Origin of the sequence: Laceyella putida (assembly GCF_042665195.1) — a bacterium.
Classification (GTDB): Bacteria; Bacillota; Bacilli; order Thermoactinomycetales; family Thermoactinomycetaceae; genus Laceyella; species Laceyella putida.
This window is the reverse complement of sequence record NZ_JBHTBW010000040.1, coordinates 1-57671: the sequence shown is the minus strand read 5'-3', so window position 1 is coordinate 57671 and position 57671 is coordinate 1. Positions and strand designations below refer to the sequence as shown.

The 57671-nt window shown below is 52.9% G+C and carries 51 protein-coding genes, 1 pseudogene and 2 riboswitches (1 of these 54 running past the window's edge); of the genes and pseudogenes, 17 read left to right on the top strand and 35 right to left on the bottom strand.

Annotated features, from left to right (window positions below; translation table 11 throughout):
• The 4 genes in view from ACFQNG_RS12440 to ACFQNG_RS12425 are tightly spaced (at most 14 nt apart) and all read right to left on the bottom strand, a layout consistent with a single transcriptional unit that may run on beyond the window.
• On the bottom strand, positions 1-526 hold the 5' portion of the coding sequence (locus tag ACFQNG_RS12440) for a cob(I)yrinic acid a,c-diamide adenosyltransferase (protein ID WP_379865427.1). 50 nt of this gene lie to the left of the window's left edge; only the first 526 of its 576 coding nucleotides appear in the window; the start codon lies at positions 524-526; its stop codon lies beyond the left edge, outside the window.
• Entirely contained in the window at positions 498-1334 is an 837-nt protein-coding gene (locus tag ACFQNG_RS12435; RefSeq protein ID WP_379865425.1) for a heme ABC transporter ATP-binding protein, read from the bottom strand. The genes ACFQNG_RS12440 and ACFQNG_RS12435 overlap by 29 nt, the downstream gene beginning before the upstream one ends.
• Positions 1335-1348: 14 nt before the next feature.
• Positions 1349-2380 carry a FecCD family ABC transporter permease gene (locus ACFQNG_RS12430; protein ID WP_379865422.1) on the bottom strand — a complete coding sequence of 344 codons (1032 nt, stop codon included), beginning with the start codon at positions 2378-2380 and terminating at the stop codon, positions 1349-1351.
• Positions 2377-3435 carry an ABC transporter substrate-binding protein gene (locus tag ACFQNG_RS12425; RefSeq protein WP_379865419.1) on the bottom strand — a complete coding sequence of 353 codons (1059 nt, stop codon included), beginning with the start codon at positions 3433-3435 and terminating at the stop codon, positions 2377-2379. The genes ACFQNG_RS12430 and ACFQNG_RS12425 overlap by 4 nt, the downstream gene beginning before the upstream one ends.
• A gap of 36 nt (positions 3436-3471) precedes the next feature.
• Positions 3472-3670, bottom strand: a riboswitch (cobalamin riboswitch).
• Between the two features lie 82 nt (positions 3671-3752).
• On the opposite strand from ACFQNG_RS12425, the gene ACFQNG_RS12420 reads away from it, so the two are divergent.
• The 3 genes from ACFQNG_RS12420 to ACFQNG_RS12410 all read left to right on the top strand — a co-directional run bounded on the left by ACFQNG_RS12420 (position 3753) and on the right by ACFQNG_RS12410 (position 5278).
• A complete protein-coding gene (locus ACFQNG_RS12420; protein ID WP_379865417.1) occupies positions 3753-4595 on the top strand; it encodes an alpha/beta hydrolase family protein in 843 nt (280 codons plus the stop codon).
• A gap of 118 nt (positions 4596-4713) precedes the next feature.
• Positions 4714-4929, top strand: coding sequence for a cation transporter (locus tag ACFQNG_RS12415; RefSeq protein WP_379865414.1), 216 nt, complete (start codon positions 4714-4716; stop codon positions 4927-4929).
• Between the two features lie 22 nt (positions 4930-4951).
• Positions 4952-5278 (top strand): metal-sensitive transcriptional regulator, encoded by a 327-nt coding sequence (locus tag ACFQNG_RS12410; protein WP_379865412.1) that lies wholly within the window; start codon positions 4952-4954, stop codon positions 5276-5278.
• A gap of 165 nt (positions 5279-5443) precedes the next feature.
• On the opposite strand, the gene ACFQNG_RS12405 is transcribed toward ACFQNG_RS12410, so the two are convergent.
• The 5 genes from ACFQNG_RS12405 to ACFQNG_RS12385 form a co-directional block, all read right to left on the bottom strand.
• Positions 5444-7984, bottom strand: a complete 2541-nt coding sequence (locus ACFQNG_RS12405) for a polynucleotide kinase-phosphatase (RefSeq protein ID WP_379865410.1) — start codon at positions 7982-7984, stop codon at positions 5444-5446.
• A gap of 106 nt (positions 7985-8090) precedes the next feature.
• The gene (locus tag ACFQNG_RS12400) at positions 8091-9446 is read right to left on the bottom strand and encodes a 3' terminal RNA ribose 2'-O-methyltransferase Hen1 (protein ID WP_379865407.1); all 1356 of its coding nucleotides are present in this window, start codon (positions 9444-9446) and stop codon (positions 8091-8093) included.
• 259 nt (positions 9447-9705) lie between these two features.
• Complete coding sequence (locus ACFQNG_RS12395) at positions 9706-11220, bottom strand: class I adenylate-forming enzyme family protein (RefSeq protein WP_379865405.1); 1515 nt, start codon at positions 11218-11220, stop codon at positions 9706-9708.
• 190 nt (positions 11221-11410) lie between these two features.
• Positions 11411-12286, bottom strand: a complete 876-nt coding sequence (locus tag ACFQNG_RS12390) for an SDH family Clp fold serine proteinase (RefSeq protein ID WP_379865403.1) — start codon at positions 12284-12286, stop codon at positions 11411-11413.
• A gap of 29 nt (positions 12287-12315) precedes the next feature.
• Positions 12316-12495: a hypothetical protein gene (locus ACFQNG_RS12385; RefSeq protein ID WP_379865401.1), complete on the bottom strand. Its 180-nt coding sequence runs from the start codon at positions 12493-12495 to the stop codon at positions 12316-12318.
• A gap of 547 nt (positions 12496-13042) precedes the next feature.
• Between ACFQNG_RS12385 and ACFQNG_RS12380 the strand changes: the two genes are divergently transcribed.
• On the top strand, positions 13043-13837 hold the full coding sequence (locus tag ACFQNG_RS12380) for a DUF2797 domain-containing protein (protein ID WP_379865399.1): 795 nt from the start codon (positions 13043-13045) through the stop codon (positions 13835-13837).
• A gap of 225 nt (positions 13838-14062) precedes the next feature.
• Complete coding sequence (locus ACFQNG_RS12375) at positions 14063-14152, top strand: SHOCT domain-containing protein (protein WP_379865398.1); 90 nt, start codon at positions 14063-14065, stop codon at positions 14150-14152.
• 178 nt (positions 14153-14330) lie between these two features.
• Here the strand turns inward: ACFQNG_RS12375 and ACFQNG_RS12370 are convergent, their stop codons facing one another.
• The 3 genes from ACFQNG_RS12370 to ACFQNG_RS12360 form a co-directional block, all read right to left on the bottom strand.
• A complete protein-coding gene (locus ACFQNG_RS12370) occupies positions 14331-14903 on the bottom strand; it encodes a glycerol-3-phosphate acyltransferase (protein WP_379865397.1) in 573 nt (190 codons plus the stop codon).
• A gap of 16 nt (positions 14904-14919) precedes the next feature.
• Complete coding sequence (locus ACFQNG_RS12365) at positions 14920-15813, bottom strand: YkvI family membrane protein (RefSeq protein ID WP_379865396.1); 894 nt, start codon at positions 15811-15813, stop codon at positions 14920-14922.
• 257 nt (positions 15814-16070) lie between these two features.
• Positions 16071-18737: a transglycosylase domain-containing protein gene (locus ACFQNG_RS12360; RefSeq protein ID WP_379865395.1), complete on the bottom strand. Its 2667-nt coding sequence runs from the start codon at positions 18735-18737 to the stop codon at positions 16071-16073.
• Between the two features lie 148 nt (positions 18738-18885).
• Between ACFQNG_RS12360 and ACFQNG_RS12355 the strand changes: the two genes are divergently transcribed.
• A complete protein-coding gene (locus ACFQNG_RS12355; RefSeq protein ID WP_379865393.1) occupies positions 18886-19065 on the top strand; it encodes a hypothetical protein in 180 nt (59 codons plus the stop codon).
• 101 nt (positions 19066-19166) lie between these two features.
• On the opposite strand, the gene ACFQNG_RS12350 is transcribed toward ACFQNG_RS12355, so the two are convergent.
• From ACFQNG_RS12350 to ACFQNG_RS12340, 3 genes are all read right to left on the bottom strand, one after another.
• Positions 19167-19925, bottom strand: a complete 759-nt coding sequence (locus tag ACFQNG_RS12350; RefSeq protein WP_379865391.1) for an SDR family oxidoreductase — start codon at positions 19923-19925, stop codon at positions 19167-19169.
• Between the two features lie 127 nt (positions 19926-20052).
• Positions 20053-21663: an esterase/lipase family protein gene (locus tag ACFQNG_RS12345; protein WP_379865389.1), complete on the bottom strand. Its 1611-nt coding sequence runs from the start codon at positions 21661-21663 to the stop codon at positions 20053-20055.
• A gap of 288 nt (positions 21664-21951) precedes the next feature.
• Entirely contained in the window at positions 21952-22878 is a 927-nt protein-coding gene (locus ACFQNG_RS12340; RefSeq protein ID WP_379865388.1) for an RluA family pseudouridine synthase, read from the bottom strand.
• Between the two features lie 427 nt (positions 22879-23305).
• Positions 23306-23416, top strand: a riboswitch (TPP riboswitch).
• Between the two features lie 70 nt (positions 23417-23486).
• Here ACFQNG_RS12340 and ACFQNG_RS12335 point away from each other — a divergent pair.
• From ACFQNG_RS12335 to ACFQNG_RS12320, 4 genes are read left to right on the top strand one after another with little or no spacing between them, the layout of a single operon-like run.
• Entirely contained in the window at positions 23487-24497 is a 1011-nt protein-coding gene (locus tag ACFQNG_RS12335) for an ABC transporter substrate-binding protein (protein ID WP_379865387.1), read from the top strand.
• Between the two features lies 1 nt (position 24498).
• Positions 24499-24798 carry a thiamine-binding protein gene (locus tag ACFQNG_RS12330; protein ID WP_379865385.1) on the top strand — a complete coding sequence of 100 codons (300 nt, stop codon included), beginning with the start codon at positions 24499-24501 and terminating at the stop codon, positions 24796-24798.
• A complete protein-coding gene (locus ACFQNG_RS12325) occupies positions 24782-25555 on the top strand; it encodes an ABC transporter permease (RefSeq protein WP_379865384.1) in 774 nt (257 codons plus the stop codon). The genes ACFQNG_RS12330 and ACFQNG_RS12325 overlap by 17 nt, the downstream gene beginning before the upstream one ends.
• Positions 25552-26286 carry an ABC transporter ATP-binding protein gene (locus tag ACFQNG_RS12320; protein WP_379865382.1) on the top strand — a complete coding sequence of 245 codons (735 nt, stop codon included), beginning with the start codon at positions 25552-25554 and terminating at the stop codon, positions 26284-26286. The genes ACFQNG_RS12325 and ACFQNG_RS12320 overlap by 4 nt, the downstream gene beginning before the upstream one ends.
• A 126-nt stretch (positions 26287-26412) precedes the next feature.
• Here the strand turns inward: ACFQNG_RS12320 and ACFQNG_RS12315 are convergent, their stop codons facing one another.
• The 6 genes from ACFQNG_RS12315 to ACFQNG_RS12290 all read right to left on the bottom strand — a co-directional run bounded on the left by ACFQNG_RS12315 (position 26413) and on the right by ACFQNG_RS12290 (position 34244).
• A complete protein-coding gene (locus tag ACFQNG_RS12315) occupies positions 26413-28104 on the bottom strand; it encodes a transglutaminase domain-containing protein (protein WP_379865380.1) in 1692 nt (563 codons plus the stop codon).
• A gap of 49 nt (positions 28105-28153) precedes the next feature.
• Positions 28154-28831 (bottom strand): hypothetical protein, encoded by a 678-nt coding sequence (locus tag ACFQNG_RS12310; RefSeq protein WP_379865379.1) that lies wholly within the window; start codon positions 28829-28831, stop codon positions 28154-28156.
• A gap of 64 nt (positions 28832-28895) precedes the next feature.
• Positions 28896-30911 carry an NAD-dependent DNA ligase LigA gene (ligA, locus tag ACFQNG_RS12305; protein WP_379865378.1) on the bottom strand — a complete coding sequence of 672 codons (2016 nt, stop codon included), beginning with the start codon at positions 30909-30911 and terminating at the stop codon, positions 28896-28898.
• Between the two features lie 21 nt (positions 30912-30932).
• Positions 30933-33131: a DNA helicase PcrA gene (gene pcrA / locus ACFQNG_RS12300; RefSeq protein WP_379865376.1), complete on the bottom strand. Its 2199-nt coding sequence runs from the start codon at positions 33129-33131 to the stop codon at positions 30933-30935.
• A complete protein-coding gene (gene pcrB / locus ACFQNG_RS12295; RefSeq protein WP_379865375.1) occupies positions 33094-33831 on the bottom strand; it encodes a heptaprenylglyceryl phosphate synthase in 738 nt (245 codons plus the stop codon). The genes pcrA and pcrB overlap by 38 nt, the downstream gene beginning before the upstream one ends.
• 104 nt (positions 33832-33935) lie before the next feature.
• Complete coding sequence (locus ACFQNG_RS12290) at positions 33936-34244, bottom strand: YerC/YecD family TrpR-related protein (RefSeq protein ID WP_379865373.1); 309 nt, start codon at positions 34242-34244, stop codon at positions 33936-33938.
• A 303-nt stretch (positions 34245-34547) separates the two neighbouring features.
• On the opposite strand from ACFQNG_RS12290, the gene ACFQNG_RS12285 reads away from it, so the two are divergent.
• The 5 genes from ACFQNG_RS12285 to ACFQNG_RS12265 all read left to right on the top strand — a co-directional run bounded on the left by ACFQNG_RS12285 (position 34548) and on the right by ACFQNG_RS12265 (position 39277).
• A complete protein-coding gene (locus ACFQNG_RS12285; RefSeq protein ID WP_379865372.1) occupies positions 34548-34817 on the top strand; it encodes a hypothetical protein in 270 nt (89 codons plus the stop codon).
• Positions 34818-35399: 582 nt separating this feature from the next.
• Complete coding sequence (locus ACFQNG_RS12280) at positions 35400-36545, top strand: glycosyltransferase family 4 protein (RefSeq protein ID WP_379865370.1); 1146 nt, start codon at positions 35400-35402, stop codon at positions 36543-36545.
• 17 nt (positions 36546-36562) lie between these two features.
• Positions 36563-37474: a UTP--glucose-1-phosphate uridylyltransferase GalU gene (gene galU / locus ACFQNG_RS12275; RefSeq protein ID WP_379865368.1), complete on the top strand. Its 912-nt coding sequence runs from the start codon at positions 36563-36565 to the stop codon at positions 37472-37474.
• A complete protein-coding gene (locus ACFQNG_RS12270; RefSeq protein WP_379865367.1) occupies positions 37471-38799 on the top strand; it encodes a UDP-glucose dehydrogenase family protein in 1329 nt (442 codons plus the stop codon). The genes galU and ACFQNG_RS12270 overlap by 4 nt, the downstream gene beginning before the upstream one ends.
• A 37-nt stretch (positions 38800-38836) precedes the next feature.
• Positions 38837-39277 carry a peptidylprolyl isomerase gene (locus tag ACFQNG_RS12265; RefSeq protein WP_379865366.1) on the top strand — a complete coding sequence of 147 codons (441 nt, stop codon included), beginning with the start codon at positions 38837-38839 and terminating at the stop codon, positions 39275-39277.
• Between the two features lie 69 nt (positions 39278-39346).
• Here ACFQNG_RS12265 and ACFQNG_RS12260 read toward each other — a convergent pair whose 3' ends face one another.
• From ACFQNG_RS12260 to gatC, 14 genes and pseudogenes are all read right to left on the bottom strand, one after another.
• A complete protein-coding gene (locus tag ACFQNG_RS12260) occupies positions 39347-39934 on the bottom strand; it encodes an N-acetylmuramoyl-L-alanine amidase family protein (RefSeq protein ID WP_379865365.1) in 588 nt (195 codons plus the stop codon).
• A gap of 277 nt (positions 39935-40211) precedes the next feature.
• Complete coding sequence (locus tag ACFQNG_RS12255) at positions 40212-40844, bottom strand: nitroreductase family protein (RefSeq protein WP_379865364.1); 633 nt, start codon at positions 40842-40844, stop codon at positions 40212-40214.
• A gap of 443 nt (positions 40845-41287) precedes the next feature.
• Positions 41288-41827: pseudogene (locus ACFQNG_RS12250) on the bottom strand (amidohydrolase family protein); the annotation flags it as partial.
• A gap of 50 nt (positions 41828-41877) precedes the next feature.
• Positions 41878-43158 carry an FAD-binding oxidoreductase gene (locus ACFQNG_RS12245; protein ID WP_379865363.1) on the bottom strand — a complete coding sequence of 427 codons (1281 nt, stop codon included), beginning with the start codon at positions 43156-43158 and terminating at the stop codon, positions 41878-41880.
• Between the two features lie 395 nt (positions 43159-43553).
• On the bottom strand, positions 43554-44924 hold the full coding sequence (rlmD, locus tag ACFQNG_RS12240) for a 23S rRNA (uracil(1939)-C(5))-methyltransferase RlmD (RefSeq protein ID WP_379865362.1): 1371 nt from the start codon (positions 44922-44924) through the stop codon (positions 43554-43556).
• A 208-nt stretch (positions 44925-45132) separates the two neighbouring features.
• Complete coding sequence (locus ACFQNG_RS12235) at positions 45133-46017, bottom strand: diacylglycerol kinase (RefSeq protein WP_379865361.1); 885 nt, start codon at positions 46015-46017, stop codon at positions 45133-45135.
• Positions 46018-46362: 345 nt separating this feature from the next.
• Entirely contained in the window at positions 46363-47664 is a 1302-nt protein-coding gene (locus ACFQNG_RS12230; protein WP_379865360.1) for an NCS2 family permease, read from the bottom strand.
• A gap of 206 nt (positions 47665-47870) precedes the next feature.
• Entirely contained in the window at positions 47871-49286 is a 1416-nt protein-coding gene (gndA, locus tag ACFQNG_RS12225; protein WP_379865358.1) for an NADP-dependent phosphogluconate dehydrogenase, read from the bottom strand.
• A gap of 125 nt (positions 49287-49411) precedes the next feature.
• Positions 49412-50512, bottom strand: coding sequence for a HupE/UreJ family protein (locus ACFQNG_RS12220; protein WP_379865357.1), 1101 nt, complete (start codon positions 50510-50512; stop codon positions 49412-49414).
• A gap of 112 nt (positions 50513-50624) precedes the next feature.
• Positions 50625-51383, bottom strand: coding sequence for a sirohydrochlorin chelatase (locus tag ACFQNG_RS12215; protein ID WP_379865356.1), 759 nt, complete (start codon positions 51381-51383; stop codon positions 50625-50627).
• A gap of 32 nt (positions 51384-51415) precedes the next feature.
• On the bottom strand, positions 51416-51730 hold the full coding sequence (locus tag ACFQNG_RS12210) for a hypothetical protein (RefSeq protein WP_379865354.1): 315 nt from the start codon (positions 51728-51730) through the stop codon (positions 51416-51418).
• Positions 51731-51787: 57 nt separating this feature from the next.
• Entirely contained in the window at positions 51788-53221 is a 1434-nt protein-coding gene (gene gatB / locus ACFQNG_RS12205; RefSeq protein ID WP_379865352.1) for an Asp-tRNA(Asn)/Glu-tRNA(Gln) amidotransferase subunit GatB, read from the bottom strand.
• Positions 53218-54684 (bottom strand): Asp-tRNA(Asn)/Glu-tRNA(Gln) amidotransferase subunit GatA, encoded by a 1467-nt coding sequence (gene gatA, locus ACFQNG_RS12200; RefSeq protein WP_379865351.1) that lies wholly within the window; start codon positions 54682-54684, stop codon positions 53218-53220. The genes gatB and gatA overlap by 4 nt, the downstream gene beginning before the upstream one ends.
• Before the next feature lie 14 nt (positions 54685-54698).
• On the bottom strand, positions 54699-54986 hold the full coding sequence (gene gatC / locus ACFQNG_RS12195) for an Asp-tRNA(Asn)/Glu-tRNA(Gln) amidotransferase subunit GatC (RefSeq protein ID WP_379865350.1): 288 nt from the start codon (positions 54984-54986) through the stop codon (positions 54699-54701).
• A gap of 285 nt (positions 54987-55271) precedes the next feature.
• On the opposite strand from gatC, the gene ACFQNG_RS12190 reads away from it, so the two are divergent.
• Both ACFQNG_RS12190 and ACFQNG_RS12185 read left to right on the top strand, forming a co-directional pair.
• The gene (locus tag ACFQNG_RS12190; RefSeq protein WP_379865349.1) at positions 55272-57347 is read left to right on the top strand and encodes a carbon starvation CstA family protein; all 2076 of its coding nucleotides are present in this window, start codon (positions 55272-55274) and stop codon (positions 57345-57347) included.
• A 12-nt stretch (positions 57348-57359) separates the two neighbouring features.
• Complete coding sequence (locus ACFQNG_RS12185) at positions 57360-57572, top strand: YbdD/YjiX family protein (protein WP_379865348.1); 213 nt, start codon at positions 57360-57362, stop codon at positions 57570-57572.
• The last annotated feature ends 99 nt before the right edge of the window (positions 57573-57671 follow it).

Sequence of the window (57671 nt, the reverse complement as noted above, 5' to 3'; positions counted from 1 at the left end):
CTACATCAGGCACCCCAGCCCGCACATTGGCCACACGGGCCACGGTGAAGAAGAAGTCCGACAATCGGTTGAGATAGCGCCGCACTTCCTCGTTCGCCTCTTGTTCCCGACACAGGGTGACGACCAGCCGCTCGGCTCGCCGCGTCAAGACACGGCATACGTGCAACGCGGAAGACAGTGGAGAACCGCCCGGCAAAATGAAGCGCTCCAAGGCCGGGCACTCCCGCTCATAACGGTCAATCCACGCCTCCAAACGGGTGACCATGGACGCCGTCACTTTGTACTGCCGATTTTTTCCCGCTTGGGCTAAGTCTCCCCCCGCATCAAACAATTCATGTTGAATCTCCGTCAAATCCCGAATCAAGTCCGCATGCAGTCCGGCGTCCATCCGCACAATCGCTTCGCCGACAAACGCATTCACTTCATCCACCGTGCCATACGCTTCAACACGGATATCGTCCTTTGGCACACGTCCGCCAATCACACCGGTCTTGCCCTCATCGCCCGTGCGGGTATAGATTTTCAACTTGTTCGCGCTCCTCTCCGTTTTCCCTTGTTCCGGCCGCCGTCAACAGCACTTGCGGAACGCGCAACAGGGGATGTTCAATCAAAATCGGTGTCATCCCATATACCTCTTCCACCATTTCCTCCACAATCACCTCATGCGGTGTCCCTTGCCGCACGACTTTGCCCTCTTTCAGCACCACCAGGCGATCACAATATTGTGCGGCGAGATTCAAATCGTGCAATACCATGATCACGGTCAATCCACATTCCGTTTGCCACCGTTTGACCCAACCCAGTAATACAAACTGATATTTCAAATCGAGATAAGCGGTGGGCTCATCCAGCACCAGTAACAGCGGCTCTTGCGCCATCGCCCGCGCCAAGGAGACCCGTTGCTTTTCGCCGCCGCTGAGTCGCGCGAAGATCCTTCCTGCCAAGTGCTGGCTGTCCGTCTCCCGCATCACATGGGCGACGACCTGTTCATCCCGTTCGCTCAGCCACGGCCAGCGACCCAGATACGGATGGCGACCCATCTCCACTATTCCTTTGACAGTGAAATAGATTTCCCCTACCTCTTCCTGGGCCAACATGGCAATTTGTCGCGCCCGTTCTTTGACGCTCATCTCCGCGAGCAACCGGTCGCGCAACCATACCTGGCCGGCGTCTGCTTTCATCTCCCCCACCAAGCATGAAAGGAGGGTGCTCTTGCCGCTTCCGTTGGGACCGAGGATGCCAATCATTTCGCCCGGCGCCACCGCCAGGCTGATCCCTTGCAGCACCCAGCGGTCGCCCAATCGCTTGCTGAGCTGTTCCGCCCGCAACAACATGGTCTTTCCTCCTCTCATCCACTCCATTTATGCTGATGCCTGCGCAAAATGGCCGCAAAAAAGGGGGCTCCCACAAACGCGGTGATCACGCCGATCGGCAATTCGCGCGGCGCGAGCACCACTCGGGACAACGCGTCCGCCCAGATGAGAAAGATCGCGCCGGCCAACAGGGAAAGCGGTATCAGCGTGCGGTGATCACCACCGGTCAACATCCGCATCATATGGGGGATGACCAAACCGACAAATCCAATCATTCCGGCTACCGATACCGCCGCTCCGGTCATCAGGGAAGCGAGCAGGATCAGTCCCAAGCGGACCTGGGTGACGGACAGCCCCAAATGAGTGGCGGAACGATCTCCAAGCGCGAACAGATTCAGCTCCCGACTGAACAGCCAGCAAAGGACAACCCCTCCCAGACTGAACGGCAACACCACTTCCACGTGTTGCCACTCGCGCAACGCCAAACTTCCCATCAACCAAAACTGGATCCGGTTCAACTCCTCGGGTGACAAGGAGATGAGCAGGGTGAGCACCGCCCCGAAAAAGGACTGCACCACCACCCCCGCCAGGATCAGTGAAGAGACCTGCAGTTGCATGCGGATGCGCGCCAACCGAAGCACGAGCAACACGGAGACGGCCGCCCCGACGAAAGCGGCCAGCGGCAACGCCCACTGGCCCAACATGGTCAGCCCCCAACCGGTGATCACCACGAGCGCGCTGCCGACGGAGGCGCCGGACGAAACGCCCAAGACATAAGGATCAGCCAGCGGGTTGCGCAATAACCCTTGAAACACGGTGCCCGCCACCGCCAAGGTTCCCCCGATCAACGCGACCAGGATCACGCGCGGCAACCGCAGTTCCCAGATGATGACCTCATCCGTTCCCACACTGGCCCCATCCCCGAGCGGCAGGACATGGTGAACGATCACCCGCCAAACGGTCTCCAAGCCAATCTCCGTGCTCCCCACCGAAACGGCGGCCGCTAAGGAAAAAAGAAGGCAGAGGATGAGTCCTCCGCCCCAAGCCAAAGCCCGCGCCTTTCTCACTTCTCTTCACCAAATTTCTCCGGATAAAACTGCTCGGCCATTTCTTTGACCCCTTGGAAGATCCGCGGTCCCGGACGGTTGGTCAAATTGGGGTCCACGGCATAGACGCGCTTCTCCTTGACGGCATTCACGGTTGACCAGCCTTGGCGCTTCATGATTTGGTCTGTGCTTCCATAAGATGAGATGATGATATCAGGATTCCATTTGGCCACTTGCTCAGCGGACACCTGTGGCCAGCCTTTCAGCTCCGCCGCCACATTCACCCCGCCCGCGGCCAAGACCAACTCATTCATGAATGTATCGCCACCGACGGTAAACAGCGTCGGATCCAACTCCACAAACACTTTCACCCGTTTCTCTTTGGGCACATCCACCACTTTGGCATAAATGTCGCGTTGCTCTTTTTGCAGCTTGGCGATTAAGTTGTCCGCTTCACGAGCCGCATTGGCCGCCGTGGCGACGATCGCGATCGAGCGGTAGATGTCTTTGATGTTCTTGGCATCCAATACGATAACCGGGATGCCCAGCCTCTTTAACTGATCCAATGTCGCTTTGTCATTTGCCCCGTTGGCCAACACCAAGTCCGGCTTCAACGCGACGACTTTCTCCACATTGATCTTGAAATCGCCGACTTTGGGCAATTTCTTCACGGCTTCAGGATAGTTATCATTGGTGGTCACGCCCACCACCTTTTTATCCAATTGAAGCGCATAAGCGATTTCCGTATTGCTTGGCATCAGTGAGACGATGCGCTTTGGCTCTTGCTTGACGGTCACCTTGTTGCCCGCTTGGTCCTTCACCTCGACCGGATAGTCCACCGCCCCCGGTTTGACCGGCGATTGGCCGCCAGCCGTTCCCGATGGAGCGGAAGGGCCACAGCCCACCACGCTGAGCACCAGCAACACACTTAAGCACAGCAAGCCAAAACGTTGTTTCCACATCGATGTCATGAATTCTTCTCCTTTCTTGATGCGCACGTGAAAAACCTGTGCATCCCGATGGGCACAGGTTGGAGAAGAGCATGCGAAAAAGACGCGGGATTCAACTGCCCGCACGCACGCGTCCCTCCTTAACCCTCGAAGGAGAACGCAAGTGGACGTTTGGAAAAGGCAGGTCTCCTGGCTCATGGTTCATCGTCCAACTGCGCCTTCCCATCGTGATGTCACGACAGTGGCCTTCACCTGTTGCAGTTATCCTCCCCATTGACAGTGGCGGGACCGCGCCGGATTCGCACCGGACTTCCCTCTTGGCTCTCTTTATGCAAGAAAGACCTTTTCCCCTATTCACTTCGTTCGTTATCATTATAATGGAAAGGGAAATCCGTTGCAATTTTAGGCATATTAACAAAGTTCACCAACACAGGAGGAGCGATATGAACCGTTACCCATTTGCGCTTGACCTCGGCAAAGAGGATCGCATCATCCGTGGGGACCTATTTTTACCGGACACTGTGCCATCGGCCCCCACTGTGCTCATCTGTCATGGATTCAAGGGTTTTAAGGATTGGGGCTTTTTTCCCACATTGGGACAGAGACTGGCGGAAGCCGGCTTGGCCGCCATCACCTTCAACTTCTCCATGAATGGGGTGGGGAAAGATCTTGAACACTTTACTGAACTGGAAAAATTCTCGCGAAACACCTTCAGCCACGAACAAGAAGATCTGGTTTTCTTGATTGAAGCCCTCCGGCAGGGGGCTCTTCCGCAAGCGGAGCGGTGTGACCTCACCCGGTTGGGGATCATGGGACATAGCCGTGGCGGCGGCAACAGCTTGCTGTACGCGTTGGATCATCCCGACAGGGTGAAAGCCGTGACCATCTGGAACAGCATTCACCGGGTTGACTTCTTCTCGCCCGAGTTGATCGAAGAATTGCGGAACAAGGGTATCTCCCATGTCATCAACGGAAGAACCGGACAACGCTTGCCGATTCGGCGCGAAGTGTTGGAAGACATCGAAGCGAACCGTGAACGCTTCGATCTGCTCGGGCGCCTTCCCCATCTCAAGCAACCGCTGTTGCTCGTCCAAGGCGACCAAGATTTGCCCGGACTCTACGAAGGGGCGGTACGGATGGCCGAAGCGGCGCCGCAGGCCACTCTTCATGTGATCCAGGGGGCGAACCACACGATGGGCGCCGTGCATCCGTTTGCCGGAATGACCCCGCAATTGGAAGAAGCGATTCGGGTAACCGCCGATTTTTTTGTGCGGGAGTTGGGATAAACACCAACACAAGAACTCCGATCGCGAACCACAGTCCTTCCATGTCCGCAAAATAGGCCCGTTAAAATGGACGAATGGGTTAAACTAGAAGATAGACGCAACCGAAAGGAGAACGATGATGACCGTAAGCCATCTCAAACAAGTACAACTCCATGTGGAAGGCATGTCTTGCCAACATTGTGTGCGGGCGGTGGAGAATACCGTCAAGGAGGCGGGGGCGGAAGCGCAGGTTGACTTGGCCAACCGCCGCGTCACCATCCATTATGATGAAAACAAAGTCAGCCTCGACCAGATCAAACGCGAAATCGAGGAACAAGGCTACTCGATCGCTTAAATTCAGGAAGCAGGTGGAATGAATGGAACCGCGACAACCGGAAGAACATCACCCATGTTCCTCTTCAACCGAACGGAAAAGCCACCACTCCGAAAAAGTGAAAACCAATCTGACCTCCCGCCTTAACCGCATTGAAGGACAAGTGCGCGGGATTAAGAAAATGATCGAAAACGATACCTATTGCGATGATGTCCTCAACCAGATCGCCGCCGTGCAATCCGCCTTGAACAGCGTCGGTAAAATCCTGTTGGAAGGGCACTTGCGCAGTTGCGTTACAGAACGGCTCCAAGAAGGGGACACCCAGGTGATAGACGAACTGCTCGTCACCGTAAAAAAACTGATGAAATGAACAAAGCGGCTTTCTTCATGCAGAAGAAAGCCGCTTGCGCTTGCTGACAAAGTGGCCCCGGAGTCGATTTTGAGTCTCCGTTTCCCACTTTTTCCTTTGTTTTTTCACCCCCAGGGTACAGGCAAAAATCTTCCTCCTCTCAGGATGTGTCATGATCATGATCTCTTACAACCGCGGGTCGATCGGTTCCGATTCCAAGGCCATGACGCCAAACGCGCACTCATGCACACGATAGAGCGGCTCCTTTGCCACAAAACGCGCAAGCCCCTCCAGACCCAAGGCAAATTCGCGCAAGGCCAGAGACCGTTTCTGCTTCAGACCCCGTTTGCGCAAGCGGGTCAAGTTGGCTTCCAGCGTGTAGTCAGGTCCGTAGATGATCCGCAAATACTCCCGTCCCCGGCATTTGACCGCGGGCTGGAGCAAGCCGTGCTTGGTGGTGGAGATAAAGGAGAGCGGCTTGACCACCATTCCTTCACCGCCCGCTTCCGTCATCTCAAGCCACCACGCGATCGCCGCTTCCACTTCGGCCGGTTGGTTCACGTTGACCACACGATAGCGGGTGGCCAGGAGAACCTCCGTATCCTGCTTGCATATCCTTGCAATCGTCTCCATGTGCCACAGATGATCATGGTCGCTATAGACCCGCCCCTCTGTCGCCAACAGGTGAAACGGAGCCAGCTTATAATCGGCCAACCCCTGAACACGCCACGAGTAACGCCGATACGCTTCCACGAAACGCCGGCTGTTTTCGCGCTTCTCTTGGAAACGGGACAAAAGCGCCTCCGCATGCCGTCCCCCGGTTACCGCTTGTTGCAACAGCGATACCGCCCCATTCAAAGCGAAGCGGCTCGCCGACCCCACTTTGGCATACTGCTGCCGGATTAACTCCTGCGCTTTGGCCGACCAAGGCATCAATTCGCAATCGAGGCACACCCAGTCGGTCTTCAGCTCATCCCACAGTCCCGCTTGGGTGATCGACCGTTGCAACCGCTCCAACAACGCTTGTTCCACCGACACATCCTCAAAAAAACGTCGGCCCGTACGCGTATAGATGATGCCCCAACTCGCTTCCGCCACGCCAAACCGCTCCAAGGGCACTTGCTTATTCCGGCAAACGATGACCACCGCACGCGATCCCATATGCTTCTCTTCACAAATGACGCGCAACACCCCGCGTTGCCCGTAGTACCGCAAAGCCTCTTCCGGATGTTCCAGATATCCGGGTTGCCCGGATGTTTCCGATGGGGACATCGTCGGCGGAAGGTAGATCAGCCATTTGGGATCGATCGCAAACCGGCTCATCGTCTCCAAGGCGGCCGCGGCTTGATCCTTGTGAATGTGCACAGGACTCGCGAGCAAGCGGGTTTGAATGCGGTCTTTCCTTACATCCTCCACATCAATCCTCGTCCCGTCCTGTTTCATCACCGAATCATCCGCCGAAACCAACGGCCGCACCGGTTCAGCATACACTTGCCGCGCCGGGACGGATACCAGTTCATTCTCCGGATATCGAAAGGCCGTCAGTTTCCCGCCAAACACGCATCCCGTATCAATGTTGAGCGTCCGGTTGCACCAGATGGGTTCCGGAATCGGGGTGTGCCCATACACGACCGTCGCCCGCCCGCGATACGATTCCGCCCAGTTCAACCTTACAGGCAGGCCAAACTCATCGGTCTCTCCCGTCGTCTCACCGTAAAGGGCGAAATCGCGGATCACACTGGAAGCCCGCCCCTGATACTCTTCTTTCATTCCGGCGTGGGCCACAACCAGCTTGCCGTCATCCAGGACATAATGGCTGACCAACCTTTGCAAAAACTGCCGCATCTCCTCGATCCATTCCGGCGATTCCCTTTCCAATTGGGCCAAGGTGACTTCCAGCCCGTGCTTGACTTGCACTTGCCGCCCATTCAATTTCTTAAGCAACTTGACATCATGGTTGCCCGGCACACAGAGCGCCTTTCCTTGCTTGACCATGCTCATCACGAGGCGCAACACGGACGGGCTGTCCGGACCGCGGTCAACCAAGTCCCCCAAGAAGATGGCTCGCCGCCCCACCGGCGGTTCAACGCGAATGTCCGCGCCGGTTCCCGTTACACGGTAACCCAGCTTCTCCAGAAGCTCAACCAGCTCCGCATAACATCCGTGAATATCCCCAATGATGTCAAACGGTCCCGTCTCTTCGCTTTTATCCACCCATGGGCGTTCCCTTACGATCTCCACTTGCCGCAACTCTTCAGGCGTGTGCGCTTTATAGATATAACGGAAGCCTTCCTGTTTCAAGTCCTTCAGTGATCGCTTCAGCGCTCGGTGTTGCCGTTTGATCACGTGCGGCGCCAGTTTCCTTTCCCGCATCGCATTATGTTGTTGGCAGACGCTTTCCGCCACATCCATCACCAAAGCGACGGGGATCATGTGATATTTTTTCGCCAGGGCGATCAGTTCCTTGCGCCCGTCGGGTTGGACGTTCGTCGCATCGATCACCGTCAGCCGTTTCCGTTCCAACCGCTTCGCCGCCACATGGTGCAACACCTCAAACGCGGCCCGGGAAGCCGATTGATCACTCTCATCATCGCTTACCATGGCGCGAAAGAAGTCGGAGGAAAGCACTTCCGTCTCCTTAAACGCCCGCATGGCAAAGGTGGATTTCCCTGATCCCGATGCGCCGATCAACACCACCAGCGAACATTCCGGTATCTTCCATTGCATGATGGTCACCTCTATGATTCCCTCGATTCCTTCGTCAATCTGTGAATAAACCTTTATCCGCCGCGCTCCAAAACCGCTTGCCAATGACTTTAGAAATCATATGTCGTCAGTCGGTTTGCCGCTGAAACACCGCCATCTGCGTGGGGGCGCCAACGTTCGGATCAAACGGACCCACCGGGTGGAACTGAACCGAATAGCCATGGCGCTTCGCGATCGGCTCAGCCCACGCCGCAAACTGCGCCCTCGTCCACTCAAAACGGTGGTCGTGATGCCGCATCTGCCCTTCCGCCATCCCTTGAAAACGCGCGTTATATTCGCGGTTGGGAGTCGTCACGATCACCGTGTCCGGCTCCAGCTCGCCAAACACGAGCTGTTCCAGTTGCGGCAACCGTTCCGGCGCAATGTGCTCGATCACTTCCACCAAGCTGACCGCTTCATAGCCCCGCAAACGGCCATCGCGATAGAGGAGCGAGCCTTGAAACAGCTCCACCTGTTCCGGCAACCGTTCTCTGGCGATCTGCAAAGCTTGCATGGACACGTCCATTCCCGCCAATTTTTCAAAACGCCGATCCTGGCTGAGAATGCGCAGCAGTTTCCCTTCGCCGCAACCCAAGTCCAATACCCGTGTCGCCCCCACTTGCCGCAACATCTGAGCCACTGTTTGCAGACGGATATCATTGAGTCGCAAAGGCTTTTCCGCTTGTTCTTCCCGGCTGTCCGTCAGCTCCGCCGGTTCGGCCCATTCCGCCAAGGCTTTTTGTGCAAGCTTGCGCTGATATTTCAGATAGCGGGTCGTGATCCACTCCCGCTCCGGATGATGCGGCAGCCATTCCTCCCCATGGCGCAACAGCTTCTCCACCTCATCTTCGCCCACCCAATAATGCTTTTCATGATCAATGGCGGGAATCAGCACATAGAGATGGGACAGCAAGTCCTTCAACCGCACCCGCCCGCGCAAAGTCAACCGGACATAAGGACTCAGACCCCACTCGGGATACGACTCATCCAATGGCAAAGGGTTCACTTCCACTTCATAACCTAATGGAGAGAATAACCGCTCTATCCGTTCACTTCCTCCGCGAGCGGGCAACAGTGAAAGAGTCGCCTCCAGCGGGACGGCTTTATCCACCAACTCAGACCGCTCTTTGGAACGTCCCGCCAACGCCGAAGAATACACCTGGCCCAAGGCAACGCTGAAGAAGGAAGAAGCGACATACGGCCGATCATTGACATACTGGTCCAAGGTGAAGGCGGAGCCCTGTTGCCCCCGCCCCCGAACCAACAGCACGGGATCCAATTCCATCAACAGCACCGCCGTAGCGCGCTCTTCACTCACTTCTGGATAAAAGACATGCGCTTCCCCATACGACAAAGAAAACGTCTGAACCCGTTCGGGATGTTTATGGAGCAAATAACCCAAATCCGTCGCCGGCTTCTCCTTGTATGTGATAGATAAATACATGGTTGCTCAAATCTCCTAAAGTTTCTATTTATATAGAATATCATCCGTTTCATTAATCATCTTACAATCCCGACCATTACTCTACAACAGCATTTTATATAATAAATCAGTCATGTTGATTAGCCTTTAAGGAGAAGGCGGTTTTGCCTGCACCCTGTGGGTGAAAGCTTCGTTAAGAACGCAGTCTCATCATCCGCCTCCACCAAATGATTGTCTCCACCAAAAAACCGCCTTCCCACGAAGACGGTTTGGTTTGTTGTTATGCTTTTTGCCTTGCTTCTTCTTTCAGCACCTGCTTCATGATTTTGCCCAAGCCATTTTTGGGAAGCTCATCCACAAACACGACTTCAGGCACTTTGTAGGCGGCCAAACGCTCCCGGCATCGGCGAATCACATCCGCTTCCGTCAACGGAGTGTCCGGCTTTTTGACCACATAGGCCCGTGGCGCTTCCCCCATCACTTCGTGGGGCGCGCCGACCACCGCCACTTCCAGCACATCCGGCATCTGATGGATCACTTCTTCGATTTCACCGGGATAGACATTGTCCCCGCCGTAGACAATCACGTCTTTATAGCGGGACGCTACGTATAAAAAGCCATCTTCATCAAAATAACCCGCATCGCCCGTATAACACCAACCATCCCGCAACACTTGGGCGGTCGCCTCCGGATTGCGCCAATACCCTTGGAACAGGTACGGGCTTGTGACCACAATCTCCCCGACCTGACCCGGGGGCAAGGCCGCGCCGGTATCCGGGTCCACGATGTTCACTTCCACCTCGGTCGCCGGCTTGCCGACCGATTCCGCTTTATCCAGGCCCATTGTGGGATTCCAGCCACTGATGGCCCATGCTTCGGTGCTGCCGTACCCTTGTGCCATCGGCAAGCCCTGCCGCAGGTAATCCTTGATGAGCGAAGCGGGCACATGCGTGCCGCCAGACGAGACGAATTGGAGGGAAGACAAGTCCCACCGGCCCCGTTTCCATTCCTCCAGCAGATACCGATACACGGCCGGAAAAGCGAACATCCCATTGATTTTCTCTTGTTCGATCATGTCCAGGATTGCCGCCGGACGATCATCGGTCAGAAACACCATCGTGATGCCGTTGGCCACATTCATCACCATCATCATGGTACTGCTCATGTGGAACAACGGATGCACCGCCAAAAATCGCGTTCCCGGTTGGACGGCATACCGAAACTGGTTATTCCTGAAGTAGGCATCGATTCCCCCATGCGCGATCATGCACCCTTTGGGCAAACCGGTCGTTCCCGAAGTGAACAGCATGAAGGCCAAATCATCCTCCGCCAGATCGACCACAGGCGGCTCCGTCGTGGGATACTCCGCAAAAATGGCGGCAAAGGGCTCCGTCATTTCCAACCCGACGCCAACCGGCACGAGGTGGTCCACGCTTCCCCGTTCTTTGACCAACCGCAACGCCTCGGCGAACTCTTCATCATAAAACAGCGCCTTCGGCTCGGCGTTCTCCACAATGCCCGCGACTTCATAAGCCGTCAAACGCCAATTCAACGGAACCGCCACCGCCCCGACAAGGATGGTTGCAAACAAAATCGTGGGATAGGGATGATTGTTTTTGCAAAGAATCCCCACACGGTCTCCCTTTTCCACACCCAAACGGAGCAAGTGATGGGCCAACTGGTTGACCCGCTCATGAAACTCCCGATACGTGAACCGTTCCTTTCCGCCGACCACCGCCTCCACTTCGGGCGTTTGGAGCGCGCGTTGGCGCAAGTAAGGTTGAATGGTTCCCATCGCTCTTTTCCCCCTCGCAGTTTATATCATCTACCCGATGTTCTATTTTAATCGATTGATTAGCATATGTAAATTTTAGATACACGAAATATTTTCGTGTGAATAACCCATGTTTCCAGTTAAAAAACAAAAGACCGACCGTTCAAGCAGTCAGTCTTTCTCACTATCATGCAAAAATTCTGTTCGATTTTTAAAACATGACGGATGAGCTGGTGCTTTCAAAAATTTTGACAGCCGTTTTTTCGCGCATGTATACGAGATACCGCGTATACAGGCGCCAAATGGCTTGCCACACCTCATCGTTGTAAGGCATGTACGTGACTTTCAATCCGATCGCTCTCGCTTCTTGATGATTGATCACGGAACCGTGGTTGGGGTATTTTTCGATGTTGATCAACGTTTCGGCGATGCGCTTGGCCGCTAGATCGTTGTTCTTGTACATCGAGCGGGACAACCATTTGACGGCCAAACGTTTTGAATGTTCGATCGATTTGTAGCAGAAATCGATCAGGGCCGCATCGACTCCCTGCAAAAACGGCAGATAGGCGGCGTTGAGGGGTTGTCCAGCCGCATGTTCCCGTTTGATCATTTCCAATCCATTCAAAAAAGCTTGAGCCGGTCGATACTGATAACCAAAGACGGTAGGGATGGATATCTGCGGATCGATCGGCCCCAATTCCGAAGTGTTGCTCATCACGATTTCATCGGCGGCGAGGCTAATCAAGGTCGCCGCGCTTTTCGCCGCCTGCGGTACGATCACGCGCAAATGCTTCGTCTTGGACAACAGGGTGTGCACCAACGTTTCCGCGGCGTTCGGGTCCCCACCCGGACTTTCGATAATGAAATCCACATCACAATCATCTTCCAAGGAAGCGACAATTTCATGGAACGGCGCAATGTCTTCTCGCGTGATGGCACTTTCCGGATGCGTGATGTTCGCGATATAAACAAGCATCCTGCGCCCCGTTGCCGTTTCGATCTCTTTGATCAGCTCTTGCCGCTCATAGCGATCGCGATGGATGGCATGAAACAAAGGCGTTTGCTTCGGCATCTGAAGTTGACTCATAAATTGTTGGTCTCCTTCAACTCTATAATCTATTCCCCTCTGAATGGTTTGCCATACAGCTTCTCTTTGCTGGGCTTAATCCCCAGCGCTTCAATGTCTTTTTTCAGCTTCTGCACGGACTTGGCGAACATCTCGAACTCGTTCTCCTGGTTTTTATGGCGTTTGGCCAACAGTTCGTCTCTGGCTGCTAACAGGGCGTGAAACATCATGATCTACCCTCCTTACCTTCAAAGCAACACTAACTACATTATACTATATGCGCATCATTTCCAAAAGATACAGACAGTTGCTAGTACATCTTGGCAAATGTTTTTTGTGAGCCTAGAAGGGAAGAACTAGGTTATCCGTTTCTGTCAAGCGAGGGCGCTAGTAGAATAAGAGAGTCAGTTGCTTGGGATTTGTTTAAGTTTATGCTTTTTGTCGGTCGTCCATGTTGCGCCCATGCTCTTCCCGCTTCCTGCGCCCAATCATGGACTCCCTCCTCGGTGTTGGCCTTCTTAATCAGCAACATCACTTTCGCTATGAAAAACAGAAATCGTTTAATCAGTCTATTCCCTTTATCTTATTCCTTCCCCCCGTTTCTTGTTTCCTTTTTCGTCTGGCTCTATACCCGCCACGCGAGGCCGAACAAAATATCGCAAAAGATTGAATCTTTCTTTCTGCTGGCTTTTCCAACTTCTCCTATTCTTGCATCTCTCAATTCCCTTCTGCTAGACTTGTTAAATGATAGATTAAGAGTACAAAGGAGACAGTCCCTTGAAACATATCGGAATCTTACAAGCCTTGGAGCATGAGCCGGCCGAACCAATTCAATACCGTTTGCGCCTCGACGATGAGAAGATCGCGCTCAATGAGCTGTTGGGCCAGCGGATTGAAATCTCCTTCCTGGATGAGTACCGCTGCATTTACTGCGGGCGCAAGACCAAGAAGTTCTACGGCAAAAACAACTCGTGCTACCCTTGCTTTCGCGACCTGCCGGAAAATGACCTCTGCATCGTCAAACCGGAATTGTGCCATTACCACCAGGGCACCTGCCGCGATGCGACGTTTGGCGAGCACCATTGCATGCAACCCCATATCGTCTATCTGGCCTTAAGCAGCGACATCAAAGTCGGCATCACCCGCAAAACCAACATGATGAAACGCTGGATCGACCAAGGCGCCACCCAGGCCGTCGCCATCATGGAAGTGCCCAGCCGCAAAGACGCGGGGGACATCGAGGTCATTCTCGCCCAACACGTCAAAGACAAAACCAACTGGCGCAAAATGCTCAAGAATGAAACCGCCGACTGCGACCTCCTCGCCACCCGCGCGGAATTGGTCGCCAAGCTCCCGGAGCCGTACCACGCCTATCTCATCCCAGACCCGGAAATCATCCCGCTCACTTATCCTTCCCTGTCCACCTTGGAAAAAATCACTTCCCTCAGCCTGGACAAGCAAGCGACCATCAGCGGAACGTTGATCGGGGTGAAAGCGCAGTATTTGATCTTGGATTCAGGTGTTTTCCAAGTGCGGAAGCATGCGGGGTACAAAGTGGCGTTTGCGGTGTGAAGAGGTTAGAGAAAATATTGAAGGGAAGCCGAAAAACACGGTTTCCTTTGTTCCTTCATACCGAATGGATCGTTGATCATCATTTAGGCAAAAAGAAAAAGGCTACTCCCCTGTAGCCTTTTTGCCGATCGTTAGTGTTCCCATTCGTCGTCGTTAGCTGCATGCATCGGATTCAATCCATTACACCGCATACATATCATCCTCGCTTCTTAAATGAAGTTCATTTTGAAGAGTCAATGGGCCCATTTGCGCGATCAAGGTCTCATCACGGATGAAGAATTTGAAGCAAAGAAAAAACAACTGCTCGGGTTATAAGGCTGTCCATTTGGACGGCTTTTTTAGTCGAAATCAACGGGCAATCTCAACACCCATACACATCGCCTTTCATCCTACCACACGAAGAAACATACCCCCAGCGGGATGAGCACGGAGACCAACATGGACGACCGACTCACACATAATCTTAAACAACAGAAAAAACAGGTGTGCCCCTCTACCACCGCTTCTTCCATGGCGGAAAACGGTACGGACGGTCCCACCTCTTCTTCGTCCCAAACCACCGCGGACACAACCTGAACAACATCACCGCGCCCAAGACCAGCACAATCCCCCACACATACATATGCGTCACAAACACAATCCCAAACAGGATGATCGCCACCGCCGTCAACAGCGCCGCCGCAAACAAGCTTCTTACGAGCAACAATCCCAACAGATAGATCAACACCCCAAACAACAAAAACAACGGACTTAAAATCAGCAAGGCCCCCGCCGCCACGCCCAGGCCCGTTCCGCCGCGGAAGCCGAGAAAACAGGAATACATGCTGCCCGCCACCACCAGCAGCGCCGCCAAGTACGCCCCCACCCAGCCCAACACCGCAAACCCCAACAATGTCGCCGATATGCCTTTCACCAGATCGATCACGGTCAGCAACAAGGCTTCTTTCTTGGGAAGTTGCGAATAAATCAGCACCTTCTTGTGCGAAAGGGGATATGGACACACCCACCAATGGCAGGGCAAGGCCCCGATCACATACGCCAGGCAGAGGATGAGTAACCAAGTCATGAGCGTCTCCCCTTCTCTAAGCCGCGGGCATCCGTCGGCAAATCATGACGGTGAGCACCACCAGGCCGCAATAGCCGAACAACGGATAAAGATAATGCACCAGCGTAGGGAAGCCGATCAAGGAGAACAGATAAGCCACCCCAAAGATCAACACCATGATCAGAGGCTTCTTGAGCGGCATCACTTGGCTCAAATTGGCCGTCAAGCCGTACACGTTGCCGATCAGGCTCGTAAAGATCTCCGCCCACATCATCGCCAGGAAGAGGAACTTGACCCCCACCCCCAACGTGCTGATCACATAGCCCATGGGAATGTCCAATTGGGACGCTTTCTGCCAGTGGAGTTGCAACGCCAGGTTGCAGGCGAACAACATGATGCCAAGCCCCACGCCCCCAATCCACCCGCCCAGCTTGATCGTCCGCTCATCGGCGACCTCCGCCCCCAGCGGCACCAATACGGCCTGCGTCAGCACCAAGTTGAACGACACATAGACGAAAGCCGACGGCAACCAGTGCGATCGCTCCGGCTCCGGAATCAGCGTGGCCAGGGAGGTCAGATCCCCCGATTGCCAAGCGTGCGCCGCCACCAGCACGATGAAGAGGAACATGAGCGGCACCACCAGCGAATTGACCGACAGCACGCCATCCATGCCGCGCACGATGAAGAAGAAGGATAAGAGAGCCGTAAAGATCACGCCAACATGGAACGACAGCCCCAACTGCTCCGCAAACAGCGAACCCGTCCCCGACATCATCGCCGACGTGACCCCCAACAGCATCACGCTGATGAGCGCCGTCATCATCGGTCCCCAGCGCTCCCCGAACAAATACTGGTTAAATTCCTCGTACGACCTCGCCTGCAAGCGGCAACCGAGCAGCATCATCCGCGTCCCCAAGAGAGCGAACAGCACCGTGGCCACCAGCACCCCCCACGCGCCCCGCTCCCCGAACAGCGTGAAAAACTGCAAAATCTCCTGCCCCGAAGCAAACCCCGCGCCCACCACCGTGCCGATATAGGTGAAGCCGATGCGACAGGCGAGCACCCACCGCTCCATCTCCAGCCACGTCCCTTCTTGTCCTTCTGTTAGGACTAGTCTATGGGGGAAGAAGGGGGGTTAGAACAAAAGAAAACCCCAGCGAGTAAACTCGCTGGGGTTTGACGAAGGCTTTATTGACCCCAAAAACCTCCGCCGCCATTATCACCTTGGTCGCCGTTACCAGGTCTGCCACCGCCACCCTGGTCACCATCGCCGCCACCAATGATGCCGCCGTTATCACCGCCGTTATCTTGTTCCTTGCCTGTTTTGGTCGGATCATTGGGGAATTTGTCTTCATAATCGTTGACGCGGTCACCGTCAGTATCCTGTTGGCGATCATCTATTCCGTCTTTATTTTTATCGTATTGATCGTCAACCTTCTTCTCTTCGCCTTTCACTTCCACAGTAATCACATTACTATCTTTTTGTCCCAAGGCCGGATCGGGTTGTTGCGTATCGATCGCGATCACTTTATACATGTACACTTTCTTCTGATCGCCACCGCCTCCGATGAAGTCAAAGAACCCACCGCCGCCACCTTCTGGCACTTGGACAGTCGTGTCTTCCCATCCGGTGGAACCTGGACCCGCTTCACCAACCGGGGTGAATTGGCCGTTGCCTTCCGAACGCAAGATTTGGTATTTCACGCGTTCATTTTGTTGTTGCCAATGCAACACCACTTTTTTGCCTTCTTGTCTACCGCTTAATTGTGGTGCTTGCAATTGGAATGGCGGTGATGGATCTTTTACCCCTTCTGGTTTTTCAAACTGATGAGGCGGAATGCCTTCATGTGCAGCGGACATGACATAACTAAAGATTTTCGCTGGTGCGCTACCACCCGTCACTTTCACAATCTCTCCGCCAGTCGGGTACCATACATTGACCGCGGCAACTAAGTCTGGCGTATAACCAACAAACCAGCCGCCTTTTTCCCCTTGCACCGTACCCGATTTACCGGCGACATCGCGTCCATCTTCCAACTTGGCGTTATGACCGGTTCCGCCATCTTCGAAAATGACCTTTTTCATCATCCGGGTCATCCACCATGCGGTTTTGGCATCAAATACTTTCTTTGTTTCTTTGTAATTCGTTTTTGGCTTTAACTCGTCTTCACCATCCATCACTTTGACAATCGCATGTGCTTTATGGTAAGAGCCGTCCTTGACGAATACTTGATACGCTTGCGCCATTTGAACCGTATTTACGCCTTTATTTAAGGCTCCTAACGCCAATGGAGCGTAGTCTTTATCCGCCTCCTGAAGCTTAAGGCCTAACTGATTTCCAAACTCGAAGGCCGGATCCAACTTAACCACATCATGCAACAGGTGGATGGTAGACAAGTTGAGCGACTTTTTAACCGCTTCGGCCATGGGGACATCGCCTTTTTCACCAGGTGTGAAGTTTTTGGGATTCCATCCTGGGCGAAAGTCAATTTTTCTATCATTCAGCATCGAGAATTCATTATAATCATGCTTATAAACTGCGGGTCCAAAAACAGTCAGGGGTTTAATGGTAGAACCAGGTTGCGCGATTTCCAACCCACGGTGAGTGGATGCGGCATTATATTGACGTCCGCCACCACTCGCCACAATCAAACCCGTTTTTGGATCAAGGATGGTGATTCCGGCATCGGCATCTTTCAATTGTTCACCATTATTGTTAACAAACATGGAATCATCTTTTAGTGCCTTCTCAACAGCATCTTGAGCCTTTACATTTAACTTGGTATGAATTTCATATCCTTTATTCGCCAGATCTTCAGGATCTACGTCATATTCATTTTTAAGTTCTGTTTTGACCAAATCCTTAAAGGCTTGGTATTTATCTTTAACCGCATATTTCTTTCTGCAATCCTCACATGCTTTTAAAGGTTTCTCAGCCAATTTATTGGCTTCTTCTTGCGTTATAAACGGCTTCATGACGTCGTCAACCGGAAAGACTTGTGTCAATACGACATCGCGTCGTTCTTTGGCTTTTTCCGGATGGCGCACGGGATTATACGTACTCGGCGCTTTGGGCATTCCCGCCAACATGGCAACCTCTTCAGGTTCTAGGTGATCTTTAACTGGATCTTTATCGAAATAGACTTTGGAAGCCATGCGCACACCAGCGATATCCCCGCCAAATGGAATATAATTGAGATAAGCAGCCAAAATATCCTCTTTACTTGCTTTTCTTTCAAGGTTTAAGGCGCATCCCAACTCTTGAACTTTACGGGTCATCGTTTTTTCCGGGTTTTTCAGCACGATGTTTTTGCATACCTGTTGGGTAATCGTACTTGCCCCTTGCGCCGCGCCCATCGCCACAATGTTTTTCACAACAGCGCGCGCCAAGCCCTCAAAGTCAACCCCATTATGCTCATAAAAACGGCGGTCCTCCACTTTAACAAAGGCGTCCGGCAACATTGGGTTTACCTTGCGCATTTGCTTCATGTCCGCCCATTCGCGCTGGCTGAAACCAAAGGTCGCAACAACGTTTCCTTTTTGATCAAGAATCTTTGAGGACAACGGCATATTCGCCTTATCAATCTCTTTCAAATCATACATATCCGCCGATGCCATGATGGCCGCACAGCCACCCACCATTAACAATAAAGAAGTCAATAAGATCAACATGAACCATTTCCAAGTAAAAAACCGTTGCCACCCTTGCTTTGGCGGGCGGCGGCCACTGGAACCTCTGGGGCCACCGCCGCTGCTGCGGCCAGAGCGGGAACGGGAGCCTGCGCGTTCACTGCGAGTTCGTGGCGGCATGGGGCTGTATCCGCTTTTCATGCTCACCTTGCGAAAATCGTCCATCGCGTCTACCTCCTGAAACACTAGTCGTTCATCGCAGTTATCTTTATCTGTCTCAACTTCCTTCTTATTACCACTTCTCTTTTCGGCTTTTCTCGGCTGGTTCCTGCCTCCGCACTTGTGCTATAGTGAAGCGTGGAGGTGAGAAACGATGCACGAGCGAGCCGCCGTGTTTGCGTGTCGCTTCACCGGAGTGGTGGGACTTCTTGCTTCCCTGTTTTTGTGGAAAGAAAGCGGCCTTCCCTCCTTCGCCGCCGGCCTGATCGGCTCCGGCTTCTGGTTCGCCTTGGCGTGGTGGATTCAGCGACGCGCTTCGTCTGCGATTAAATAACACATATCATTATAACGGATATGCATTGAAAAAGGTTTGTCGTTTTTAAAAAATATTACAGAAATATTACAATGATTTTATGTAGATTCTACATAAAATCATCAATAAGTTAAACCCCCGGTTATTGGAATCACCGCGCCCGTAATCATGTCGGAATCAGGGTGGGCAAGAAAACGGACCACCCGCGCGATGTCTTCCCCCGTCCCCGAACGTCCAATGGGCGTGCGGGGATCGCGCTGTCCACGCGCCTTCGCGATCGGCGCTTCCTTGTAGGGATCGCGGATGTCCCCCGGAACCACCATGTTGACCGTGATCCCATGGGGGGCCTCTTCGGCGGCCATGGTGCGGGTCAGGGAGGCCAATCCCGCTTTGGCGGCCGCATACGGGCCATAACCCGGCCAGGCGGGAGACGACTCCACTTCGGGAAAGCCGAAGGTGATGATCCGGCCATGCCCCTGCCGTCTCATCGTTGGCAGAAGTTCCCTCACCAGATAAAAGACCCCAGACAGGTTCCCATCCACCATTTCCCGCCATGTGGCATCACTAAACTCGATGAGCGGCGTCCGCTTGAAGGTGAAGGGTCCCGCCGCACAGACCAGCGCATCGATCCGGCCCCACCGGGACAGCACTTCCGCGCTCATCCGCTTGACATCCTCCACCAGGCTGACGTCCCCTTGTACAACCAAGGTCTCTACTCCTATTTGTTCGAGTTCATTCGCTAATTTATATGCAGGTTCGACACTCCGTCGATAATTGATCACAATTCGATAGCCATCTTGGGCCAACCCTTTGGCCACCATCACCCCTAAGCCCTTGGAGCCGCCAACCACCCAGGCAACGGGTTTTGTTGCCTCCTTCATCCACGTTCAACTCCCTTATAAAGACAATGTGTCTGTATCTATTATCTATGATGAACCCTCTACTATTATACAAAAGAACGGGAAAAACCCCAGACCGCCTTCAAGCGATCTGGGGCTGTTGAGCCCGTTATTTCCCAATATAGACCGATTTGACCAAGGTACGGGCATATGGTTGGCCATCCTTCGTTTTTCCGCTCAATTCCACCGTGATGTTGTAAACGCCGGCCTGTTTGCCCAGCACGTCGCCGGTCAACTCCGCACTGGCCATCTTCCCTTTGCTCAAACTTTGCTCCCGGGTCTGCCCCTGTGGGTCAACGATTTTGATTTTCCCCGTGAGGGAAGCGAAATCGATGCGATCCAGCCCTTTCAGCTTAACCTTCAGCTTGGTCGACGGCTCTTTGTGGAGCGCCGGCAGATCCAACTCGACCGTGCTGGTTCCCATAAAGTGGGCCGTCAGGAGATAGGCGTCTTCCCCCTTGGAGAGAAGCTTCACTTGCCAATTACCCGCTTCCGGCTTGGCGACGCGGATCTCCTGCACCGTCGCGCCGCGGAAAAACTCCCCATCCTTGGACATGCGCACTTGCTTCACTTCTTTGCCCGACGGGGAGACCAGCACCACTTGCGTATCGCTCGCTTTGGTGCGCACCAGGAAGACGGCTTCTTTCACCCCGGCTTCCACCGGCACTTGCTGGACGTGTTCTTTCTGCCCGGCCAAGGCGCCGCCGCGGACAAAGGCTTCTTGCTTATTAACGGCTTCCGCTGTTCCCAACGGTTCGCCCACCTTTTGCGTCACACTGGCCGTGGCGGTGCGCAAAGTGGATTCGATCCGGCTGAACACGGCCCGGCCGGTGCGGATCTCATCATGGTCGAGGTCGGCGGTGAAGAGGTGGGTCCCATAAGGAAGATCGGTGCTCCAGACGTTGACAAGGCCGTCATTGTCCCCATATTGCCAGAGGTAGAGCCCCCCTGCGGCCAAGGCGGAAAAGGTCGGCCCCCAGCTGGTTCCGGCGGTGGTGTAATACCGGTTTTGCCGGGCGTTGGCGTGATTGTCCGTCTGCTCACGGAATTTGGCCATTTCTCCCACTTGGAGGGAATACGTGCCGGCATCTTGTTGCCCGAGCAAGTCAGCCAGCCAACCGGCCCACGAACTGTACGCCAAGTCGGCCAGGTGGGACCCTTCGTGGGGCGATCCCAGGGTGACCACTTTATTGACGAACCGATAAGCGCCATAATGGATGAGAGCCGCTTGCGTATCGGGGCCACCCTTGCTGTGGGCCACGATATTCACTTTTTGTCCGTAATAGTTGTGGATTTGCTCCAGCATGCCCGCCAACAGGCGTCCATTGTCCCATGGGTTGGCGGCGTCGCCCCCCGGCGCGTCATACAATTGGACAAAGGCCGTCCGGTATCCATTGTTGTATGCGGTTTCATACATGTCGTTCACACCGTGGTAAGAAGTCTCTTCCCACCAGCTTTGCGCCCGGCCGTGCAATCCCTGGACGAAGACGATCGGCGGCTTGCTTGTGTCCGCGTTGGCGGGCGTGGCTCCAACAAACCAAGTTCCCGGCGCCGTACTGCTGCCCGGAGGCGGAAGCGCTTCCATATTTGCCCCATCGACCACGACTTGTCCCATCGCTTGCGGTTTGGGGATCTCCCCGCTGGCCCCCGCTGTCCCGAACGGCATGATGAGCAATACACTGACCAGCAACATCAACCAAACTTGTCGACGTCCTTGCATGGACATCCCTCCATTCGATTCAAAGTCCATCCTTCCGTTGGCCCGAAGCTGTCCAATTCCCTTTCCATCATCCGCCGATGACCACCTGCTAAAAATTGCAAAACTTCCAACCTGAAAAACAACGGCGATGATTCCACCTATTCTTGGGACCGTTGTCAATGAAGCGTCCCACCTCAATTGTATAATATTAAAAAGATTCAATCTATAAAATTTAAATAAAAATCTACTTAATTCATTTAAAAAAACCTCTTCTCCCAAGATGTTGCCATTGGAAAAAGAGGCTTTTGCTTACTCGTGTTCCTCGCGCAACCGGGCAACCAACTGCCGCATATCTTCCGGCAGGGGGGACTCCCACGCCATCCATTCTTTCCACCGGGGGTGAAACAGTTTCAAATAGGTGGCGTGCAAGGCTTGGCGGGAAATCAGGTGCCGATCTTCCTTGGTGCCGTACATCTCATCGCCGATGATGGGATGGCCGATGGAAGAGAGATGGACGCGGATCTGATGCGTCCGGCCCGTTTCCAACGAGAGCCGCACCAGCGTCGCATCGGCAAAGCGCTCCATCACTTCAAAATGGGTGATCGCCGGATAACCTTCGTCAGCATCAGTGACGGAACGATATACTTTCTGGTCGGGATGGATGTGAATCGCCTTATTGATCGTACCCCGATCTGCGACAAACGGATGATGGGCGCACGCGAGATAGATCCGTTCATACCGCTTCTCCGCCATCTGTTCCGCGAGGAAAGCGTGGGCATAAGCGTGCTTGCCGACGACCAACAAGCCGGAAGTGTCGCGGTCCAGACGGGTGACGGGCCGCATCCGGTGTTTTTCGCCCCGCTCGGCCCAGTAATGCATCAGGCCATTGGCCAACGTACCATCGGGATACCCCCGGGTGGGATGGACGACGAGACCGGGGGGTTTGTCGATGACGATGAGATCTTCATCTTCATGGACGACGGCAAAGTGAATCGGTTGGGGTGGGATATGGTCCGTCTCTTCCGTTTGCATCCGGATCAGGATCTCGTCCCCCGTTTTGACCCGGGCCGTGAAGTAGATGAATTCCCCGTTTACCGTGACGAGGCGGTTCATCTTCATCCGCGTCATCAGGCGTCTGGAAAAGCGGTATTGCTTGCGCAGGACTTGATGGAGCATCAGCCCGTCTTCCGCTGGGGTGACCGTATGCGTGAATGCCGTCATGTTCTCTTGTTCCATAAAACCGTTCAATCCTTTGTCTCGTTGTTGTAGCCATGGAATTTATTTTATAAATCAGTGAGTCGTCCATGTTGTTCCTAGTTCTTCTTGGCGATAACTTAGAAGAACTGGACTTCGCAACACTTTGCGGAGTTTCCTCATTTGCTCTTCCCGCTGGGTGGGGTAACTTCTTTCTCTTATGTAGGCCGAAAGATAATGTGCATGAATGCGGGTTAGTATCCCCACACCCAATCATGGACTCCCTCCGCACCATTAACGTCTTTTCTTAGGCTTCCCCGCCTGTTGTCTCTTCACCTACCAATACCGCCAATGGATGTAGTATATCACGCCAACCCGTGAAGCGAAACGCCGCTCCCTCCTTTTGACAAAGATTGGATCCCTATGGACAAAAAAGGAACGTTTGCGTATAATGAGCGCGAAACAACAAACGAACCCATGGGGGAGCTGGAGAAGGGCCGGCTGAGAAAGTGTACCGATACACTGACCCATTAACCTGATCCGGGTAATGCCGGCGTAGGGACTTTGGAATGAGATGGACAACTTTGTCTGGTTAAGCCAACGCCTCCCGGTCAGGGGGGCGTTTTTTAGTGGAAAAGGAGTTGTGGCTTATGCAGAAACGATGGTGGAAAATGGGTCTCATTTCCGCCCTGTGCCTGTCCGCTGTGGCCTGTGGCAAACCGGCGCCGACAGGAACGGCTGACGGGCAAGGAGCGCCCAAAAAAATCACGCTGGTGCTCGATTGGACCCCAAACACCAATCATACCGGTCTTTATGTGGCCAAGGAGAAAGGGTACTTCAAGCAAGCGGGACTGGATGTGGATATCATCCAACCCGGCGAAACCGGCGCGGAGCAAATGGTGGCGACAGGCAAGGCCGATTTCGGTGTCAGCTACCAAGAAGCGGTGACCCAAGCCCGCACGCAAAAGGTCCCGATCGTCTCGATCGCCGCGGTGATCCAGCACAATACCTCGGGCTTCGCTTCTCCGGTCGCCAAAAACATCAAAGCGCCCAAAGATTTTGAAGGGAAAACCTACGGCGGGTTTGGCTCACCCGTTGAAAAGCAGATGATCTCCTCGTTGATGCAACGGGAGCAAGCCGATGTGAACAAAGTGAATATCATCAATACGGGAAATACGGATTTCTTCACCGCGGTGAAACGAAATGTGGACTTCATGTGGATTTATTATGGCTGGACAGGCATCGAAGCGGAGTTGAAAGGCTTCAAGCTCAATATGATTTATCTCACCGATTATGCGAAAGAATTGGACTACTATACGCCTGTGCTCATCACCGATGAGAAGAAAATCAAGCAAGATCCCGAAACGGTGAAATCGTTCATGAAGGCGGTCAGCCAAGGGTACCAATTTGCCATCAAGCATCCAGGGGAAGCGGCTGACATCTTAAGCCAAGCGGAACCCGATCTCGATCCGCAATTGGTGAAGAAAAGCCAAGCTTGGCTGAGTCCGCGCTATCAAGGGGACGCACCGGTCTGGGGCATCCAAAAACAGGAAGTGTGGGCCAATTACGCCGACTGGATGAAACGGCACGGTTTGTTGGAAGGTGAGTTCAAGCCGGAACAAGCGTTTACCAATGAGTTTTTACCCGGGGGAGGCAAATAAGATGGCCCGAGCTTTGGTCAGTGTGCAGATTTTGCCTCACACGCCCGGCGGCGAGAGTGTCATACCCTATGTGGATCGAGCGATTGAAATCATCCGGCAAGCGGGGGTGCCTTACCGCGTCGGGCCGTTGGAAACGACGATGGAAGGGGAACTGCCCGAGTTGTTCGCGATCATCCAGCGCATGAATGACGCGATGATTGAGATGGGCTGTCCAAGCGTGTTGCATCAGGTGAAAATCTACTACAACCCCGCCGGGACATCGATCAGGGGGTTGACGCACAAATATGACGAAAAAGAGTAAGGCCTTCGCCCCACTCGGCTTGCTTCTGTTCCTTGTGGCCGGGTGGGAGCTGGCGGTGCGGACGGAGCGGGTGGAAGCGTGGCTGTTGCCAGCTCCGTCCGCCATTTATGAGGCCTGGACAGCCTCGGTGGACCGAACGCTTTCCCATCTCGGCGCGACAGTGGAGATCGCCTTGAGCGGGCTCGGTTGCGGGCTCTTGGTCGGACTTCTTTTGGCCTCGCTCTTTCACCTGTCGTCCCTCTTGCGCGACTTGTTCCAACCGCTTGTGGTCTTGTCGCAAAATATCCCAATGATCGCCCTAGCGCCGCTTTTGGTCATGTGGCTTGGCTTTGGCGCCGCTCCCAAAATCCTGGTGGTGGCGATCGCCTGCTTCTTTCCCATCGCCGTGGCCACGATGGACGGATTCCGGCAAACGGACCGGACGTTGCTCACTTATATGCGATTGGCCGGCGCCACACGCTGGCAACAATTCATCAAGCTGGAGTGGCCGTCCGCGTTGCCATCCTTCTTCTCTGGACTCAAACTGGCGGCGACGTACAGCGTGATGGGAGCGGTGATCGCGGAATGGTTGGGGGCCAAGGAAGGCTTGGGTGTGATGATGCAACTGGCTTCGGCGTCTTTCCGCACCGACCGGGTCTTCTTGGCGATGTTCTTCATCGCGGGTGTCAGCTTGCTTCTATACGCCATCATCACCCTGGTCGAACGGTGGGTCATCCGTTGGCAACGTCCGCGCATGAAAGGAGGGGTTCCCCGTTGAAGTTGGAGGTAAAAGGGCTTTCATTCACCTATGAACAGCGTCCCGTGATTCAAGGGCTTCATTTCTCTGTGCAAGACGGGGAATTCGTCTCCTTGATCGGTCCCTCGGGCAGCGGCAAAAGCACCCTGTTTTATCTGCTGGGCGGCCTTTATCGCCCGCAAGCGGGAGAAATCCATCTCAATGGCCGATTGATCAACGGCGAGCGGGGACATTTGGCGTATATGCCGCAACAACCCTCCCTGATGCCTTGGCGCACCATCTTTGACAACGTGCGTTTGGCCCAAGAATTGACCAGGCGCACAGACCGCGTCCGGCTGAATCAACTGTTGAAGGAAGCCGGATTAGCCGAGGTGGCCCGGCGCTATCCCCACGAACTGAGCGGCGGCATGCAACAGCGGGTCGCTTTCATTCGCGCGCTGGCCAGTGACCACGATCTCCTCTGCTTGGATGAACCGTTTGGCGCACTGGACGCCCTCACGCGAACCCGGATGCAAAAGTGGCTCCTCTCGCTTCTTGAGCAAGAGCGGCGCACGATTCTCTTCATCACGCACAGTATTGAGGAAGCCATTTTGCTGTCGGATCGCATCCTCGTGTTAAGCCCTTCGCCGATGAAGGTGGCGCAAGAGGTGGCCGTTCCCTTTGCGCGGGGCCAAGAGCGCGATGAGCGGCGCGGCACGAAAGAGTGGATCCGGTTGCAACGGGAACTGGAAGCGATGTTGTTGCCAACATGAACGGAAGGTTTTATGGGAAAAGGACTCTGGGTGCGAACCAGGGTCTTTTTCTTTTGGTGCCGATCCGCCTGTTTGTCTGATCCAACAATAAAACCTGTGCCCTCCTCTCAGGCACAGGTTCCATTGTCAATATGCCACACCCGTCCGCTTATGCGTCTTGTTAAACTCATCCGGTGTCGGATCAAAGTATTTCATATCCAGTTTTTTCTCAAATCCGCCATCCGGCGTGATAAAACCAGAGCCCCAGGTGGGGTCCATCGTCACCCAGCGACCGTCCAGCTTCGCTTCCACCCAGGCATGACGCTGTCCTCCCGCTTCCCCTTCCACAAAACGGCTGGGAATCTCGGAGGCGCGCAGGAGAGCCAAAGTCAAAAACACATAATCCTGGCACACCCCTTTTTTGGTGGCCAATGATTTGATCGCGCTGTCGTCCCATGCGAATTGGTTTTTCTTAAACTTCTCCATATCATAATTCATCGTTTTCGCCACATAGGTGTAGATGGCGCGCGCTCGGGCGCGATCGCTCTGTTTGCCCGCGGTGATCTCTTTCGCCAAGTCGACGATCAGCGGATGATCGGATTGGATTCCCCGCCCGGGCAAGAGATTGCGTCCATCCATCTGCGCATGGCTGGTCACCTTAAATGTCGCCACGGTGAAGAAACGGAAGTAATCCCGGTTTTGCGAGGTGATCTCCGGCGCATATAGGGTCACTTTGTATTCCCCGGCTCCAAAACGCAACCAGATCTTGCTGTCGAATTGATATCCGCCCACCGGCAGGAAATAGGTGGCCTTGTCCTTTCCTTTCTGGATTCGCACGATCATATGGGTGGTTTGTTTGGCATAAGGCGCCGATTCATCAATCTTGCCCGCGATGCGGTAGGTCAGGTCGGCTTGGTCCCCGCTGACCAAAGGCGCGGTCAAGTGAAGTCCCCGCTCCGCATAAAGGGAAGTGAACTGAATCGGTTCCCTCTCTTCCGCCAGTGGATGGTTCACATACAGGGTCGCCCCATCCAAGTAGAATCCGCCCCGTTTGCCATCCGGAACCAAGATCTTCAGTTGGTGAACCCCTTGCCCATAGATCAAGGGGATCTTCTCTTCAAACGCCCCTTTTTCCACGGAGACGACCCGGCGGGATTCCTTGTCGCCCCGTTTCAGTTGCACAAGGACGTTGCGCACTTTTTTGTTGATCTGCCCTTTCAGCGTCAACGCGTCCCGTTGTTGGCTGTAGCCCATGACCGGGTTATCCAGTTTGAGCTGCGCTTTTTCAGCCGCCACACTGTACGAAATGTCCCGTTCGATGTCGGCATTCAGATTCGTGGCGACAAACGTGGCCATCAGATAGTACGTGTCTTCTTTTTTCTCATCAGGCAATCTCAACGTTACCCGGTATTCCCCTTTTCCTTGAAAAAGGCGAATCTTCTCATTAAACTGCCCCATCTTGATCCGGGCGTACACATCCTGCTCATCGGGCAGGTTGGGGTTCCCATCCTTGCCCAAATACTCGATGTGAATCCAAACGTATGGCAACGATAAACGTTGGTATTCCGCCACTTTCCCTGACACGGGCAACATCGTGTCCACATGCATCTGGTTATGCGCCGGCTGGTTTAACGTGGCCTTCACCTTGGTTGCGTATGGCTCCATGACGATTTTCTCTGAAGTGTGCCTTCGATTGGCGTCTTCCATGAGCTCTTGGAGCGTCGGCTTCTTCGGAAAGGACTGCACCCATTCATCCGGAGATAAGAACCCCTCTTCATACGCGGTCATGCCAATGATGCATACAGTCAGAAATGCACAGCAGGTCATTATCCATCTCATATTCATCTCTCTCCGGCCTTTCCAAGTTCTTCTAATCATTAAAATTTATCTACGCACCGTCCCTTTTCCTGCTTTCATCTTTTCCCCCGTTGAAGCGGCTAACCGGGTCAATGCCTTCCACCGGTTCATTCAGCCTGTAGATTTTATGGTTGATCACATCACTGATGGTCTGGATGTCCAATTCATGCCGCATCTGGTTGACCAGCGCATGATAGAGATTGGAAAATTGAATCGCCACTTCCCTTGTTTCCAGGCATTTCGGATTGAACAAAATGCCCCCCGTTTGCGAGACGGAAAAGAGGCTTTGGATTTTGGACAGCGTCGCCAGGATCTCTTCAGGCAAAATCCACATCGATTTTCGCCGGAAGGCTCGCAAGCGAAAGTGGGAGTCGATGATCTGTGAGCGAAATTCATGCTTCTTAAGAAAGAAATAGGCCACCAGCGCTTGATTCAAATCATGCATGATGGTGCTCAATTCCTTGTACAATTCGATCCGTTCCTGCATGAGCAACTGGGTTTTGGGACCCAATTTCAACGCTTCCGAAGTAAGGTACGTATTCACTACAATCGTACCGCAAAACAGCACCGCCGAAAACAGGCTGGAGATGATCGCCGCATCGACTTCCGGGCTGAAATCAAGCACCCAAGACAAGCCCGCCAGTCCCAGCAGCAGCAAGACAAGCCCCGCACTGATGTAAATCCACTCTTTACGCAATCGCCTCTGCATGGCTTCTCCTCCATAAAATGAAACAAGGCATGGAGAATCCCTCCCCATGCCTTGCCCCATCACTCTATTCCGGCAAATGGGCTAAGAATGTCTCTTCGTCCCAGACCGCGATTCCCAGTTTGTTGGCCTTATCCAGTTTTGAACCCGCTTTTTCACCCGCAATGAGCAAATCCGTCTTTTTGCTTACGCTGCCTGTGACATTGGCACCCAGCGATTCCAGCAGCGCCGCCGCTTCATTGCGCGACATACGTTCCAGTGTGCCCGTGATGACAACCGTCTTGCCCGCAAACGGGCTCTCCGTCGCCCCACCTGCCGTTTGCACAGGAGCAGGGCCTTTATATTGCATATTGACCCCCGCCTCAGCTAAACGGCGGATCGTCTCACGCACTTCCGGCTTTTCCATATAAGTGACGACGCTTGCCGCCATCTTCGGGCCGATCTCCTCCAAGTGGATCAGCTCGTCCTCCGTCGCCTCGAGCAGGGCCTCCATCGATCCATAATGTTGCGCCAGAATCTTCGCGCCCTTGGCTCCCACAAACCGAATGCCCAAGCCAAACAACAAACGCTCCAGCGAATTGGCCTTGCTCGCCTCGATGGCCTTCAAGAGATTGGTCGCGGACTTTTCGCCCATGCGCTCCAGCCGCAACAAATCCTCTTTGCGCAAGTAGTACAAGTCCGCCACGCTGCGGACCAAACCCTGATCAAACAGCTGGGTCACCACTTTTTCGCCCAAGCCTTCGATGTTCATCGCCCCACGCGACACAAAGTGAATGATCCCTTCCCGCGTCTGGGCCGGGCAAGCCGGGTTGATGCAACGGAGGGCCACCTCCCCCTCAAGGCGGACGAGCGGGCTGCCGCATTCCGGACAATGGGTCGGCATCGCGAAGGGGCGCTCATCCCCTGTTCGCTTGTCTGTCAGGACCGCAACCACTTCCGGGATGATGTCCCCCGCCTTCTTCACGATCACGTGATCGCCCAACATCAGTCCTTTTTCGCGAATCATGTCTTCGTTATGGAGCGAAGCCCGCTTCACAACCGTTCCCGCCAACGAGACCGGTCGCAAGAGCGCGGTGGGAGTGACGACACCGGTGCGCCCCACATTCAACTCGATCTCCTCCAAGACGGTTACCGCCTCTTCGGCGGGAAACTTGTAGGCGATCGCCCACCGCGGGCTTTTGGCGGTGAAGCCCATCTCTTCACGCAACGCCAAATCATCCACCTTGATGACGATGCCGTCGATGTCATAGGCCAACTCAGGCCGGCGTTCGTGCCAGTCTTGAATGTATTGAAGCACTTCATCGATGTCATTCACCGTACGTCGTTCCGGGTTCACTTTGAATCCCAACTCGGTCAAGAAGTTCAGCGACTCGGTATGGGTGGCGAAGGAAAGTCCCTCACTCTGGCCGATCCCATATAAGAAGATGTCCAATGTGCGCTCCGCGGCCAATTTGGGGTCCAGTTGCCGCAAGGAACCCGCCGCCGCATTGCGCGGGTTGGCAAACAGGGCCTCTCCGCGCGCTTCCCGCTCTTTATTCAACCGTTCAAACGCGGATCGCGGCATGTAGGCTTCGCCACGCACTTCCAAGCTAACCGGCTCGCGCAACTTCAGCGGCAAGGAACGAATCGTTTTCAGGTTTTGCGTTATATCCTCCCCCACCGTGCCGTCCCCGCGGGTGGCCCCCAGCGCAAACCGGCCATCCTCATAGCGCAGGGAAACCGCCAACCCGTCAATCTTCAACTCGCACACATACTTGACAGGCTTGCCTCCCGCCGCCTTTTGCACCCGTTCGTCGAATTCCCGCAAATCCTCTTCATTAAAGGCATTACCCAAACTCAGCATCGGTGACAGATGCTCCACCTTGTCAAAGTGGGGCAGGACTTTGCCCCCCACACGCTGGGTCGGCGAATCGGGAGTGACCAGCTCGGGAAATTGCTGTTCCAACGCAATCAGCTCCCGCAGCAACTGATCGTATTCCGCATCCGAAATCGTCGGTTGATCCAATACATGATACCGGTAGTTATGCTCGTTTAACGTTTCGCGCAACGCATGCGCTCGCGCTTGGGCTTGTTCCAGATTCAATCCGCTTCACTCTCCTAAAACTCACGCCTTCTTGATCGGGGCATACTTGGCCAAAAGCTTTTTCACGCCGATGGGTGCCGGGAAAGCGATGTGCAATTCCAAATCCTCGCCGGACCCTTGCGTTTTCACAACCGTGCCCAGTCCCCATTTGCCGTGATCGGCTTTGTCACCCACTTGCCAATCCCCCACCACGTTCGGGGTTGGACGCACCACTTTGCGCGGGGTGATCGTTCCGCCAGCGATGGCTTGTTTGTTTCCCACTTCTTCCACCAACTCCGCCGGAATCTCCTTCAAGAAACGGGAAGGCAGATTGGAGCTGGTTTGCCCATAGATGGTTCGCGTACGGGCGCGTGTCAAGTGCAACACCTTCTCCGCCCGCGTAATCCCCACATAGGCGAGGCGGCGCTCTTCCTCCATTTCCATCTCATCGTCCAGTGAGCGCATGTGCGGAAAAATCCCTTCTTCCATCCCCACCAAGAAGACGGTGGGAAACTCCAATCCTTTGGCGCTATGGAGGGTCATCAGCACGACCGCGTCCCCTTTGTCCGCTTCTTCCTCTTGATCAAGCGCATCCACATCGGAAATGAGGGCCAAGTCTGTCAAGAAGGCAACCAAGGACTTGTCTTCGTTCCGCTTCTCAAACTCTTGCGCGACGGAGAGAAACTCGTCGATATTCTCCAAACGGCTCGCCGCTTCCAGGCTGTTTTCCCGTTTCAGTTCCTCACGGTAACCACTGCGCTTCAATATCTCCTCGGTCACTTCCACCGCTGACAAATACTCAATCATGGCATGCAAGTGGCGCACCAAGTCCACAAATTCCCGGAGCGGCCCGAGCGTTCGCTGCGTCAGTCCGATCTCCTCCATCTCCAACAAGGCGCCAAACATGGACAATCCCTGTTCACGGGCGTAGTTGGCGATCTTATCCAGCGTCGCCGCCCCGATGCCGCGTTTCGGCACATTAATGATCCGGGTCAAGCTCAAATCGTCATGAGGGTTCACGATGAGACGCAAATAAGCGAGCACATCTTTAATCTCTTTGCGTTCATAGAATTTGATTCCGCCGACAATGGTGTAGGGGATGTTGGACTTCATGAGCACTTCCTCCATCACCCGCGACTGGGCATTGGTGCGGTAGAGGACGGCGAAATCTTTATAAGATTGCCCTTGTTTGCGGCCATTTAATATATGTTCCGCCACATAGTACGCTTCCTCATGCTCCGTCCCCGCTTCAAACTGGCGGATCGCTTCCCCCTCATCATTGTCCGTCCACAGATTCTTCGGTTTGCGCTCGGTGTTATGGGCGATGACATGGTTGGCGGCCGCCAAAATCTTTTTGGTGGAGCGGTAGTTTTGTTCCAGTTTGATCATGGTCGCCTTCGGATAATCGCGTTCAAAATTCAAGATATTGGTGATGTCCGCACCGCGGAAACGATAGATGGACTGATCGCTGTCCCCCACGACACAAATGTTTTGGTGTTTTTCCGCCAACATTTTGGTGAGGACATATTGCACATGGTTGGTGTCCTGGTATTCATCGACATGGATGTATTGGAATTTGCGTTGGTAATACTCTTTCACCTCGGGATGGGTCTCGAGAAGCCGCACCGTTACCATCAACAAATCGTCAAAGTCAAGCGACTCATTGGTGCGCAACTTCTCTTGGTATTTCTCATACACCTCGGCCGCCACCTCATCCATGAAGGAGTGCGCCCGCGCCTTCATTTCGCTTGGGCCGAGCAACATGTTTTTGGCGTGGCTGATCTTGCCCAATAAGGTGCGGGGCTCAAACTTCTTCGGATCGAGATTTTGCTCTTTCAACACCTGCTTGATCACCGTCAACTGGTCCGATGTGTCCAAGATGGTGAAATTGCGCGAATAACCGAGCCGGTCAATATCCCGGCGCAACATGCGGACACACATGGAGTGGAAGGTGGAAATCCAAATCTCTTCCGCCATCGGCCCCACAAGCTGGACGATCCGTTCTTTCATCTCCCGCGCCGCTTTGTTTGTGAATGTGATCGCCAAGATATTCCATGGATGTATCCCTTTTTCCGCCAAGAGATACGCCACCCGATGAGTGAGCACACGCGTCTTCCCGCTTCCAGCCCCCGCGATGATCTGAACCGGCCCATCGGTCGTTTCCACGGCTTGTTTTTGCATCGGATTTAACCCCTGCAGGAGTTCATCGCCCGTTTTTAACACTGCGTTCACCCTTTCCATCCGTCTCTTTCACCCATTTGACGGTCCGAGCCGCCCGTTCCGCATGGGTATAAATCAAGTTGCCGACGACGACGGTATCGGCAACCTTGGCCACCTCCATGGTTTGCTCCTTGGTGGCAATCCCCCCGCCATAGAAAATACGGCTCTGTCCGCACACACTTCTCGCCGCTTTAACCATGTCCATATCGCCAAAGCGGCCGCTGTATTCCATGTACAAAACCGGCCATTGAAACAAATGTTCGACCAAACGCGCATAAGCAACCATTTGCTCCTCGCCGCAATCCGTCTCCGCTTTGGTCAAACGGGCCACTTTCGCCTCCGGGTTCAACACCACGTAACCCAATAAAAGCACCTTGTCCCACGGGACCACATCCCCATATTTGCGGAGAGCGTCCAAGTGCGCACCATGAATCCAGCGTGAATCTTTTGTATTGATAACGGTGGGGATCAAATATCCGTCAAACCCTGGCACCACCGCATTGATGTCAGAAACCTCTTGCACACAAGGCACCGGGTATTCACGGACACGATTAAGCAGATCCCATGTGTTCTTAAAGGTGATCCCGTCTGTCCCGCCGACGATAATCGCATCCGTCCCCGCGTTGCACACCAGCTTGAGGGCCAGATTGGAAATCGTCCGGTTCGGGTCCAATTTAAATACATGTCGCCACTTGGCGGCTTGTTCTCTCAGTATGGTCATCGTTCATCTCGCCCCCAAACCTACAAACAATATTATACACTGGTTATTGCGGCAAAAGAAAACCCCGCTTATGGGAATAAGCGGGGTCGATTTGGTGAAACTTATCAAGCCTTGTCGGTCTCTTCTTTATACAGGCGATCCAAAGCCAGTTTATACCCATCCGTACCGTAATGAAGGCACCGTTTGACACGGGAAATGGTCGCCGTGCTTGCCCCCGTCTCCGTCTCAATCTGATTGTAGGTGTATCCTTCCTCCAACATGCGTGCCACTTCCAAGCGCTGTGCAAGGGATTTGATCTCATTCACGGTACAGAGATCTTCGAAGAACCGATAGCAGTCTTCCATATTTTCCAATGTGAGCACTGCGTTAAACAATTGTTCGACTTCTTTTTTATTCAACTTGTTGAGTTGCATTCTCTTTCCTCCTCATGGCGAGGGCTTTCGCTCTTTAAAGTAACACATTCTTTACAGTGTGAAAAGATCTTTGTATTGTTTCCTCACGAACCAAAATCAAAGAATGGGAAAGCGTCGCCATGCTTTTCATGAAAAAGTAAGCGTTTTCCGAACGGCGTACATTTACAGTATACAAAAACGGCCCACTTTTGGCACGCGTTTCGGTGTTTTCAAACTTGCCATGCGTGGGGATGCACAGCGGAATGTACATTGGTACACTAAGGAAAGACTTTCCACAACCCGAAAAACCGAGGTGATTTGATCGTGTATCAAGTAGAAACGCATGGGCTGGAAGAACACCATCATCCGTTTTATGTGATTCGTTATGCCATTACGGAAGGCGAACGGGAGATTCTCGCCAGTGTGGCGCGGTATGTCCATACCAATCAAGGGGGACGGGTGCAGCTGTTGGAACCCGACATGAAGAAAATCCTGCGCATGCCGGCCGGCAACAAGCAGTGGGACGAAGTGGAACGCGTCGTGAAAGAAGCGGGCGCCCAATATGTCCGCCGGTTTACAGAAGTTGCCGACTGAAATCCCAACTCTTTCAAGGATGGGATGAAAGTCGGCGTTGCCCGGTAATCCCTTTATGGGATTGTTAAGAGCAACAATTTTCAGTATAATCCAACACATGAGCGGTGCTCAACCCACTGGTAGTGGGTTTTGTTCCTATGTACGTCATGATATGGGGTTCCAGTGGCGAACCAATCTCTCCCACCGGGTAAAATCATGAGAGTGAGTAAAACGGAACTGGAACGCTGGTAATAGGCGTTCCGCCCATGTGGGTACATGCAACATGAGTTGTAGAACTGCATGGGACGGGCTGATGAGACAGCCCTGAACTTGGGAGTTGCATGAAGCAGAAATGGATTGAGTGCGCTAACTACCCAAGAATCCCACGGCTTCAGCCGTGTGGAGTCTCAAGCAAGCGGATTAGACCTGCGCGGCAAACAATTGCCATATGGCGCAAGGAAGCGTGTTTTTCCCTTCTTCTCCAACATCACGAAAATCATACCAACCTTTTATACCTCCTCAATCCGCCTTTTACAATGGACGCTTAATCTATCATCAGAGGAATTTTTCCTTCCAATGGCGGTTGAAGGAGGAAAAAGAGTGATGAAAATTGCGTTGTTTACCGATACGTATTTCCCCCAAATCAATGGTGTCTCGCTGACGTTGCACCGCCTCGTCCAATACCTCTCCACACAGGGGATCGCCATCCAGGTCTTCGCACCTGATGCCAGCGACGAAGATTTTTTTGCTGAGCATCTGCATTCGTTTGTGAGCTTTCCTTTTTTTCTGTATCCCGAATGTCGGATCGCGATCCCCAACCCCTTCTCCATCAGAGAAATCATCGAGACAAACAAGCCCGATTTGATCCATGTCGCCACACCTTTCAACATGGGACTGACTGGACGGTACGTAAGCAAAAAATACAACATCCCCTTGGTCGCCACGCACCATACGCATTTTGACCGCTATCTGAAGTATTATCACCTCGACTTTGTTTCCCCATGGATTTGGAGATATTTGGAGTGGTTCCACCAACCCTGCTCAACCGTACTCGTCCCTTCCCACGAAACCAAGCGGGAGCTGATGAACCACGGATTCAAAAGTGTGGACGTGTGGCCGCGCGGCGTGGATACGTTCCTGTTCACGCCGGAGAAAAAAAGCGAACACATCCGCGAAAAATATCAGATTAAAGAACGCTACATCTGCCTTTATGTGGGCCGGATCGCTCCGGAGAAAGATCTCGATATCTTGATTGAGGTGATCACCCGCCTGCCGGACGGCGTTCGCGAGCACATCCATTGGCTCATTGTCGGTGATGGGCCCATGGCCGCGCAGATGCAGGAGAGGGGATTGCCCCACACCACCTTAACGGGATATAAGCAAGGGGAAGAGTTGACCCGGATGTATGCGAGCGCCGATCTCTTCGTCTTCCCGTCGACGACGGAAACGTTTGGCAATGTGGTTTTGGAAGCGCTGGCTTCGGGAACCCCCGCCATCGGCACCCGTTCCGGCGGAGTGCAAGAGATCATTCAGCACGGACGCACAGGATGGTTATGCCCGCCACGTTCAGCGGACGACATGATCAAAGCCATCTCGTCCTTCCTCGATCAGCCACACCGGATCGAAGAAATGGGCAAGCATGCTCGCGCTTACGCCTTAACCCAGTCATGGGATGCCATTCTTCAACAGATGGTGGACACGTACCAATGGTCGCTTCGACGAACAACGGAACACCCCCATTCTGCCTGATAAAGGAGCTGCCTCGCATGAAAGTAAGGAAAGCGATTATCCCGGCCGCCGGGTTGGGCACGCGTTTTTTGCCCGCAACGAAAGCGTTGCCCAAAGAGATGATGCCGATCATCGACAAGCCGGTGATTCAGTTTATCGTGGAAGAAGCCATCGCTTCAGGCATTGAAGATATCCTGATCATCACCGGACGCGGCAAGCAGGCGATAGAAGACCATTTTGACAAATCGGTAGAACTGGAAGCGATCCTCGAGGCTCGCGGCAATGTCCCTGTGCTTGAACAGATTCGCCATATCGCCAACGTCAATATCCACTATATTCGCCAAAAAGAACCGCGCGGCCTGGGGGACGCCGTGTATCAAGCGCGTTCGTTCATCGGCCACGAGCCCTTCGCTCTATTGCTGGGAGATGACATTGTCGAAATGCCGGCCGAATCCCCTCCATGCACCAAACTGTTAATCGATCAATATGAACGGACGGGAGCATCCATCATCGGCGTGCAAGAAGTGCCCTGGGAACATGTGCCACGGTACGGCATCGTCAAGACACTAACCGCGGAGCTGGTTCCGGGAGAAGCTTCCCCGATCTGCGACTTGGTTGAGAAGCCCTCTCCCTCGCAAGCACCTTCCCGCCTGGCGATCATGGGAAGATACATTTTGCCCGCTTCGATCTTCGCTCATCTCGAACGAACCCCACTAGGCTTGGGCGGGGAACTGCAGCTGACCGATGCCTTGAAATTGGCCTGCGCCGAGGAACCCCTCATGGCCTATCACTTTCCGGGAACACGCTATGATGTGGGCACACCGCTCGGCCTGATCACAGCCAACCTGATGTTTGCCTTGCGCCATCCGCAAATCGGTTCAGAGGTTGCGCGTTTAATGGAACAGCACCTGGATAAAGCAGCTCAGCTTGCAAGGGAGGCCGGAAAATGAAAATCGGAGTCATCGGGTTGGGTTATGTCGGATTGGTGACTGCCGCTTGCTTGGCCAATAACGGGCATCAAGTGATTGGGGCCGATATCGACCGTTCCAAGATCGAGCGATTGCATCGCGGCCAGGCGCCCATTTATGAAGAAGGGCTTGATGAACTCTTGGCACAGGCGCGGGCGCAAGGAACCATTGAGTATATGACGGATATTGCGCAAGCGATCAAAGAGTCCACCATCCTGTTTGTGGCGGTGGGTACGCCTTCCCTGCCGGATGGGTCGGCCAATCTCGACTACGTGTGGGATATCTGTGAACAGATCGCCACTTACGGGCAAGACGGGCAATTGATCATCCTCAAAAGTACGGTTCCCGCGGGAACAACAGATGCGTTTGCCGAAAGGCTGATCCAAAACAACCACACCCGTTTTCTCGATGTGATCCACAATCCTGAGTTTTTGCGCCAAGGGCAAGCGGTACACGACTTCCTCCATCCAGACCGCATTGTGATCGGCTATGAAAATGAATCGGTCATCCCCATGATCAACAAACTTTATCATTTCAGTGAGGCCCCCATCCAATTTTGCCGTCGCACCAGTGCGGAGCTGATCAAATACGCGGCCAACTCTTTTTTGGCGATGAAAATCTCCTATATCAACATGTTTAGCCAACTCTGTGAAGCCTTTGGGGCGGATATCTCCGACATAGCCAAGGGAATCGGAACAGATCCGCGCATCAGCCCCCATTTCTTGCAAGCGGGGGTCGGCTATGGCGGTTCTTGTTTTCCCAAGGATATCCAAGCGCTGATCCAATTGGCCAAAGCGCACGGGCATACGTTGCCGCTTTTGGAAGCGACCCAGCAAATCAACCGGCGGCAAATGACCCACTTCACGGAGAAGTTGGAACAACGGTTGGGCACCCTGGATCGTAAACGCATCGCCTTGCTCGGCCTGTCCTTCAAGCCCCACACCGATGACATCCGTGAAGCGCCGGCGCTTCGGTTCTGCGAGATCTGCATGGCCAAAGGAGCGAATATCCTTGCCTATGACCCATTGGTGCGAGCGTTTCCTTATGCTCATGTAAAGCTGGTTTCAGACCCCTACGCCTGCATGGAAGGGGCTAATGCCCTGGTGATCCTGACAGATTGGCCGGAATTCCGCACACTGAACTGGCAACGGGTGTGCGCGCTCTTGCGCGAGCCACTGCTGTTTGATGGACGCAATCTTTTTTCCACACAGGAAATCAAGTTTTTGTCCCAGTCGCATCCGCTGGAGTATCACTCCATTGGCCGCCCCCATGTGAAGGTATTTGAAACAGCGCATCAGGTACGGTAGAATGAGAGACGTAATGTGAAGAGAGGAGAGTTCTCACATGGCAATCAAAGGCCGTATCGAATTGGAAAACGGGGGCGAAATCCTCATTGATTTTTACCCCGAAGCCGCACCCAACACCGTCAAAAACTTCCAAAAATTGGCGAACGAAGGCTTTTACAATGGACTGACTTTCCACCGCGTCATCCCTGGCTTTGTCAGCCAAGGCGGGTGCCCTCATGGATTGGGCACGGGCGACGCTGGATACACCATTCCTTGTGAAACGCAAAACAACCCGCACCGCCACGTGCCAGGAGCGCTATCCATGGCGCATCGCGGTCCCAACACGGGTTCTTGCCAATTCTTCATCGTCCACGAATCCCAACCGCATCTAGATGGGGTGCATACCGTGTTTGGTCAAGTGACTTCCGGCTTGGAGCATGTAACCAGCATGAAACAAGGCGAGAAGATGAAAACGGTGGAAGTTTGGGAAGAAGAATAAGCGGCAATAAAAAGACTGCTACCCTGATCAAGGTTAGCAGTCTTTTTCAACTCGTTATGTGAGGGTTCACTACACACTCGCCTCTTCTTTCCGTCTGCATTGATAAATGCGGGCAATACCTGCGGCGATGCATTGGGCATATTCTTCGCGAAATTGGTAATCGGACAACAGGTGGTTGTCTTCAGCGTGCGTAATAGACAAAGATTTGACCGCGATCGCTGGCATTTTCACTTGTCTAAGCTCCAAGAGCTGTCCATCGATCCACTCTGTGTCGTTTTTCTTACCCAAATCAGCCACCCCATACTTGCGCATGAAAAAGGCGATTTGATTATGGAGCCAACATTGGATTCGGCGCGCTTCATGACCTGCGATCACACTGACATAAGAAGCAAATCCGGATACGTTCGGATCAAGCGAAGCATGGGTATGAATACTTAAAAATAAGTCCGCGTCACACTGATTCGCCCACCGAATCCTTTCTTCCGCGCTCAAACGGATGTCCAGGGAACGCGTCATCGTCACCCGAATGCCGTCATAGTGAAGCAGCTCTCGATGAATACGGCGCGCAATATCCAAACACACCTCTTTTTCTGTCAACATAGGACCCACCGCACCGTAATCTTCGCCACCGTGTCCAGGATCTAAGCAAACTAGCACCACTTCGTCACCTCACGACTCACCATTCTCCACTCCTCGCTGTCCTATTCATTACTCAGTTCCCGTCTTACACTATACCAAAACACCTATTCCAAGCCCAAACTTTTTCTTTTTCCAAAATAAAACGCAACGTGGGCAAGGGTTAAGGCTAATCAAAAAAATAGTAACTTATTTTGCGGGCCCAGCCATTTATTCCTGCATGGAAAATGAGAACAATGCGTTAACAAAATAAGAAGGCGATTCTCCATCAGGGAAAATCGCCTTTTGCCGAACAAAGTCAGAAGCTTTCTTTGATCACCAATTGGTCAAGCGGCAAGCGGGTGGTCGGGCGGGCCGGAGTTGCCGCTTTGCCGATGGAGATCAACATGACCGGAATGTACCGTTCGGGAATGTTGAATTCCTTGATCAGCGCTTCACGGCTGAAGCCTCCCATGGGGCAGGTGTCGTAACCTTTCGCTTTGGCCGCAAGCATCAATTGCATCGCCGACAACGAAGCGTTCATAATCGCTTCATCGCGTGCCAGTTGGGGGTTGTTCGCATAGGCGCCATCCACTTGGGATACCATGTTGTCATGGATCTCCTTGGTGATTTGTCCGGCGTTCAACGCTTCGCCATAGATCTGATGGGCCGTTTTATTCGCTTCCAGGTCCCCCAATATCGCGACTGTGACGCAAGCGTCAACCACTTGTTCTTGGTTGTAGGCAATCGGCAACAATTTTTGCTTTTGTTCCGGGGAAGAGATCACAAGATACCGCCAATGTTGCAGGTTCCAAGAGGATGGCGCTTTGGCCGCGAGGGTGAGGATTTCCTCCAGGTCGGCTTGCGGCATTTCCACGCCGGGTTGGTATTTACGCACACTACCACGCGTTTGCATGACATCGATGGCAGAAATCGCTGTTGGTGCTGTCATGATTCGTCTCCCTTCTGTTGCTTAAGAAAAATAATTTACCATCATTATACTTCATTTTAGTAATCTAGTATACATTCATAAGCATTTATGATTTGGGTAAAAAGAAAACGGGTTAGCCTTTAAACACTCTATCTCCTTTTCCAACCGTCCAAGTCCCTTTTCAGTTTATCCAACTTAGACGCCATTCGATCCAAAAAGCTCCTTTTGGGAAGAGACTGCCTTTGCCATATAAAGATCCGGAAAAATGCGGGAATGCAAAAAGGGGCATCTACTTTATTGGATGCCCTTGATTCGAATAAGAAATATGATGGTGAAACGTCCAAAATTAGACAATGTTCTTTTTATAGGAGACGGCAGTCTAACATTTGGCTCCTGTGGATTCAATTGGATCCGCTTGCTTTCCTATCTGTGCTCACCATCAATTTGTGAGAAATTCCGTTGAGTCAGCGAGCCTTTACTTTTACCCTTGCAGCGAGGCCGGAGCGTCTCAATAATCTGATGATAGCTGCGTTCGATTTTCTGAGAACCTCGTTTATATCCATGGTGAGCAATTTACGATCCTTCTTCACCACACGACCGTTTACCATCGTCAAGACAACATCCGTGGATTTAGCTGAGTACACGATACGTTTGTAAATGTTTTGCCTGGAGTTGACTTCCCGCTCATTCGGCCATGCGTGCGGGGTTCTCAAATCAAGGATAACCAAATCTGCCTTCTTTCCAACTTCAATACTGCCGATCTCATTCTCCAAACCAAGGGCACGGGCACCACCAAGGGTGGCCATTTCAAAAGCTTTTTTGGCACTGGGTTGAATGGTTGGAATCTCGTGGCGGCCTTTTTGGAGCGTGGCAGCCAACCGCATTTCAATGAAAGCGTCGTTATTATTGGTGTCTGCCGCGGCGTCGGATCCGATTCCAATGTTGATTCCTCGTTTGATCATCTGCGGTATGGGGGCGATTCCAGAAGCGAGATAAAGGTTGGCCGCAGGGCATAGGCGTTTAACACCCTACAGTCCTTAGACAAACAAAAGGATCAGGGACACTTCGTCATTTTAGACGCCGGGGGAATGCTCTGCGGAAAGCGGAACACATAATCCGGATCATGCTTTCGCTTAACGCAACGAAGCCTTCGTACGTTGCCGCCGTAATAAGAAGTTAAATAATCTTTGATGTTTGTGTCGGGATTTCCAACGTAATCGCCTCTCGTATACGGAAGCAGGCGTCGACGGAGCACTTCCAATTCGCGGATTCGTTTGTTTGCGCTTTCATTTTTCAACCATTCGACGTTATACAGAAAAAACAACTTGGCCTTGCGATAGAAGAACGCCGTGTCAGTCGGCGATTTATCTTGCAAGGCACCGCCAAGAGAATAGATTAAAACATTCAATAATGGAGAAGTTGTGTTCTGCAAAGTCTTTCGTATGATTTTAATTGCCTTTGGCGGCAACGGCCTCATTGCAAACGCACCCGATGTCTTGTATTCCGGTTTTGGACCCGTAAATACTGCCGTAGACTCCTCAAACAATTGAATCGCTTCGACCCATGGTACTAACTTGATCGTTTGCTTGTTCGGTCGACCCGTATTCAATAGAGGCGCCAGCTTTCGGCGAGCTTCTTTTGGCGCGCCGTAAAACACGCCAAAGGCACTCAGCGGTGATTTCTTGAGTTTTTTCGACGGGAAGACTTTTGGCCATAAATCGAGGTGTGAAAACCATCGTCTGTCAGCTTTCAAAAAGAAGTTCTGCCATGCATGAATCACCTTTTCAACCGGTTGGTTCCAATCCCAATCGATTTTAAACCAGGTCACCGGTTTGGCTGGGTACACCTTTAGCGTAATCGAAGTGACAATACCGAAGTTGCCTCCACCACCGCCCTGGGAGGCCCAGAAGAGGTCTTTATGCTCATTGTGCTTGGTGGCATGGATGATGCGCCCATTGGCATCCACCATTTCCAGACGAACCAAACTGTCGCAAGTGAGACCGATCCTTCGCAAGAGCGGACCCATGCCACCAGTCAACACAAGCCCAGAGATGCCCACATCAGAACAGGTTCCTCCAACGTGGGTAAGACCTCTCTGGAAAAGTTTGGTGTAAAGTTCATGGCCGGTGACTCCAGCCTGGACTGTGGCGATCCCTTGGGACTTATTGACGTGCACCTGCTTCATTTCACTGACATCTATTACAATGACCCCGGTACCAGTCGAGTAAGCTATATGATGATGCCCACCGCTTCGCACTCGGATGGGTACCTTGTGAAAACGCGCCCATCTAATAGCGTTTTGAACGTCCCGGGTGTTTTGGCAATAGACGATCACGGTGGGAAATTTGAAAAATAGAAATTGGAGTCTAAACGCGCATTGTAGTAACCCGGGTTCCTTGGAAAAATAATACGACCAGTCAGTTTGGGACGGTTTAACTTGAGTTTGAATCTTTCACGGCTTCCTCCATTGACTTTTCTCTTACTATGTCTCATAAATTCCTCCTTTATAATCGTAGATACTGATAGTAAATGCAGACATGAGTCAATTTAATTGTTGTGGGTGTGAACTCCTTATGTTCAGCCTAAGTTCGCGTCCATTTCTCTTATCGCTTTGTTCCCCCTAGCTCTGATAACGTAGTAGAAAAGATCAATAACACCCGTTAAACTGTCTTTAAACTTAATAAAGCCCCTCTGAATGAACAGAGAGGCTTTTCAGCATGCATCCACATCTCATTGATTATTATCTTTTCTCACGAACAGTGCACAGCACTCCACATGCCCCGTTTGCGGAAACATATCCACCGGTTGCACCTCTTGCACATGGTATCCCAGTTCTTGTAAGATTTTGGCATCCCGGGCCAGCGTCGATGAGTTGCAAGAGACATACACCAGCCGTTCGGGTCCCATGCCCGCCACCGTCTTGAGCAATACCGGGTCACAGCCCTTCCGCGGCGGATCGACGACGATCACATCGGGTTGGATCCCTTGGCTGAGCCACCGGGGCATCACGGTTTCGGCCGCCCCGACTTCAAAGTGCACATGCTTGATTCCATTCAGCTTGGCATTGGCTTTGGCATCGCGAATCGCTTCGGACACGATTTCGACCCCATACACCTGTTTGGCGTGTTTGGCCAGATACAGCGCAATCGTCCCTATGCCGCAATAAGCGTCGATCACGGTCTCTTCCCCCGTCAAGGCGGCATAACGCAACACTTGGTCGTACAGCACCTTGGTCTGGCTTGGATTCACTTGATAAAAGGAATGGGGAGAAATGGCGAATTTCACCTCGCCAATCGTATCGTGGATCACGCTTTTCCCCCACAAAACCTTGTTTTTCTTCCCGAGTATCACATTGGTCCGTTTGGGATTGATGTTTTGAATCAGGGATGTCAAACGCGGAAACGCTTCGACCAGCCGCTTGACCAATTCATCGCGCCGCGGCAAGGCCTCCCCGTTTGTCACCAGCACGATCATCATTTCACCCGTCTGAAAGCCCACCCGCACCATGACATGGCGCAAAACCCCTGTGTGTTTCGCTTCATCATAAATGGGGATGTCAAGCTCATCAGCCAATGCCTTGACTTTGGCGATGGCCTCATCATTCGTTTCATGTTGGATCAGGCAAGAATCCATATCGATAATCTGATGGGTTCCCGGCGCGTAAAATCCGGCAACCACTTTCCCTTGCCGCCTGCCAAAGGGCACCTGCGCTTTATTGCGGTAACGCCACGGCTCTTTCATGCCCAATACCGGGCGGATGGGCACTTCATCCAATCCGCCGATCCGCGCGAAATGATCGATCACCTGTTGCCGTTTGTATGTAAGCTGCGCCTCATACGAGAGATGTTGGACTTGGCAACCTCCACATTCCTCGTAGATGGGGCAAGTCGGTTCCGTGCGATCCGGGTGGGCGGCGAGGATCTCCAACAGTTTCCCCCGCGCATAATTTTTTTTGACCAACTCAATTTGAACCTTTACTGTTTCGCCGGGCACGGCCAACGGGACAAAAATGGTAAAGCCCTCATATTTCCCCACGCCCGCTCCATCATGCGCCTGACCCGTCACCTCTAATTGAATCACTTGTCCTTGTTGAACAACCAAAGAAATTCCTCCATTAGTGTATGATCACATGTATTCTATCCCGTTCAAAATCAAACGCGCAACCGGGGCATCTCCCCACGCTTGGCGGCATGAAATATTCTTTCCCAACGTTTCATCCTTAACATCAGGTGAGTCAAGCGGGCCGTTTTTAATTTTTCCTCGCCAGGCTTTTTCCATGACAAAAAACGCTCACCGATCCGATGAACGCCTATGGACAAAAGATTTCAAGATGGTGCGGCAAGATCTCAAACCTTCCCATCAACTCGCCGCCATGTTCCCCATCCAAATTTAACTTTAATGTTTCGGGCGTATCAACCTCTATTTGATCTGTCTGGAAATAGACCACCCGTGAATCGCGCACATGCTCTCCCTTCATCGCCAACGTGGCCAATTGCAGGAGATCGGACATGTTGGTCTTGGGCACAACCAACACATCCAGCAAGCCATCGCTTAAATTGGCCGCAGGCGCCAACCGCTCAAAGCCCCCCACTGACACGCTGTTGGCGACGACAAACAGCAACGTCTCCGCTTCCCATTCCCCTTGTGCCGTCTTTAGGCGCAGGGGAAACGGTTTGTGCAACGTTCCCAGCTTTTCAATCGCTTTCGCATAATAAGCGAGCGGTCCCATCACTGTTTTGAGGCGGCTGGGCGCTTCATAGGTCACTTCGGTGATCCGGCCCGCGGCAGCCACATTGATGAAATAGCGGTCGCCGAATTTGCCCACATCCACCGAAGTGCTTCGGCCCGTGGTAATCACGTCGCAAGCATCCTGGATATCCCGCGGCAACCGCAGCGCCCGTGCCAGGTCGTTGGTCGTGCCCGCCGGCAAAATGCCCAATTTGGGAGGTTGTTCATAACTGGCCAACCCATTGACCACTTCATGAATGGTTCCATCTCCTCCCGCTGCGATCACGACATCAAATTTCCGTTCCGCCGCTTGGCGCGCTTCCTCTGCCGCCGCCCAGCGATCGGGTGTCGCGTAGCAAGAAGTTTCATACCCCGCTTGCTCCAACTTGGTCAACAACCTTGACAATTGTTTGGACACCATCTCCCGCCCCGCAGTTGGATTATAGATCAGGCGAGCGCGTTTCATGTACTGCCCACCCCCTGTACACTCTCAACGAATGGTTTTCTTAATACACTAGTTTACCTATCTCATCCTCCCATTTCACATCGAGTTCGAACAATCCTGTGTCGATTTTCTATCGTTTTGTCAGCATTGATCATGAATACACAAAAAGCAGCTAACCTCAAGGCCAGCTGCAAAGAAACTTGAACAAACTCAACCCTAGAACGATAGTGACTTTGCCCTCAAGCTCACGAGGACAGGCCCGCGCCGGACGACGAAGCTACTTCCCGATAAAGCGACCAAGGAACGCAGACTCAAAAATCGACTCCCCGGACTACTTTGTCAGCGTGCTCCATGGTTGGCGCTATTTTAGTGAGGCAAGAAGACCAATTGGAACAGGAAAAGGAGCGAAAACACATAGACCAAGGGATGAACGTTTTTCCCTTCTCCTTTGAACAGCTTCATCAACGGGTAAGAGACAAAGCCCAGCGCGATTCCGGTCGCGATGCTGGATGTGAGAGGCATGCTCAAGATCACCAAGAAAGCGGGAAACGCTTCATCTATCCGGTCCCACTTGATATTCGCCACATGGCCCATCATGAGCGACCCCACTACGATCAAAGCGGGGGCCGTAATCGCCGACAAGCCTGACACCGCACTGACCAGCGGGCTGAAGAAAGCCGATGCCGCAAACAACAGCGCCACCACGACCGCCGTTAAGCCTGTACGTCCTCCCGTCGCCACACCCGAGGCCGATTCGATATAGGCGGAGGTTGGGCTTGTCCCGAAGATCGAACCGACCAGCGTGGCCACCGAATCAGCCAAGATCGTCCGCTCACCGCGCGGCAAATGGTCTCCGTCCATCAGTTTCGCTTGTTTCGCCACACCCAATACCGTACCCGTCGTATCAAACAAAGTGACCAACAAGAAGGAGAACACGACCGCATACAAACCGAACTGCACCACATCTTGAAAAGCGTCGACCGGATGGGTGACCGCCAACTGTTCCGGTAATTTGGGCACAGCCACAATCCCCTTGTTGAAAGAGAGTTTTCCCATCAGCGTGGCGATGATTCCCGTTCCCAGCATGCCGATGAACAAAGCGCCGTTCACATTCAAAGCCAGACAGACGAGCGTGATTGCCAATCCAATCAACGTCAGGACGACGGAAGGAGAGTGCAAGTTGCCAAGGGCGACCAAGTTGCTTGGATGGTCCACCACCAATCCCGACATGCGCAACCCGATGAACGCGATAAACAGCCCGATCCCCGCCGTAATGGCGTTTTTCAGGTTGCTGGGAATGACTTCGATCAGCTTGGTGCGCAAGGGCGTCAAGGAAAGGAGAACGAACAGCACCCCCGCCACAAAGACGGCGGCAAACGCGGTTTCATAGGTCAATCCTTTATGCGCTTGCACGACGGAGTAAGCAAAATAGGCATTCAGGCCCATCGCCGGTGCGATCGCGATCGGGTAATTGGCAAACAGCCCCATGATCAGCGTACCCACAATGGTGGCGATCACCGTGGCGATAAAGCTCATCTCAAACGGAACGCCAGCGTCCTGCAAAATTATCGGGTTAACCACGATGATATAAGACATTGTAAAAAACGTCGTCAAACCGGCGACAATCTCTTTCTGTACCGTTGAGCCTTTTTCTTTGATATTAAACATGAATAATTTCCTCCGAAAAACGAATATTAAACATCCCGAACATTATATTATTCGTTTTTTGCGCTTTTTTCAATGGGTTTATTTTCTTCTGTTCCATAAAAACGTGTTAATTGAAGTATGTGTTTCCCCATTCTAATCCATACAGAAAAACAGCATCTTCCCGCCGTTTGCACGCGAGAAGATGCTGCTCCATTTTCATGATTGGATTATTTTTCTAACCAGTTCGTATGGAAAATGCCTTCTTTGTCCACCCGTTGATACGTATGCGCGCCGAAATAGTCGCGTTGCGCTTGCAACAGGTTAGCCGGCAATTGCTCCGAACGGTAGCTGTCATAGTAGCTCAGCGCACTGGCGAAAGCCGGCACCGGAATGCCGTTCAGCACCGCCGACGCCACCACTTCACGCCAGGCTTCCTGATACTTTTCCACAATGCCTTTGAAGTATGGGTCCAACAGCAAGTTGGACAGGTTGGCGTCGCGGTCGTACGCTTCTTTGATGTTTTGCAGGAAACGGGCCCGGATAATGCAACCACCGCGGAAAATCATCGCGATTTCGCCCGGCTTCAGGTTCCAGCCATACTCGTCAGACGCCGCTTTCATCTGGGCGAAGCCTTGCGCGTAAGAGCAGATTTTGCTCGCATACAGCGCTTTTCTGATCGATTCGATAAACGCTTTGCGATCATGGATCACCGTGCAGCCCGGCTTGGGACCGGAGAGCAATCGGCTCGCTTTGATCCGCTCTTCTTTCATCGCTGACAAATAACGCGCATACACCGATTCGGTAATGATGGTGAGCGGCACACCCAAGTCGAGCGAACTTTGGCTGGTCCACTTGCCGGTCCCTTTTTGGCCGGCCGTATCCAAAATCAACTCAACCAGCGGTTTTCCGGTTTCTTCGTCCACTTTGGTAAAAATGTCCGCCGTAATCTCAATCAGATAGCTGTCCAACTCACCCTGATTCCATTCGGCAAACACTTCGTGCAACTCTTGGGCATCCATATTGAGCAGATGTTTCATCAGGAAATAAGCTTCGCAGATCAATTGCATATCCCCGTACTCAATGCCGTTATGCACCATTTTCACATAGTGGCCGGCACCGTCTGGACCGATATATGTACAACACGGCTCTCCATTCACTTTGGCGGAAATCGCCGTCAAGATCGGTTCAACCAATCGGTACGCCTCTTGTTGCCCCCCCGGCATAATCGCAGGCCCTTTCAATGCCCCTTCTTCACCGCCAGACACACCCGCGCCGATGAAATGAATTCCCGCTTCGGACAATTCTTTGTTGCGGCGTATGGTATCTTGGTAGAAGGTATTACCGCCGTCGATCACGATGTCACCCGGCTCCAAATATTTTTTCAACTGGGCAATCATGTCATCCGTCGGTTTGCCCGCTTTCACCATTAACAGGACGCGGCGCGGTCGCTCCAGCGAATCGATGAACTCTTCCATCGTGTAAGTTCCCACCAACTTCCGGCCCGCTTGTTCTTCAAGCAGTTGCTTGGTTCTTTCAGGCGAACGGTTGAACAGGGACACCGTATATCCTCTGCTCTCGATGTTCAATGCCAAGTTTTTTCCCATGACTGCTAAGCCAATCACACCAATATCACTTTTTGCCATATTTTTCCCCATCCTTTGCTTTTCATACTCGTATAACAGATATATACCCTTAAACAACCCTCTTTTATATTATTAATAAAGAAGTTCCCTTTTTCCAATGATTCTTGCAAAAAAATAATGGATCATTATAAATCGAAGAATGGAATATCCCATTCAAATGCTCTTTCCACAAACCAGGCCAAGCCCAACAAAGCAATCACGAGCGTCAAACCCCGCGCAACCCAGATGAAGGCGCGCTGCCGCCACAAATAGGCCAACAGGGGCCACACGAGTGCCACAATCACCAACTGCCCCGCCTCTATCCCCATGTTAAACGAAAACAGCGCAGTCAACAAATGATTTTTTGGCAATTGAATATCGGCCAACGATCCCGCAAATCCCAAGCCATGGATCAAACCGAAGTAAAAAGTGATCACCCAGCGCCGCAGCCATGGCTCCCCTTTTTCCAACCACAGATTCTCCAGCGCCACAATCAGGATGCTGAGGGCAATCAAGGCTTCCACCCATTTGGACGGAATCGCCAGGATGTTCATCATCGCCAGAAACAGGGTAATGGAATGGGCAATGGTAAAAGAGGTGATCACTTTGACCATCTCTTGCCAACGATCCCTCACCAAGAGGAGCGCAAACAAGAAGGCCAAATGATCAAAACCAAACCATATGTGCTCCACGCCCAGTTGGAAAAACTCTTTCGAAGCCACCCACCAAGACAGGGCGGTTCCGGCATGGAAGGTTAATTCCCGGGCACTTTGGCTAAAGACAAACGTGCTTTCGATCCCCGTTTCAACGAGGGTTAACACATTTTGGTGCTGTTTCCCCGCCACATCGAAAAAAAGGTCATCCACAAAGGTTAGCTTTCCCAATTTTTCATTGGATGAATAGGTCAGATGCAATTTCAGGTGCGTATGGTCCAACCACCGAACATCCTCCAATCGCCCTTGCATCCGTTTTCCTTCATTGCTGATTTGAAATTTTTGACTGACGACTTGCTGCAATTTCGATTTCACTTGGGGGGGCAAAGGGGAACCTTTTTCCAGTTCAACTCCCTTGATCCGTTTCAACAGAGCCGCCTCCACCAACATCTGTACCGAAAGGGATTTCTCTTGCAAGACCGCTTTCGTTGACACCAGCGTCAGGGGATGGGCGGACCCTTGATATGGCGGAAGAAGAAAACATAAGACCAAGATGAAAATCCACCCACAACCCCATCGCCCTCTTTTCTTCATCGGCATCGCTCCTCAGCAGACTTTTTTCCCGATTATATCATGATCCACAGGGGCTTTTGTCCTATTATTAAACCCCCTTAGATTTTGCCGCCTAAGGGGGTTTTTTGCTTTCTTATTGCCGTCCGCTTGCCCACGCTTCTTGCACAACTGCCTCAATCCAGCGTGAGACCAAGGGGCTGGGCAAGTACGCTTGGCCTGTATACACGACCTGGACGCCTTGCATCCGGGCCGGGATTTTGACACGAGTGAAATAGCCTTCGCTCAAAAAGAGCGGCAACACCAGCACCCGATACCGGGTTGCCAACCCAAGCAACCGCTCCCGCACATTATCCGGCAAGGTCATGGCATAAGTGGCCTGCCGAAACCCCAGCTTCGCTTGCAATTGCCCGGCCAGGCTCCGCATACCGGTTTCCCATCTCTCGTAAAAACCGGCCACATCACTTCCATGACCGACAAGAACCAAAGCTTCTTCCGCCGGATTGGAGGAAAGATCCCGCGCCCGTTCAGCCAGAATGTCAACGATCAGCGGATGATCATCCATCGCCGGACAAAGGTGCACATCCATCCCCACTTCAAGCGGTTCTTCTTCCATCGGCAAGCGGGTTTCCCGCTTCACCCCCAGCAGATGCCCAATCTCCTCGATATGGGTGCTGCCCGAGGAAACGAAGAGGGGCACAACGGTAAGATGAGTGACGCCTTGCCGCTTCAACGCCTCAATTCCCACCGGAATCGAGCGGTCGGGCACCAATTCCAGAAAACTGGCCACCACCGGCGCATCCAGCGCGACTAGTGACACCGCGTCGTCAACCAAGCGCACCCAATCCCTTTTGCTTGAACCATGTGCGATCACCAGTACACCGCGTTTTCCCATCCAGCCTCACCCCTGTTTTCCAAACTGCCTACCTATGCGCGTTGCCTGTATATCCGACGATACGACTGGAAGCAAAGAAAAGCGAAGAAAAAGCTAACGATCCCGCTCAATATGCTGATGGATACAATCAACAGGTTAACCAGGCCGTCAGCCACCAACAACACGATCGTCAAAACATAAATATTGCGGGGAAACGGCTTTCCTCTCAACTCATGATAAGTGACGTAAAAGTACAAGGCCACCAAAAACGAATGGATGGCGTAGGCAGCAGGCAATTGAGCGACAAACAGTTGGTAAACCCCTCCGCCCAGAAACAAAATGGCGATGATCAGATAAAAAACCAGCACCCATCCGCCTCCTTTTGTAAAAGGAGCCCGCCCTTGCCCAGGCGAGCTCCCAACCCTTTATCGGCCGATTTCTTCTTTGATTAACTTATTGACCAATTGCGGATTGGCTTTTCCTTTGGTCGCTTTCATCACTTGACCCACGAGGAAACCAAGCGCGCGGTCTTTTCCGTTCTTGAAATCTTCCACTGAATCTTGATTGGCTGCCAGAACTTTGGCCACTTCTTCACGGAGTTGCCCTTCATCACTGATTTGCACCAAGCCTTTTTCTTCAACGATCACGTGCGGTTCTTTGCCTGAAGCAAGCATTTCTTTAAATACTTGCTTGGCGATTTTGGTGCTGATGGTTCCTTTTTGAATCAATTGGATCATGCCCGCCAGATGGGCTGGGGTCATCACGATGTCCGTGATCTCTTTTCCTTCGGCATTCAGGTAACCCAACAGATCGGTGATCACCCAGTTGGATGCCAATTTGGGATCCACTTTTGCCGCAACCACTTGCTCATAGTAATCGGCAACCGTTTTCGTGGCGGTGAGGATCGACGCATCGTAGTCGGACAGTTGGAATTCGCTCATGTAACGCGCTTTGCGTGCATCAGGAAGCTCCGGCAACTCGCGGCGAATCTCATCTTTCCAAGCCTCGGAAATCTCCAGGCGCACCAAGTCCGGCTCTGGGAAATACCGGTAATCATGCGCCTCTTCTTTGCTGCGCATCAGCTTGGTGCGGTTTTCATTTTCCAACCAACGCAAGGTTTGTTGGGTAATCCGCTCGCCACGGTCCAACAGCTCCGCCTGGCGCTCTTGTTCATACTCGAGCGCACGCTCCACGTTGCGGAACGAGTTGAGATTCTTCATCTCCGTCTTGGTTCCGAATTCCTTTTGCCCCACTGGACGCAAGCTGATGTTGGCATCACAGCGGAGGGACCCTTCTTCCATCTTCACATCCGATACGCCGGTGTACTGGATGATCTGTTTTAGCTTTTCCAGATAAGCTCTGGCTTCGGCCGGGGAGCGCAAATCGGGTTCGGACACGATCTCGATCAATGGCACGCCGACCCGGTTGAAATCGACGAGAGAACCTTCACCCTCTTCCAGGTGATTCAGTTTTCCCGCATCTTCTTCCAAATGAAGGCGGGTAATGCCAATGCGCTTTTTCTCCCCGTCCACTTCAATCTCAATCCAGCCGTTTTGACCGATCGGTTGATCATACTGCGAGATTTGATAAGCTTTGGGTGAGTCTGGATAGAAGTAGTTTTTCCGATCGAACTTGCTGTATTCGGCAATCTCACAGTTCAACGCCATGGCCGCCTTGATCGCGAAATTGACGGCTTCCCTGTTCAAAACGGGCAATACCCCTGGATGTCCAAGGCACACCGGACAAGTATGGGTGTTTGGAGGGGCGCCAAACTCCGTGGAGCAACCGCAGAAAATTTTGCTCTTCGTGGACAGCTCCACGTGCACCTCCAGTCCGATCACTGTTTCGTATTTGCTCATGCGTGCTTCCCTCCCAACGGCGGAACAGGCAGGCGTTCCGTTTCTTGCTCAAACGCGTGTGCCACACGGAGCACAGTCGCTTCATCAAACGCTTTTCCGATGATTTGCAGACCGACCGGCAAGCCCTCGGCCAACCCGCATGGCACACTGATCGCGGGCAACCCAGCCAGATTGACGGGGATGGTCAAGATGTCGTTCATGTACATCGTTAGCGGATCATGAATGTTCTCACCGATCTTAAAAGCGGTTGTCGGCGTGGTTGGGCCAACGATCACATCATAGTTCGCAAACACCTGTTCAAAATCTTGGCGGATCAGGGTGCGCACTTTTTGCGCCTTCAGATAGTAAGCATCATAATAACCCGAACTGAGCGCGTAAGTACCCAGCATAATCCGGCGTTTCACTTCCGAACCAAACCCTTTGCTCCGTGTCTCAAGGTACATGTCGAGCAGGTTTTCGCCTTGTTGGCGCACACCATAACGAACCCCATCATAGCGGGCCAAGTTGGAGGAAGCCTCCGCCGGTGCGATCAGGTAATAAGTGGCCACCGCATAGTCCGTATGGGGCAACGACACTTCTTCCACACTCGCCCCCAGCTGTTCCAACTTCTTAATGGCCGCTTGGATTCTCTCCCTTACCCCCGGGTCGATCCCTTCACCCATCATTTCTTTTGGCACCGCCACTTTGAGTCCCTTGATATCGCCCGTCAAAGCGGACAGGTAATCAGGCACCTCCACTTGGGCCGACGTGGAGTCTTTGGCATCATGCCCCGCGATGGCTTGCAATACGAAAGCCGCATCTTCCACATTTTTGGTCAGAGGACCGATCTGATCCAACGACGAAGCAAAGGCGACCAAACCAAAACGGGAGACGCGCCCGTAAGTTGGTTTGAGGCCGACGACACCACAAAAAGCCGCAGGTTGGCGGATCGATCCGCCCGTATCCGAACCAAGGGCATAGTATACTTCTCCCGCCGCAACGGCAGCCGCCGATCCACCGCTGGAACCGCCCGGCACCCGAGAGAGATCCCAAGGATTATAGGTTGGATAGAAGCCGGAGTTTTCCGTCGAACCACCCATGGCAAACTCATCCATATTCAGCTTGCCGACAAAAACCGATTCCGCCTCTTTGAGCTTGTCAACCACCGTGGCATTGTAAATCGGGTTGTAGTTGGCAAGCAATTGGCTGGCACAGGTGGTGGTTAGCCCTTCGGTGCACAAGTTGTCCTTCAGTCCGGCTGGCAATCCCGCCAACAAGCCGCGCCGATCGGCGTTTGCCCACTTTTGGTCAAGCTCGTCCGCCCGGTTTCTCGCCCCTTCCGCATCGACTGTCAAAAAGGCGCGCACGTCACCGTCCACTTCTTCAATTTGCTTAAGGGACTCTTCAACCAGATCGCGGGCGGAAATCTCACGGGCCGAGAGCCGTTTATGTATATCCTTCAGCGATTCACGCAATAAAGACATCCTGTTCCCCCCTATTATTCAAATACCGCTGGCACGCGGAACATGCCATCTTGTTGTTCAGGTGCATTCGCCAATGCTTTCTCGCGATCAAGCGAAGGCCGCACCTCATCTTCCCGCAACACATTGGCCATTGGCAACACATGGCTGGTCGGCTCCACATTCTCGGTATCAAGCTCATTCAATTTTTCCACAAATTGGAGAATATCGTTAAGCTGGGACGTGTATTGATCCGCTTCTTGCTCGGTCAACTTCAACCGGCCCAGCATCGCTACTTTTTGCACTTGTTCTTTGGAAATAGACAACTTCCTTCACCTCCGCTAGCTTGAAGACCCATTATCATAAGTCAAACCTTCTCACAGTATAGCACAAAACAACCGCAAACTCTCACTATCTTGAACCATTGGTTTTGATCGCACCCTCTCAACCCGTCGCAACGATTTATCCCAATTAACGAAATTCAATTTTTTGTCGAAATATTAAATTGCCTCTATTATAATATGATTAACCCTTTGGCACATTTTCACCCAATATCCCCCGAACAGAAAGGAGGTACCGTTACGAAGCCGGTTATGTCGTAACGGGAAATAATGGCGAAATCACGTTGGTATTCTTGGTTGATCTGGGCACTTATCTCCGTTTTGGGTGCGTCTGGGTTTGCGGTGCTCGCCTTAAAGCGGGGGGAATCGGTCAATTCTCTCTGGTTGTTGACTGCCGCTGTCTGCACTTATGCCGTCGCTTACCGCTTTTATAGCCGATTTATGGCCAGAAAAGTGTTTGAATTGGATGATAACCGGAAGACGCCCGCAGAAATCCATAACGATGGCAAAGACTTCGTCCCCACGAACAAGTGGATCTTGTTTGGGCATCACTTTGCGGCCATCGCGGGCGCGGGTCCTCTCGTGGGTCCGATTCTGGCCGCCCAAATGGGATATCTCCCCGGAACGCTCTGGATCATTGTCGGCGTTGTGCTGGGCGGTGCGGTACAGGATTTTATCATTTTATTTGGTTCGATGCGTCGAAATGGGAAATCGCTTGGGGATATGGCCCGTGAGGAAATCGGCCCAATCGGTGGCTTTACCGCCTTATTTGCGGTTTTGGGTATCATGATCATTTTGTTGGCTGTGCTCGCCCTGGTTGTGGTCAAAGCGCTGGCTGACAGCCCTTGGGGCATGTTCACCATCGCCATGACGATTCCGATCGCCTTGTTCATGGGAATTTATATGCGGTTTATCCGTCCGGGGAAGGTATTGGAAACGTCCCTGATCGGCTTTGTCCTGCTGATGCTCTCCCTGTACATGGGACAATGGGTATCGACGCATCCGACGCTGGCTCCGATCTTCACTTTGGAAGGAACCACGATCGCCTGGCTGATGATCATTTATGGTTTTGTCGCTTCCGTAATCCCTGTCTGGCTTTTGCTGGCTCCAAGGGATTATCTGAGCACCTTTTTGAAAGTGGGCACCATTTTTGCCTTGGCTGTGGGCATCCTGCTCGTCATGCCTGAACTCAAAATGCCCGCCCTCACCAAGTTTATCGACGGAACAGGTCCCGTGTTTGCGGGAGACCTCTTCCCATTTGTCTTCATCACCATCGCCTGCGGGTCAATTTCCGGTTTCCATGCCTTGGTTTCCTCGGGAACGACTCCCAAGATGATCGCGCGAGAGTCCCATGCGACCATGATCGGCTATGGGGGCATGTTAACCGAATCATTTGTCGCGATAATGGCCTTGATCTCGGCCTGCGTATTGACTCCTGGCGTTTACTTCGCCATGAATAGCCCCGCCGCGGTGATCGGCACCGATGTGGCGTCAGCCGCCGCAGCTGTGTCCCAATTTGGAGACGTTTTCAAAATCACGCCCGCCGATTTACAGAACCTGGCCAATTCGATCGGCGAACAAAGCGTCTTGTCCCGCACGGGTGGAGCGCCGACACTGGCGGTGGGAATGGCGACCATCTTCTCCAGCATCATCGGCGGAAATGCCTTGATGGCGTTCTGGTACCATTTTGCGATCTTGTTTGAGGCCGTTTTCATCTTAACGACCATCGACGCCGGTACCCGGGTGGGCCGCTTCATCCTGCAAGACCTGATGGGCCGCTTCCTCCCCAAATTGGGCAAGACGGATTGGTATCCCGCCAACATCATCGCCAGTGGCCTGATCGTAGCGGGATGGGGTTACTTCCTCTATCAAGGCGTAATCGATCCGCTGGGCGGAATCAACACCTTATGGCCGCTGTTTGGCATAGCCAACCAGATGCTGGCCGTCGTCGCCTTGGTAGTGGGCACCACCATTCTCATCAAGATGGGAAAAATCATCTACGCTTGGATCACCGTGGTTCCGCTTGCCTGGCTCACTACGGTCACCATGACCGCAGGATGGCAAAAACTCTTCCATGACGCCCCCTCAGTCAGCTTCCTGAAGGCAGCGGACAAATACCAACAAGCGATCCAGTCCGGTCAAGTGCTCGCGCCGGCCAAATCCTTGGAAGATATGCAACGCATCGTGTTAAATAACCAAATCGATGCGATTTTAACCCTCATCTTCATGGTGCTCGTGGCCATCATCATTCTCGATGCCGTCCGGGTCTGGTACAAGGTACTGATCAAACGGGAAACGCTCCCTCTCAAGGAAGCGCCCTACGTTCCCCACCAACCCAGCGCGTAAAGGAGGAGAACGATGGAGAAACAAGCAACCTGTCCTTTTTGGTTGAAGCCATTGAAAGCATTTGCCCTGTATCTGAATGAAATGGCGGGAGTGCCCAACTACCAACGGTATTTGGAACATTTCCGCCGGCATCACCCAGGTGAAATCCCACTCACCGAAGCAGAATTCCACCGCCGGGCCACCGACGAAAAGTACGGCGGCGGAAAGATTCGGCGGTGTTGTTAGGCAAAAAGCCAGACAGTCTGATGACTGTCTGGCTTGAGGCTGCTGACAAACTGCCTTGAAAGGCAGGGTCAGCAGCCTTTTTTGTCGAATCAATAAAAA

Bases quoted from the DNA above. Each gene is read 5' to 3' on its own strand.
- ACFQNG_RS12290 (WP_379865373.1), bottom strand. From the start codon at position 34,244: ATGCAACTCAACAAGTTGAATAAAAAAGAAGTCGAACAATTGTTTAAC.
- ACFQNG_RS12325 (WP_379865384.1), top strand. From the start codon at position 24,782: ATGACGAAAAAGAGTAAGGCCTTCGCCCCACTCGGCTTGCTTCTGTTC.
- galU (WP_379865368.1), top strand. From the start codon at position 36,563: ATGAAAGTAAGGAAAGCGATTATCCCGGCCGCCGGGTTGGGCACGCGT.
- ACFQNG_RS12255 (WP_379865364.1), bottom strand. From the start codon at position 40,844: ATGACAGCACCAACAGCGATTTCTGCCATCGATGTCATGCAAACGCGT.
- ACFQNG_RS12435 (WP_379865425.1), bottom strand. From the start codon at position 1,334: ATGTTGTTGCGGGCGGAACAGCTCAGCAAGCGATTGGGCGACCGCTGG.
- ACFQNG_RS12340 (WP_379865388.1), bottom strand. From the start codon at position 22,878: ATGGAACAAGAGAACATGACGGCATTCACGCATACGGTCACCCCAGCG.
- ACFQNG_RS12415 (WP_379865414.1), top strand. From the start codon at position 4,714: ATGACCGTAAGCCATCTCAAACAAGTACAACTCCATGTGGAAGGCATG.
- ACFQNG_RS12410 (WP_379865412.1), top strand. From the start codon at position 4,952: ATGGAACCGCGACAACCGGAAGAACATCACCCATGTTCCTCTTCAACC.
- ACFQNG_RS12215 (WP_379865356.1), bottom strand. From the start codon at position 51,383: ATGGGAAAACGCGGTGTACTGGTGATCGCACATGGTTCAAGCAAAAGG.
- ACFQNG_RS12330 (WP_379865385.1), top strand. From the start codon at position 24,499: ATGGCCCGAGCTTTGGTCAGTGTGCAGATTTTGCCTCACACGCCCGGC.
- ACFQNG_RS12400 (WP_379865407.1), bottom strand. From the start codon at position 9,446: ATGTATTTATCTATCACATACAAGGAGAAGCCGGCGACGGATTTGGGT.
- ACFQNG_RS12235 (WP_379865361.1), bottom strand. From the start codon at position 46,017: ATGAAACGCGCTCGCCTGATCTATAATCCAACTGCGGGGCGGGAGATG.
- ACFQNG_RS12405 (WP_379865410.1), bottom strand. From the start codon at position 7,984: ATGCAATGGAAGATACCGGAATGTTCGCTGGTGGTGTTGATCGGCGCA.
- ACFQNG_RS12190 (WP_379865349.1), top strand. From the start codon at position 55,272: ATGGCGAAATCACGTTGGTATTCTTGGTTGATCTGGGCACTTATCTCC.
- ACFQNG_RS12220 (WP_379865357.1), bottom strand. From the start codon at position 50,512: ATGAAGAAAAGAGGGCGATGGGGTTGTGGGTGGATTTTCATCTTGGTC.
- ACFQNG_RS12385 (WP_379865401.1), bottom strand. From the start codon at position 12,495: ATGATGTTTCACGCCCTGTTAGCAGCCAGAGACGAACTGTTGGCCAAA.
- ACFQNG_RS12395 (WP_379865405.1), bottom strand. From the start codon at position 11,220: ATGGGAACCATTCAACCTTACTTGCGCCAACGCGCGCTCCAAACGCCC.
- ACFQNG_RS12280 (WP_379865370.1), top strand. From the start codon at position 35,400: ATGAAAATTGCGTTGTTTACCGATACGTATTTCCCCCAAATCAATGGT.
- ACFQNG_RS12230 (WP_379865360.1), bottom strand. From the start codon at position 47,664: ATGTTTAATATCAAAGAAAAAGGCTCAACGGTACAGAAAGAGATTGTC.
- gatB (WP_379865352.1), bottom strand. From the start codon at position 53,221: ATGAGCAAATACGAAACAGTGATCGGACTGGAGGTGCACGTGGAGCTG.
- gatA (WP_379865351.1), bottom strand. From the start codon at position 54,684: ATGTCTTTATTGCGTGAATCGCTGAAGGATATACATAAACGGCTCTCG.
- ACFQNG_RS12370 (WP_379865397.1), bottom strand. From the start codon at position 14,903: ATGACTTGGTTACTCATCCTCTGCCTGGCGTATGTGATCGGGGCCTTG.
- gndA (WP_379865358.1), bottom strand. From the start codon at position 49,286: ATGGCAAAAAGTGATATTGGTGTGATTGGCTTAGCAGTCATGGGAAAA.
- ACFQNG_RS12390 (WP_379865403.1), bottom strand. From the start codon at position 12,286: ATGAGTCAACTTCAGATGCCGAAGCAAACGCCTTTGTTTCATGCCATC.
- ACFQNG_RS12310 (WP_379865379.1), bottom strand. From the start codon at position 28,831: ATGCAGAGGCGATTGCGTAAAGAGTGGATTTACATCAGTGCGGGGCTT.
- ACFQNG_RS12315 (WP_379865380.1), bottom strand. From the start codon at position 28,104: ATGAGATGGATAATGACCTGCTGTGCATTTCTGACTGTATGCATCATT.
- ACFQNG_RS12270 (WP_379865367.1), top strand. From the start codon at position 37,471: ATGAAAATCGGAGTCATCGGGTTGGGTTATGTCGGATTGGTGACTGCC.
- ACFQNG_RS12350 (WP_379865391.1), bottom strand. From the start codon at position 19,925: ATGAAGGAGGCAACAAAACCCGTTGCCTGGGTGGTTGGCGGCTCCAAG.
- ACFQNG_RS12420 (WP_379865417.1), top strand. From the start codon at position 3,753: ATGAACCGTTACCCATTTGCGCTTGACCTCGGCAAAGAGGATCGCATC.
- pcrA (WP_379865376.1), bottom strand. From the start codon at position 33,131: ATGGAAAGGGTGAACGCAGTGTTAAAAACGGGCGATGAACTCCTGCAG.
- ACFQNG_RS12185 (WP_379865348.1), top strand. From the start codon at position 57,360: ATGGAGAAACAAGCAACCTGTCCTTTTTGGTTGAAGCCATTGAAAGCA.
- ACFQNG_RS12360 (WP_379865395.1), bottom strand. From the start codon at position 18,737: ATGGACGATTTTCGCAAGGTGAGCATGAAAAGCGGATACAGCCCCATG.
- ACFQNG_RS12355 (WP_379865393.1), top strand. From the start codon at position 18,886: ATGCACGAGCGAGCCGCCGTGTTTGCGTGTCGCTTCACCGGAGTGGTG.
- ACFQNG_RS12345 (WP_379865389.1), bottom strand. From the start codon at position 21,663: ATGCAAGGACGTCGACAAGTTTGGTTGATGTTGCTGGTCAGTGTATTG.
- ACFQNG_RS12265 (WP_379865366.1), top strand. From the start codon at position 38,837: ATGGCAATCAAAGGCCGTATCGAATTGGAAAACGGGGGCGAAATCCTC.
- pcrB (WP_379865375.1), bottom strand. From the start codon at position 33,831: ATGACCATACTGAGAGAACAAGCCGCCAAGTGGCGACATGTATTTAAA.
- ACFQNG_RS12335 (WP_379865387.1), top strand. From the start codon at position 23,487: ATGCAGAAACGATGGTGGAAAATGGGTCTCATTTCCGCCCTGTGCCTG.